At 70.6% G+C, this 57300-nt stretch carries 48 protein-coding genes (2 of these 48 running past the window's edge); 23 read left to right on the top strand and 25 right to left on the bottom strand.

Annotation, left to right across the window (positions count from 1 at the left end):
• On the top strand, positions 1-734 hold the 3' portion of the coding sequence (locus IM787_RS20575) for an SUMF1/EgtB/PvdO family nonheme iron enzyme (RefSeq protein WP_193678596.1). It extends 514 nt beyond the left edge of the window; 734 of the gene's 1248 nt are visible here — the last part of the coding sequence; its start codon lies beyond the left edge, outside the window; it ends in the stop codon at positions 732-734.
• A 6-nt stretch (positions 735-740) separates the two neighbouring features.
• Here IM787_RS20575 and IM787_RS20570 read toward each other — a convergent pair whose 3' ends face one another.
• Positions 741-1847, bottom strand: a complete 1107-nt coding sequence (locus IM787_RS20570; protein ID WP_193678595.1) for a substrate-binding domain-containing protein — start codon at positions 1845-1847, stop codon at positions 741-743.
• A gap of 104 nt (positions 1848-1951) precedes the next feature.
• On the opposite strand from IM787_RS20570, the gene IM787_RS20565 reads away from it, so the two are divergent.
• From IM787_RS20565 to IM787_RS20550, 4 genes are all read left to right on the top strand, one after another.
• Entirely contained in the window at positions 1952-2686 is a 735-nt protein-coding gene (locus IM787_RS20565; RefSeq protein ID WP_193678594.1) for an ABC transporter permease, read from the top strand.
• Entirely contained in the window at positions 2683-3381 is a 699-nt protein-coding gene (locus IM787_RS20560) for an ABC transporter ATP-binding protein (protein WP_193678593.1), read from the top strand. Before IM787_RS20565 ends, IM787_RS20560 begins: the two co-directional genes overlap by 4 nt.
• A complete protein-coding gene (locus IM787_RS20555) occupies positions 3378-4190 on the top strand; it encodes an ABC transporter substrate-binding protein (RefSeq protein WP_227494537.1) in 813 nt (270 codons plus the stop codon). The genes IM787_RS20560 and IM787_RS20555 overlap by 4 nt, the downstream gene beginning before the upstream one ends.
• Before the next feature lie 92 nt (positions 4191-4282).
• Entirely contained in the window at positions 4283-7108 is a 2826-nt protein-coding gene (locus tag IM787_RS20550; protein WP_193678592.1) for a response regulator, read from the top strand.
• Here IM787_RS20550 and modC read toward each other — a convergent pair.
• From modC to IM787_RS20530, 4 genes are read right to left on the bottom strand one after another with little or no spacing between them, the layout of a single operon-like run.
• Entirely contained in the window at positions 7105-8178 is a 1074-nt protein-coding gene (gene modC, locus IM787_RS20545; protein ID WP_193678591.1) for a molybdenum ABC transporter ATP-binding protein, read from the bottom strand. The two genes, IM787_RS20550 and modC, sit on opposite strands and share 4 nt — an antisense overlap.
• Positions 8175-8852 (bottom strand): molybdate ABC transporter permease subunit, encoded by a 678-nt coding sequence (gene modB / locus IM787_RS20540; RefSeq protein ID WP_193678590.1) that lies wholly within the window; start codon positions 8850-8852, stop codon positions 8175-8177. The genes modC and modB overlap by 4 nt, the downstream gene beginning before the upstream one ends.
• Positions 8852-9595: a molybdate ABC transporter substrate-binding protein gene (modA, locus tag IM787_RS20535; RefSeq protein ID WP_193678589.1), complete on the bottom strand. Its 744-nt coding sequence runs from the start codon at positions 9593-9595 to the stop codon at positions 8852-8854. The genes modB and modA overlap by 1 nt, the downstream gene beginning before the upstream one ends.
• 44 nt (positions 9596-9639) lie before the next feature.
• Positions 9640-10746, bottom strand: a complete 1107-nt coding sequence (locus IM787_RS20530) for a sigma-54-dependent Fis family transcriptional regulator (protein WP_193678588.1) — start codon at positions 10744-10746, stop codon at positions 9640-9642.
• 171 nt (positions 10747-10917) lie between these two features.
• Between IM787_RS20530 and IM787_RS20525 the strand changes: the two genes are divergently transcribed.
• The 8 genes from IM787_RS20525 to IM787_RS20490 are packed head-to-tail and all read left to right on the top strand — an operon-like array spanning position 10918 to position 20558.
• A complete protein-coding gene (locus IM787_RS20525; protein ID WP_193678587.1) occupies positions 10918-11400 on the top strand; it encodes a (2Fe-2S)-binding protein in 483 nt (160 codons plus the stop codon).
• Positions 11401-11413: 13 nt separating this feature from the next.
• Positions 11414-13789 (top strand): xanthine dehydrogenase family protein molybdopterin-binding subunit, encoded by a 2376-nt coding sequence (locus IM787_RS20520; protein ID WP_193678586.1) that lies wholly within the window; start codon positions 11414-11416, stop codon positions 13787-13789.
• A 15-nt stretch (positions 13790-13804) separates the two neighbouring features.
• Positions 13805-14602, top strand: coding sequence for an FAD binding domain-containing protein (locus tag IM787_RS20515; protein ID WP_193678585.1), 798 nt, complete (start codon positions 13805-13807; stop codon positions 14600-14602).
• A gap of 40 nt (positions 14603-14642) precedes the next feature.
• A complete protein-coding gene (locus IM787_RS20510) occupies positions 14643-15542 on the top strand; it encodes an AAA family ATPase (RefSeq protein WP_193678584.1) in 900 nt (299 codons plus the stop codon).
• 4 nt (positions 15543-15546) lie between these two features.
• Positions 15547-16728 (top strand): vWA domain-containing protein, encoded by a 1182-nt coding sequence (locus IM787_RS20505; protein ID WP_193678583.1) that lies wholly within the window; start codon positions 15547-15549, stop codon positions 16726-16728.
• 17 nt (positions 16729-16745) lie between these two features.
• Positions 16746-17390, top strand: a complete 645-nt coding sequence (locus IM787_RS20500) for an SRPBCC family protein (RefSeq protein WP_193678582.1) — start codon at positions 16746-16748, stop codon at positions 17388-17390.
• Positions 17387-19519, top strand: coding sequence for a TonB-dependent receptor family protein (locus IM787_RS20495; protein ID WP_193678581.1), 2133 nt, complete (start codon positions 17387-17389; stop codon positions 19517-19519). Before IM787_RS20500 ends, IM787_RS20495 begins: the two co-directional genes overlap by 4 nt.
• 10 nt (positions 19520-19529) lie before the next feature.
• A complete protein-coding gene (locus IM787_RS20490; RefSeq protein WP_193678580.1) occupies positions 19530-20558 on the top strand; it encodes an XdhC family protein in 1029 nt (342 codons plus the stop codon).
• Here IM787_RS20490 and IM787_RS20485 read toward each other — a convergent pair.
• The 6 genes from IM787_RS20485 to IM787_RS20460 all read right to left on the bottom strand — a co-directional run bounded on the left by IM787_RS20485 (position 20545) and on the right by IM787_RS20460 (position 29887).
• Positions 20545-21885 (bottom strand): sigma-54-dependent transcriptional regulator, encoded by a 1341-nt coding sequence (locus tag IM787_RS20485; RefSeq protein ID WP_193678579.1) that lies wholly within the window; start codon positions 21883-21885, stop codon positions 20545-20547. The genes IM787_RS20490 and IM787_RS20485 overlap by 14 nt on opposite strands.
• The gene (locus IM787_RS20480) at positions 21878-23767 is read right to left on the bottom strand and encodes a sensor histidine kinase (RefSeq protein ID WP_193678578.1); all 1890 of its coding nucleotides are present in this window, start codon (positions 23765-23767) and stop codon (positions 21878-21880) included. Before IM787_RS20480 ends, IM787_RS20485 begins: the two co-directional genes overlap by 8 nt.
• 18 nt (positions 23768-23785) lie before the next feature.
• Complete coding sequence (locus IM787_RS20475) at positions 23786-24766, bottom strand: tripartite tricarboxylate transporter substrate-binding protein (protein WP_193678577.1); 981 nt, start codon at positions 24764-24766, stop codon at positions 23786-23788.
• Positions 24767-24804: 38 nt separating this feature from the next.
• Positions 24805-27039, bottom strand: coding sequence for a DUF6351 family protein (locus IM787_RS20470; RefSeq protein ID WP_227494536.1), 2235 nt, complete (start codon positions 27037-27039; stop codon positions 24805-24807).
• 20 nt (positions 27040-27059) lie between these two features.
• Entirely contained in the window at positions 27060-29294 is a 2235-nt protein-coding gene (locus IM787_RS20465; protein ID WP_193678575.1) for a DUF6351 family protein, read from the bottom strand.
• A gap of 206 nt (positions 29295-29500) precedes the next feature.
• Positions 29501-29887, bottom strand: a complete 387-nt coding sequence (locus IM787_RS20460; RefSeq protein ID WP_193678574.1) for a cupin domain-containing protein — start codon at positions 29885-29887, stop codon at positions 29501-29503.
• Positions 29888-30019: 132 nt separating this feature from the next.
• Here IM787_RS20460 and IM787_RS20455 point away from each other — a divergent pair, with 132 nt between their 5' ends.
• The gene (locus IM787_RS20455; protein WP_193678573.1) at positions 30020-30904 is read left to right on the top strand and encodes a LysR family transcriptional regulator; all 885 of its coding nucleotides are present in this window, start codon (positions 30020-30022) and stop codon (positions 30902-30904) included.
• Between the two features lie 114 nt (positions 30905-31018).
• Here IM787_RS20455 and IM787_RS20450 read toward each other — a convergent pair whose 3' ends face one another.
• Positions 31019-31987, bottom strand: coding sequence for a TRAP transporter substrate-binding protein (locus tag IM787_RS20450; protein WP_193678572.1), 969 nt, complete (start codon positions 31985-31987; stop codon positions 31019-31021).
• Between the two features lie 111 nt (positions 31988-32098).
• On the opposite strand from IM787_RS20450, the gene IM787_RS20445 reads away from it, so the two are divergent.
• Together IM787_RS20445 and IM787_RS20440 are read left to right on the top strand one after the other, a co-directional pair.
• Positions 32099-32761 carry an aspartate/glutamate racemase family protein gene (locus IM787_RS20445; RefSeq protein ID WP_193678571.1) on the top strand — a complete coding sequence of 221 codons (663 nt, stop codon included), beginning with the start codon at positions 32099-32101 and terminating at the stop codon, positions 32759-32761.
• Positions 32754-33626 (top strand): alpha/beta hydrolase, encoded by an 873-nt coding sequence (locus IM787_RS20440; protein ID WP_193678570.1) that lies wholly within the window; start codon positions 32754-32756, stop codon positions 33624-33626. Before IM787_RS20445 ends, IM787_RS20440 begins: the two co-directional genes overlap by 8 nt.
• 8 nt (positions 33627-33634) lie before the next feature.
• Here IM787_RS20440 and IM787_RS20435 read toward each other — a convergent pair whose 3' ends face one another.
• Positions 33635-34930 (bottom strand): TRAP transporter large permease, encoded by a 1296-nt coding sequence (locus IM787_RS20435; RefSeq protein WP_193678569.1) that lies wholly within the window; start codon positions 34928-34930, stop codon positions 33635-33637.
• Positions 34923-35432 carry a TRAP transporter small permease gene (locus IM787_RS20430; protein ID WP_193678568.1) on the bottom strand — a complete coding sequence of 170 codons (510 nt, stop codon included), beginning with the start codon at positions 35430-35432 and terminating at the stop codon, positions 34923-34925. The genes IM787_RS20435 and IM787_RS20430 overlap by 8 nt, the downstream gene beginning before the upstream one ends.
• A gap of 57 nt (positions 35433-35489) precedes the next feature.
• On the opposite strand from IM787_RS20430, the gene IM787_RS20425 reads away from it, so the two are divergent.
• Positions 35490-39152 carry a hydantoinase B/oxoprolinase family protein gene (locus IM787_RS20425; protein ID WP_193678567.1) on the top strand — a complete coding sequence of 1221 codons (3663 nt, stop codon included), beginning with the start codon at positions 35490-35492 and terminating at the stop codon, positions 39150-39152.
• Positions 39153-39261: 109 nt separating this feature from the next.
• Here IM787_RS20425 and IM787_RS20420 read toward each other — a convergent pair whose 3' ends face one another.
• The 11 genes from IM787_RS20420 to gyrA all read right to left on the bottom strand — a co-directional run bounded on the left by IM787_RS20420 (position 39262) and on the right by gyrA (position 52041).
• Positions 39262-39663, bottom strand: coding sequence for a ComEA family DNA-binding protein (locus IM787_RS20420; protein ID WP_193678566.1), 402 nt, complete (start codon positions 39661-39663; stop codon positions 39262-39264).
• A 46-nt stretch (positions 39664-39709) separates the two neighbouring features.
• Entirely contained in the window at positions 39710-40708 is a 999-nt protein-coding gene (rfaD, locus tag IM787_RS20415) for an ADP-glyceromanno-heptose 6-epimerase (RefSeq protein WP_193678565.1), read from the bottom strand.
• 43 nt (positions 40709-40751) lie between these two features.
• Entirely contained in the window at positions 40752-41687 is a 936-nt protein-coding gene (rfaE1, locus tag IM787_RS20410; protein WP_193678564.1) for a D-glycero-beta-D-manno-heptose-7-phosphate kinase, read from the bottom strand.
• Positions 41684-42820, bottom strand: coding sequence for a lipopolysaccharide assembly protein LapB (gene lapB / locus IM787_RS20405; RefSeq protein WP_193678563.1), 1137 nt, complete (start codon positions 42818-42820; stop codon positions 41684-41686). The genes rfaE1 and lapB overlap by 4 nt, the downstream gene beginning before the upstream one ends.
• Complete coding sequence (locus IM787_RS20400) at positions 42810-43100, bottom strand: LapA family protein (RefSeq protein ID WP_193678562.1); 291 nt, start codon at positions 43098-43100, stop codon at positions 42810-42812. Before IM787_RS20400 ends, lapB begins: the two co-directional genes overlap by 11 nt.
• Positions 43101-43133: 33 nt before the next feature.
• Positions 43134-43436, bottom strand: coding sequence for an integration host factor subunit beta (locus tag IM787_RS20395; RefSeq protein ID WP_193678561.1), 303 nt, complete (start codon positions 43434-43436; stop codon positions 43134-43136).
• A gap of 68 nt (positions 43437-43504) precedes the next feature.
• Positions 43505-45193, bottom strand: a complete 1689-nt coding sequence (gene rpsA, locus IM787_RS20390) for a 30S ribosomal protein S1 (RefSeq protein ID WP_193678560.1) — start codon at positions 45191-45193, stop codon at positions 43505-43507.
• Positions 45194-45282: 89 nt separating this feature from the next.
• On the bottom strand, positions 45283-47349 hold the full coding sequence (locus IM787_RS20385; RefSeq protein ID WP_193678559.1) for a bifunctional 3-phosphoshikimate 1-carboxyvinyltransferase/cytidylate kinase: 2067 nt from the start codon (positions 47347-47349) through the stop codon (positions 45283-45285).
• 4 nt (positions 47350-47353) lie between these two features.
• A complete protein-coding gene (locus IM787_RS20380) occupies positions 47354-48226 on the bottom strand; it encodes a prephenate dehydrogenase (protein ID WP_193678755.1) in 873 nt (290 codons plus the stop codon).
• A gap of 99 nt (positions 48227-48325) precedes the next feature.
• Positions 48326-49408 carry a prephenate dehydratase gene (pheA, locus tag IM787_RS20375; protein ID WP_193678558.1) on the bottom strand — a complete coding sequence of 361 codons (1083 nt, stop codon included), beginning with the start codon at positions 49406-49408 and terminating at the stop codon, positions 48326-48328.
• Positions 49408-52041 carry a DNA gyrase subunit A gene (gene gyrA / locus IM787_RS20370; RefSeq protein WP_193678557.1) on the bottom strand — a complete coding sequence of 878 codons (2634 nt, stop codon included), beginning with the start codon at positions 52039-52041 and terminating at the stop codon, positions 49408-49410. The genes pheA and gyrA overlap by 1 nt, the downstream gene beginning before the upstream one ends.
• Positions 52042-52270: 229 nt before the next feature.
• On the opposite strand from gyrA, the gene ompA reads away from it, so the two are divergent.
• From ompA to IM787_RS20340, 6 genes are all read left to right on the top strand, one after another.
• Positions 52271-52978: an outer membrane protein OmpA gene (ompA, locus tag IM787_RS20365; protein WP_193678556.1), complete on the top strand. Its 708-nt coding sequence runs from the start codon at positions 52271-52273 to the stop codon at positions 52976-52978.
• 95 nt (positions 52979-53073) lie between these two features.
• Complete coding sequence (gene ubiG, locus IM787_RS20360) at positions 53074-53781, top strand: bifunctional 2-polyprenyl-6-hydroxyphenol methylase/3-demethylubiquinol 3-O-methyltransferase UbiG (RefSeq protein ID WP_193678555.1); 708 nt, start codon at positions 53074-53076, stop codon at positions 53779-53781.
• Complete coding sequence (gene gph / locus IM787_RS20355; RefSeq protein WP_193678554.1) at positions 53781-54452, top strand: phosphoglycolate phosphatase; 672 nt, start codon at positions 53781-53783, stop codon at positions 54450-54452. Before ubiG ends, gph begins: the two co-directional genes overlap by 1 nt.
• A gap of 130 nt (positions 54453-54582) precedes the next feature.
• Positions 54583-56358 (top strand): hypothetical protein, encoded by a 1776-nt coding sequence (locus tag IM787_RS20350; protein ID WP_193678553.1) that lies wholly within the window; start codon positions 54583-54585, stop codon positions 56356-56358.
• Between the two features lie 57 nt (positions 56359-56415).
• Entirely contained in the window at positions 56416-57117 is a 702-nt protein-coding gene (locus IM787_RS20345; protein ID WP_193678552.1) for a GNAT family N-acetyltransferase, read from the top strand.
• Positions 57118-57193: 76 nt separating this feature from the next.
• Positions 57194-57300, top strand: the start of a protein-coding gene (locus IM787_RS20340; RefSeq protein ID WP_193678551.1) for a glycosyltransferase family 2 protein. It continues 823 nt past the right edge of the window; 107 of the gene's 930 nt are visible here — the first part of the coding sequence; the start codon lies at positions 57194-57196; its stop codon lies off the right edge, out of view.

The following is a 57300-nucleotide window of genomic DNA, read 5'->3' as shown; positions in this document are numbered from 1 at the left end:
CGCTGGGGCTGCAGCTCGGCCTGGCGTTGCCGCCGGGCGCCGCCGCGCGGGCGCCGCTGCTGCTGCCGGCGACGCAGTGGACGCTGGGGTGGGCCGAGCCGGGCTTCGCGCTGGACATCGAACGCGGGCACGAGCCCGTGCGGGTGCCCGAATTCGAGATCGACGCGCAGCCGGTGACCTGGTCGCAGTACGTGGAGTTCATCGACGACGGCGGCTACGACCGCTCGGAGCTGTGGCATCCCGAAGGCTGGGCCTGGCTGCAGCGGGAGGCGGAGCAGGAGGGCCGGCGCGGGCCCCGGCACGTGGAGCAGATCGGCGTGGCCAGCGGCGCGGTGCTGCAGACGGTGTTCGGCAAGGCGATGCGCATGGGCGGCAGCCAACCGGTGATGCACGCCAGCTGGTGGGAGGCCGATGCCTATGCGCGCTGGGCCGGGCGGCGCCTGCCGACCGAGGCGGAATGGGAGATCGCCGCGATGCAGGCGGGGCGGCGGGGTTTCCGCTGGGGCGACGTGCGTGAATGGACGGCCGGCACGCTGCGGCCCTTCGCCGGCTACACGCCCGACGCCTGGGGCGGGCACGCGGAACTCGACGCCCAGGCCCTCTTCGGCCAGGCGCGCGTGCAGCGCGGCGCTTCGTTCGCCGCGCGTTCGCGCATGCGGCACCCGCGGGCCCGCTGCTGGGCGCTGCCGCAGCGCGACGAAGGCTTCGTCGGCTTCAGGACCTGCGCGGCCTGAGGGGCCTCAGGCCCGCCGGGCCTTCCTCTTCGGCGGCAGGGTCCACCAGGGCAGTTCCTCGGTGAGGCTCAGGACTTCGCCGCTGCGCCACGGCACGTAGCCGGCCAGCGTGCGCAGCGCGTGCTGCCAGGCGTCACCCTGCAGCTGCGCGCGCAGCGCTGCCACCGGCGGCGCGTCGAGCGCGTCCTTCAGGCAGACCAGGAAGTAGTGCTCCTCCAGCAGCGGCACGAAGCCCAGGCCGCGTGCCTGCGCCGCGGCTTCGATGCCCAGGCCCGCATCCACGGCACCGGCCGCCACCGCCTGCGCCACCGCCGCGTGCGAAGGTTCGACGTGGTCGTAGCCGTTCAGGTGCTGCGGGCCCAATCCGTCGCGCGCCAGCAGCTCGTCGCACAGCAGCCGCGTGCCGCTGCCCAGTGCGCGGTTGGCGAAGCGGGCGCCGCGGAACGCCGCCTCGCGCAGCGAGCCCAGGCGCAGCGGGTTGCCCGCGGCGACGATCAGGCCCTGGGTGCGCTGGGCGAAGCCGATCAGCTTGTGCCGGCCGGGCTCCAGCAGCGGCTGGTAGCTGCGCCGCGTCTCGGCGCCGAAACCCGGCTGCAGGCAGGCGTGGAAGCCGGCCAGGGTGCAGCGGCCTTCGTTCAGCGCCGCGATCGCATCGACGCTGCCGCAGAAGCGGATGTCCAGGTGCAGGCGCGCCTGGTCGACCGCGAAGCCGCGCAGCAGCGTGAGTCCCTCGTCGTGGCTGGCGAACAGGGCCAGGACCTGCGCCTCGGGATCGAAGGCGCCGGCAAAAGCGCGCTCCAGGTCGGCCTGCAGCGCCTCGATCTGCGGCGCGAGCCGCGCCTGCGCCTGGCGCTCGGCCCACAGCAGCTTCTCGCCCAGCGGCGACAGGCGCGCGCGCTGGCCCTTCTCCCACAGGATCAGGGGCTGCCCGAGCTCCCCCTCCCAGCGCTTGAGCTCGCCCCACACGTGCCGGTACGACAGGCCCAGCGCCGCGGCCGCCTTCGAGATGGAGCCCTGTTCCTGCACCGCGTGCAGCAGGTCCATGAGCGCATTGCGGATCCAGCCGCCGGGCTTGCGGGCGGCGAAGGCATAGGAGAGCTCCACCTTGCGCATGGCGGCAGTATGCGGCAAGGGCCGGCGGCCGTTATGCATGGCGCTTCATAGCTCGCAAGCCCCGAGCGCGGCGCGCGCGGACGCGTGCCATAGTCGCGGCCGACATGGGCACCTTCACCGACAGCGCCACCACCGCCTTCACGCTGATCGCCTCCGCCGACCCGGTGCTGTGGTCCATCGTGGCGCGCTCTCTGTCGGTCAGCGCCAGCGCGACGCTGGTCGCATGCGCCCTCGGCGTGCTGCTCGGTGCCTGGCTCGGCGTGGCGCGGTTCCGCGGCCGCGGTGCCATCCTCACGGTCCTCAACACCTTCCTCGCGCTACCTTCCGTGGTGGTGGGCCTGGTCATCTACCTGCTGCTGTCGCGGTCCGGGCCGCTCGGCTTCCTCGGCTGGCTGTTCTCCTTCCAGGCCATGGTGCTGGCGCAGGCGGTGCTGGTGCTGCCGGTGTGCACCGCGCTCACCCGCCAGGTGGTGGAGGACGTCGAGCGGTCGCACGGCGAACAGCTGCAGTCGCTGGGCGCCGGCACGGTGCTGCGCAGCGCACTGCTCGTCTTCGACCAGCGCTTCGCGCTGCTCACCGTGCTGATCGCCTGCTTCGGCCGCGCCATCTCGGAGGTCGGCGCCGTGATGATCGTGGGCGGCAACATCGACGGCTTCACGCGCGTGATGACGACGGCCATCGCGCTGGAAACGTCCAAGGGCGACCTCGCGCTGGCGCTGGCGCTCGGCATCGTGCTGCTGGCGGTCGTGCTGCTGCTCAATGCGGGCATCGCCCTGCTGGCGCGCTGGCGCGCGACCCTGGGCGATCGGCCGCTGCCGCTGGAAGGAAGCGTGGCATGAGCGCGCTGCTGCAGCTGAAGAACGTGGGCGTGCGCTTCGGCGCGGTGCAGGCGCTCAGCCAGGTGGACCTGCGCATCGCGCCGGGCGAGCGTGTCGCGCTGATCGGCGCCAACGGCAGCGGCAAGAGCACGCTGCTGCGCGTGCTGCACGGCCTGGTGAAGCCGGCGGCGGGTTCGCTGCTGCGTGACCCGTCCACGCGCCAGGCCATGCTGTTCCAGCGCCCCTTCATGCTGGCGACCACCGCGCAGAACAACGTGGCGCTCGGCCTGTGGATCCGCGGCGCGCGCTGGCGCGATGCGCGTGCGCAGGCCCTGCCGGCCCTGGCCCGCGTCGGCCTGCTCGAACAGGCCGGGCGCAACGCACGCGCGCTCTCCGGCGGCCAGCAGCAGCGCCTGGCGCTCGCACGCGCCTGGGGCCTGCAGCCGGCGATGCTGCTGCTCGACGAGCCCACCTCCAGCCTGGACCCGCATGCCAAGCGCGAAGTGGAGCACCTGATGGAGGCGTTCGCCGCCGGCGGCATGACCCTGGTGTTCGCGAGCCACAACCTCGGGCAGGTCAAGCGCATCGCCACCCGCGTGGTCTACCTGGAGCAGGGACGCGTGCTGGCCGACCTGCCGGTGCGCGAATTCTTCGAAGGGCCGCTGGGCGCGACCTCGCGCGAGGCCGATCTATTCGTCAGGGGAGAACTGGGATGAAGCTGAAGCAACTGTTCGTGGCCGCAGCGGCGGCCGCGCAATTCGCCTGCGCGGGCGCCGCCCTGGCGCAGGCCGCGATCACGATGGCGTCGACGACATCGACGGAGCAGTCGGGCCTGTTCGGCCACCTGCTGCCGGAGTTCCGGAAAGCGACGGGCATCGACGTGAAGGTGGTGGCCGTCGGCACCGGCCAGGCCATCGACATGGCGCGGCGCGGCGATGCCGACGTGCTGTTCGTGCACGACCAGGCCGCCGAGGAGAAGTTCGTGGCCGACGGCTTCGCGGCGCGCCGCCATCCCGTCATGTACAACGACTTCGTCGTGGTCGGGCCGAAGGGCGACCACGCCGGGGCACGCGGCAAGGACATCGTCGAGGCGCTGAAGAAGGTTTCCGCCGCGCATGCACCTTTCGTCTCGCGCGGCGACAAGAGCGGCACCCACGCGGCCGAACTGCGCTACTGGAACCAGGCCGGGCTGGCCGGCGCGAAGGGCAGCGGCTACCGGGAATGCGGCTGCGGGATGGGTCCGGCCTTGAACATCGCCGCTTCCAGCAACGGCTACGCCTTGACCGACCGCGGCACCTGGCTGTCGTTCCGCAACCGCGGCGACCTGGTGGTGCTGGTGGAAGGGGACACGCGGCTGTTCAACCAGTACGGCGTGATGGCCGTCAGCCCGGCCCGGCACCCGCACGTGAAGGCGAAGGAGGCGCAGCAGTTCGTGGACTGGATCGTCTCCCCGGCCGGCCAGGCGGCCATCGCCGCCTACAAGGTGGGCGGCGAGCCGCTGTTCTTCCCCAACGCGGGGCGCTGACGCACCACGGGGTGGCGGCGCCAGTGTCGTGATCGCCACGGATCGGCCCGGCCGGGGCGGGGGGAGGCCCCCGGCGCCCCTAAACTCCCCCCATGGTGTCGCCGGTGCGGAGCTTTGCCCGCCTTTTCCTCGTCCTCGCGTGGCTGTTGCCCATCCTGGCGGCGGCGTCGACCGAGGCCGCCCCACGGGCGCAGCGCGGCGTCATCGTCCTGCCCGCTGGCCTGACGCAGCCGTCCGGCCTGCAGGGCGACTGGGGCTTCAGCTGGGGCGAGTTCGTCGATCCGGCGTGGCAGCAACTCCCCAGCAATGCCTTCGCCCCCGTTCCCTCCAGCTGGAACGACATCAGCGCCGACGGCAAGCCGCCGGGCGAGAACGGCTGGGGCAGCTACATGCTGCGGGTGGACTGCCCCGCGGGGGAGCAGCTGGCGGTGGAGGCGGTGGGGCAGCGGACCGCCTCCCGCCTGTTCGTCAACGGCGAACTGGTGGCGGCTCACGGCGAGCCCGGGCCGACGAAGGCGAAGAGCCACGCGGCGATCCACACGCGCATCCCCATCAGCCGCGAGTTCGCCTGTCCCCTGCGCATCACGCTGCACGTGTCGAACTTCGAGCACCGCGCGGGCGGCTTCGTGCGTCCGATCCGGGTGGGCCCCGCGGACCTGCTGTCCCGCGTCCGGGAGTCGCGCATCATCTCGCAGGCCGCCCTGCTGGCGACCTACCTCCTGACGGCGGCGGTCGCGCTGCTGTTCTTCGCGGTCCGCCGCCGCGAACGCACGCCGCTGGTCTACGGACTGTTCTGCGTGGCGATGGCGGTCTACACCGACGTCATCGGCGAGCGGCTGCTGTTGCGGGGCCTGCCGCCGCAGCTGGCCTGGGGGCCGTACATGTGGGTCGAGTACCTGTCGTGGCTGGCCGCGATGGGGCTGTTCCTGCTGACCCTGCGCGGGCTGTTCCCGGCGGAGATCCACCGCCGCGTCGCGCAGGTGGTGCTGGGCACGCTCACGCTCGCTGGCGTGGCGGTGCTGCTGCTGCCGCCCTCGGTGTACTCCTACCTGGCGCTGCCCGGCCAGGCCGCCGCCGTCGTCGTGGCGCTCTACATGGCCGCGGCCATGGTCAAGGCGAACCGGCGCTCGCCCTTCGACGCGCGGGTGCTGCTGGCGGGCATGCTCGCGATCCTGGTCACTTTCGTCATCGACCTGCTGCTGATCGACACGCCCGGGCCGGACCGCAAGTTCGCGCCCTTCGGGTTCGCGCTGTTCCTGCTGTCGCCCGCCGTGGTGATCGCGCGCCGCCTGAGCCGCGCGCTCACGGCGGAAGAGCGCGGCCGCACGCTGGAGGAGAACGCCCGGCTGCGCGAGGACGTCGAACGCATCTCGCGCCACGACCTGAAGACGCCGCTGAACAGCATCCTGGGCGTGACCTTCCTGCTGCGCGAGGACCCGCGGCTGGACGCCGAGCAGCGGGAACTGGTGGGCGTGCTGCAGCGCGCCGGTTTCCGCATGCTGGAGATGGTCAACCTCTCGCTGGGGCTGTTCCGCATGGAGACGGGCACCTACGAGTTCAGCCCGCAGGCGGTGGACCTGCGCGAACTGGTCAAGCGCGTGCTGGTCGACCTGCATCCGGCCGCCGACGGCGCCGCCGTGACCTTGCACCTGCGCGGCTCCGAGGCGGGACCGGTGCGCGTGCGCGCCGAGGAACTGCTTTGCTACTCCATCGTGGCGAACCTGGTGAAGAACGCGGTGGAGGCCACCGACCGCGGCGGCCAGGTCACCCTGGAGCTGCGCGACGGCGACCCGGTGGTGCTCACCATCCACAACACCCGCGAGGTCCCGCCCGACATCGCCGCCCGCTTCTTCGAGAAATACGTGACGCGCGGCAAGGTCGGAGGCACCGGGCTCGGCACCTATTCGGCGCGGTTGATGGCCCGGGCGCAGCAGGGCGACCTGCACATGCGCACGAGCGCCGCCGAGGGCACCACGCTGACCCTCACGCTGCGGCCCCTGCGGGATGCGCTGCCGGTGCCGCTCGCCCAGGACGCGCCGCGCGTCTCCGCGGCCGAGGCGGTGGCCGGGCTGCCGCCGCGCCAGGTGCTGCTGGTGGACGACGACGAGTACCTGCGCCTGGTCATCCGGCGCTTCCTGCCGAGCCCGCCGTTCCACGTGGAGACGGCGCCCAATGGCCTGGTGGCCACCGAGATGATGGAGACGCGCTGGCCCGACTACCTCCTGTGCGACATGGAGATGCCGCTGAAGGACGGCCTGGAGACGGTGCGCTGGGTGCGTGCGAAGGAGGAGGCCGAGGGCCGGCCGCGCTGCCGCATCGTGATGATGTCCGGCAACGACGACCCCGCCACCGCCGCGCGCACCCGTGCCGCGGGGGCCGACCGCTTCCTGCCCAAGCCGGTGAGCCGCGAACTGCTGCTGGCCACCGTCCGCTCGCTGGAGGCCGGTGAAGCGGCGCCCGCCCTCCCGTCCGCGATCATCGGCTCGACGCCGGTCTGGGACGAGAAGCCCAGCTGGCTCGAGGACGAACCGGAACCCGCTACGGCGCCCGCCCCGGCCGCGGTTCCGGTCCCGGCTCCGGCCCGCAGCGCCCTTCCCGAACTCACCAGCACGCCGGCCGACGAGCTGGTGACCATCGACCCGGAGTGGATGGAGGTCTTCCCCGGCTTCGTGCGCACGCAGCGGGACACCGTGGAGGCGATCGCCGCCGCGCTCGCCGAGGGCAAGCGCGAGGACGTGAAGTTCCTCGCGCACCGCGCGGCCGGCGGGTTGGCGACCATGGGCCTGCACTGGGCCGCGCAGCACAGCCGCTTCCTGGAGCGGCGCGCGCTCGACGCCGCGCCGGAAGACCTGCAGCTGCGCATCACGGCGCTGCGCGAGCACCTCGCGCGCGTGCGCATCCAGCCGGCTTCGTCCTAGGCCACCAGCGCCGCGGACTTCACCTGCGCCCAGAGCCGCGCGCCGGGCTGCACGTGCAGCGCGTCCGCAGCCCGCGCCGTGATCCGCGACAGCAACAGCGACCCGCCGCAGGCCAGCTGCACCACCGACTGCGACGGGTGCGCGCCGGCGGCGACGGCCCGCACCTCGCACGGCAGCACGTTCTGGATGCTGCTGCCTTCCGGCGGCCGCAGCGCCAGGCTCACGTCACGGGCCAGCACGCGCACGCGCACGGCCTGGCCTTCGCGCAGGCCGGTGTCCGCCAGCCACAGCGATCCGCCGTCGAAGGACACGCGGGCGAGCTGCCAGCGCGCGTCGCGCTCGGCCACGACCGCGTGCAGCAGGGCGCCGGCCTCCTCGCCGGGCACGCCGGCGTCGTCGATGCGCGCCAGCGTCTCGGCCAGGGGGCCGGCGGCGCGCACGCCTCCGCCCTCGAGCAGCACGAGATGGTCGGCCAGCCGCGCCACCTCGTCGCCGGAGTGCGTGACGTACAGCATGGGGATGCGCAGTTCGTCGCGCAGCCGTTCCAGCCACGGCAGGATCTCGCGGCGCCGCGCGGCATCGAGCGCCGCCAGCGGCTCGTCGAGCAGCAGCAGGCGCGGCCCGGTCGCCAGTGCCCGCGCGATGGCGACGCGCTGGCGCTCGCCGCCGGACAGCGAAGCCGGCGCGCGATCGAGCAGCCCCGCGATGCCCAGCAGTTCCAGCAGCGGCTCCAGCGGCGTCGGCGCCGCCGAGCGCTTGCGCGCGAACGCCAGGTTGCCGCGCACGTCGAGATGGTCGAACAGGCTGGCTTCCTGGAAGACGTAGCCCAGCGCGCGGCGATGCGTCGGCACGAAGCGTCCTGTGGCGGCGTCCTGCCAGGTCTCGCCGGCGACCACGATGCGGGCGTCGGCCGCGGGCTCCAGCCCCGCGACGCAGCGCAGCAGCGTGGTCTTGCCCGAACCGGAAGCGCCGAACACCGCGGTGATGCCCGCGGCGGGCAGGCGCAGGTCGACGTCGAGGACGAAGCCGGGCCGCGGCAGGCGCACGCGCAGTTCCAGCGGCGCGTTCATCCGAGCACCCGCGCGCTGCGGCGGTTCAGGCGCGCCAGCGCCAGCAGCACGATGAACGAGAAGGCCAGCATGCCGGCCGACAGCCAGTGCGCCGAGGTGTAGTCGAGCGCCTCGACGTGGCCGTAGATCTGCGTGGAGACCACGCGCGTGCGCTCGGGGATGTTGCCGCCGATCATCAGCACCACGCCGAACTCGCCCACGGTGTGCGCGAACGACAGCACCGCCGCCTGCACGACGCCGCCGCGCGACAGCGGCAGCACCACGTGGAAGAAGGTGTCCAGCGGGCCGGCCCGCAGCGTCGCGGCGGCTTCCAGCGGGCGCCGCCCCACCGCCTCGAAGGCGTTCTGCAGCGGCTGCACGGCGAAGGGCAGCGAGTAGAGGATCGATCCGAGCAGCAGTCCGCCGAAGGTGAAGGGCAGCAGCCCCAGGCCCAGCGCCTGCGTCAGCTGCCCGCCCCATCCCTGCGGCCCCAGCGCCACCAGCAGGTAGAAGCCCAGCACGGTCGGGGGCAGCACCAGCGGCAAGGCCACCACGGCCGCCACGGGGGCGCGCCAGCGCGAGACGGTCTGCGACAGCCACCAGGCGAGCGGCGCGGCGATCAGCAGCAGGAGGACGGTCGTTGCCGTCGCCAGCAGGAAGGTGAGCCGGATCGCCTGCAGGTCGCCGGCGCTCATCAGATCCCGTAGCCGCCGTGGCGCAGGATGGCGCGGGCGGCGTTGCCGCGCAGGTAGACCAGGAAGGCCGTGGCCGCGGGGTTGGCGGCCCCGGCCTTCAGCAGCACGGCGTCCTGCTGGATGGGCGCATGCAGGCGGGCCGGCACGATCCAGCCGGAGCCGCGCGCGATGAGGCCGTTCTCCGCCACCTGCGACAGGGCGACGAAGCCCAGCCCCGCGTTGCCGCTGGCGACGAACTGGTGCGCCTGCGCGATGCTCTCGCCGGTGACCAGGTGCGGTTCCCAGCGTGCCAGCAGTTGCAGGTTCTGCAGCGTTTCCATCGCCGCGGCGCCATAGGGCGCCACGCGCGGGTTGGCGATCGCCAGCTTGGTCACCGCGCCGTTGCGCAGGACGTCGCCGCGCGGGTCGACCACGCCTTCGCGCGCGCTCCACAGCACGAGCCGGCCGAGGGCATAGGTGAATTGCGTGCCGCTGACGGCCAGGCCTTCTTCCACCAGCCGGCTGGGGGTCGCCGCGTCCGCCGACAGCAGCACCTCGAAGGGCGCGCCGTTGCGCACCTGCGTGTGCAGCTTGCCGGTGGAGCCGAGCGCGACGATGGCACGGTGGCCGGTGTCGCGCGCGAACGCGGCGGCGATGCGGTCCATGACCGGGCCGAGGTTGGCGGCGGCGGCGACCTGCACCTCGCCGGCACGGGCGGTGCAGGCGGCCAGGATCGCGAGGCAGAAGGCGAGGGCGCGGAACATCAGGGGCGGGTCGGGCGTGGCCGCCAGTATAGGAACAAGCCCGCCTACTTCTTCTGCGCCAGCTTCCGGTACACCGTGGCGCGGCTGATGCCGAGGGCGCGCGCCGCCTCCATCACGTTGCCGCGCGCATCGTCCACCGCCTTGCGGATCAGCGCGATCTCGACGTCGCGCAAGGGCAGGCGCGAAGCCCGCGCGCTGCCGGCCGCCTGCGCCACCGCCAGCAGGCGCAGCCCCGACCACAAAGGCAGTTCGACCGGCCCATGGTCGCTGCCGTGCGCGAGGTCGAACAGCGGCTCCCAGGGCTGCGCGAACAGTTCGCTGCAATGCACCGGCTGCGCCTGCGCCTGCGCCAGCGTCGCCACCATCTCGCGGGCCGCGCTGTTGGTCGCGGCCACCCAGCCGTCCGCGTCCAGGCAGACGAGGCCGTCGCCCTCGTCGCCCAGCATGCGGCCCGGCCAGTTCAGGCGCAGCACCAGCCGGTGCGGCCGCCCGAGCGCCAGGGCGTTCTCGATGCTGCGCGCCGACTGCGCGACCAGGTGCTTCAGTTCGGGGCGTTCGGCGGCGTCGATGCCGGTCAGGTCCAGCATGCCGACGCAGCGGCCGTCCGGGCCGAACAGCGGTGCCCCCGCGCAGCTGTAGCAGCCGGTGTCGTGGAAGAAGTGTTCGCCGCGGTGCAGCCACACCGGGTGCAGCTCGGCCAGCGCGGCGCCGATGGCGGTGGTGCCCACGCTGCGTTCGGAGAGGTCGACGCCCACCCGCGTGATCAGGGCCGCCCGGCGGTCCTGCGCGTCGATCGGGCCGTGCGCATCGACGACCACGCCTTCGTTGTTGGTGAGGATCGCGAAGTAGCGCGTGCTCGCGATCGCACGGCTGAGCTGTTCGAGCACGGGGCGCGCCGCTTCGACCAGTTGCCGGTTCGCCTCGCGCACGCGGCGCATCCGCTGTTCCGGCACGACGTCGAAGGCGACCGGCCGCTCGGGCCGCTGGCCGGCCTCCAGGCAGCGGCGCCAGGAGCGCTGGATCCACGCGCCGTCGTACCAGCCCGGCACCAGCACATCCGTGGCCACGCGGCCTTCCTCCATCACGGCCTGCCGCGCCCGCGCGATCTGCAGCAGGCGGCCGGCGGTGGAGGCAGCGGCGGCGTCGGTCATGGGCGCTCCTTGCAACGGGTGCGCAGCGCGCGATGCACTGCGGCGGGCCATTGTTCCATTTTGAGAATTTCCCCCGGCAGCTTACGCCTTCCTAGGGTTTCGCCTAGGGATGGCCCCGCGGTCGAATCCAACAATGGCCTTCCCCCAGGCCACCCCCAGGAGACACGAGACATGCTGGTCCAACTCAAGGTCAACGGCAGGCCGTCGCAGGTCGACGTCGCGCCGAACACGCTGCTGGTCACGGCGATCCGCGAACAGCTGCGCCTGACGGGCACCCACGTGGGCTGCGACACCGCGCAATGCGGCGCCTGCACGGTCATCGTCAACGGGCGCGCCATCAAGTCCTGCAACACGCTGGCCGTCCAGCACCCCGGCGCCGAGATCACCACCATCGAGGGACTGGCCGCGCCGGACGGCACGATGCACCCGATGCAGGCGGCCTTCAAGGAGTGCCATGGCCTGCAATGCGGCTTCTGCACGCCCGGCATGGTGATGAGCGCCGTCGACCTGTGCAAGCGCACGCCGAATGCCAGCGACGCGCAGATCCGCGAGCAGCTCGAAGGCAACATCTGCCGCTGCACGGGCTACCAGAACATCGTCAAGGCGGTGCAGCAGGGCATGGCGGCGACGGCCGCCGCCCCTGTCGGCCGCTGACCGGGAGGACGCCATGGGTGCCAACGAATCGTTCGCCAAGCTGCCGCACATCGGCGAGTCCGTGCGCCGCAAGGAAGACCTGCGCTTCCTCACCGGCGCCGGCCAGTACACCGACGACATCAACCTGCCCCACCAGCGCTACGCCGCCTTCGTGCGTTCGCCGCACGCGCATGCGGCGATCCGCCGCATCGACACCCTGCGCGCCGCCGCGATGCCCGGGGTGGTGCGCGTGTTCACCGGCCAGGACATCGAAGGCAAGATGAACGGTCTGCCGTGCGGCTGGCTGATCACCAGCACCGACGGCACCCCGATGAAGGAGCCGCCGCACCCGGTGCTGGCGCAGGGGAAGGTGCGCTACGTCGGCGACCACGTCGCCATGGTCGTCGCCGACACGCAGCAGCAGGCCCGCGACGCCGCCGAGGCGGTGGACGTCGAGTACGAGATCCTGCCGGCGGTGGTGGACGTGCGCGATGCCGCGAAGGCGGCGGCGCTGCACGACATCGCGCCGGACAACCGCTGCTACAAGTGGGCGATCGGCGACAAGGCCCAGGTCGACGCCGTGTTCGCCAGGGCCGCCCACGTGACGAAGCTGGACCTCACCAACAACCGGCTGGTCCCCAACGCGCTGGAGCCGCGCGCCGCCATCGGCGCGTACAACCGCGCGAACGACGAGTACACGCTCTACGTCGCCAACCAGAACCCGCACGTCGAACGGCTGTTGATGACGGCCTTCGTGCTGGGCCTGCCGGAACACAAGGTGCGCGTGATCGCACCGGACGTCGGCGGCGGCTTCGGCTCCAAGATCTTCCTGTACGCCGAGGACGTCGCGCTGACCTGGGCCGCGAAGCAGCTGAACTGCGCGGTGAAGTGGACGGCCGACCGCAGCGAGGCCTTCCTCTCCGACGCGCACGGCCGCGACCACGTGAGCCACGCCGAGATGGCCATGGACAGCCAGGGCAAGTTCCTCGCGTTGCGGGTGCACACCGACGCCAACCTGGGCGCCTACCTCTCCACCTTCTCCACGGCGGTACCGACCATCCTGTACGCCACCCTGCTGGCGGGCCAGTACACGACGCCGCAGATCTACGTGGAGGTGGATGCCTGGTTCACCAACACCGCGCCCGTCGACGCCTACCGCGGCGCGGGCCGGCCGGAAGCGACCTACCTGCTGGAGCGGCTGGTCACGCGCTGCGCCTGGGACATGGGGCTGCCGCAGGACGAGATCCGCGAACGCAACATGATCACGGCCTTCCCCTACCAGACGCCGGTCGCGCTGCAATACGACACCGGCGACTACCTGGCGGCCATGTTCAAGGCGAACGCGCTGGCGGACGTCAAGGGCTTCGAGCAGCGCCGCAAGGCCAGCGAGGCGAAGGGCCTCAGGCGCGGGCTGGGGTACAGCAGCTACATCGAGGCCTGCGGCATCGCACCCTCGAACATCGCCGGGGCGCTGGGCGCGCGGGCGGGCCTGTTCGAATGCGGCGAGATCCGCGTGCACCCGACCGGCAGCGTGACGGTGTTCACCGGCTCCCACAGCCATGGCCAGGGCCACGAGACCACCTTCGCGCAGGTCGTGGCCGCGCGCCTGGGCATCCCGGTCGAGAACGTCGACGTGGTGCACGGGGACACCGGCCGCGTGCCCTTCGGCATGGGCACCTACGGCTCGCGCTCGATCAGCGTGGGCGGCGCCGCGATCATGAAGGCGCTGGACAAGATCGAGACCAAGGCGAAGAAGATCGCCGCGCACCTGATGGAGTCCGGCGAGGGCGACGTCGAGTTCAGCGACGGCGAATTCCGCATCAAGGGCACCGACCGGAAGGTGACCTTCGGCCAGGTGGCCCTGACGGCCTACGTGCCGCACAACTACCCGCTGGACAAGCTGGAGCCGGGCCTGAACGAGACCGCCTTCTACGACCCGACCAATTTCACCTTCCCGGCCGGCACCTACATCTGCGAGGTGGAGGTCGACCCGCAGACCGGCGTGGTCAAGATCGACCGCTTCACCGCGGTGGACGACTTCGGCACCATCATCAACCCGATGATCGTCGAGGGGCAGGTGCACGGCGGGCTGGTGCAGGGCATCGGCCAGGCCCTGATGGAGAACTGCGTGTACGACAGGGAGAGCGGGCAGCTGCTGACCGGCTCGTTCATGGACTACGCCATGCCGCGTGCCGACGACATGCCGACGTTCACGCTCGACACCATCTGCACGCCCTGCACGCACAACCCGCTGGGCACCAAGGGCTGCGGCGAGGCCGGTGCGATCGGGTCGCCGCCCGCGGTGATCAACGCCGTGCTCGACGCGCTGAAGGACCTGGGCGTGAAGGACCTCGACATGCCCGCGAGCCCCTCGCGCGTGTGGGAAGCCATCCAGGCCGCGAAGCCCTGAGACGAGGAGACGAACATGTACGACTTCACCTTCCAGCGCCCCTCGTCCCTGGCCGACGCCACGCGCGCGGCGCAGGCCGGCGGCGCCAAGCTGCTCGCGGGCGGCCAGACGCTGCTGGCTTCCATGAAGCTGCGGCTGGCCAACCCGGAGACGCTGGTCGACCTCGGCGCCATCCCCGAACTCGCCGGCGTGCGCCGCGAGGGCGACCGCCTCGTGATCGGCGCGATGACGCGGCATGCCGACGTCGCGGCCCATGCCGACGTGCGCAGCGCGCTGCCGGCGCTGGCGGAGCTCGCCGGCGGCATCGGCGACCGCCAGGTGCGGGCCATGGGCACCCTCGGCGGTTCGGTGGCCAACAACGACCCGGCCGCGTGCTATCCGGCGGCGGTGCTGGCGCTGGACGGCACGGTGCACACGACGCAGCGCAAGATCACGGCCGACGACTTCTTCCAGGGCCTGTTCACGACGGCGCTCCAGGAAGGCGAGCTGGTGACGGCCGTGAGCTTCCCCCTGGCGAAGCGCGCCGCCTACATCAAGTTCAAGCAGCCCGCGTCGCGCTTCGCGCTGATCGGCGTGTTCGTCGCGCAGACCGACGGCGGCGTGCGCGTCGCCGTCACCGGCGGCGGCAACGGCGTCTTCCGTCACACGGGCCTGGAGCAGGCGCTCACGCGCAGCTTCACGCCCGAGGCGGCGGCCGCGGTGAAGGTCGATCCGTCCACCTTGTCGAGCGACCTGCATGCCAGCGCAGCCTACCGCGCGAACCTGGTGTCCGTGCTGACGCAGCGCGCGGTGGCGAAGGCGCTGGGCACCTGATGGGGCGCCGGGCGCGGGCCCGGCGTGCCATGATTCCCCGATGCCTCCTGCCTCCATCGACGCCCTCCAGGCCGCCCTGCAGTCCGCGGGCTATTTCGCCGAGCGCCGGCTCGCGACCGCCGTCTACCTGGCGCTGAAGCTGCAGCGGCCGCTGCTGCTCGAAGGCGAGCCGGGCGTCGGCAAGACGGAACTCGCGAAGGCGCTGGCCGTGGCGCTGCAGCGCATCCTGCTGCGGCTGCAGTGCTACGACGGCCTGGAGCTGCGCGAAGCCCTCTACGAGTGGAACTACGCCGCGCAGCTGCTGCACATGCGGGCCGCGGAGGGCAAGGAGAGCACCGACCAGATCGAGCGCGAGGTCTACCAGGACCGCTACCTGATCCGCCGGCCGCTGCTGCAGGCGCTGCAGGCGCCCGAGCCCGGTGCGGTGCTGCTGATCGACGAGGTCGACCGGGCGGACGAACCCTTCGAGGCCTTCCTGCTCGAGTACCTCGGCGAGTACCAGGTCAGCATCCCGGAGATCGGCACCATCCGCGCGCGGGCCACGCCGGTCACCATCCTCACCAGCAACCGGACGCGCGAACTGAACGACGCCGTCAAGCGGCGCTGCCTGTACCACTGGCTGGACTATCCGGAACGCGAGCGCGAGCTGTCCATCGTGCGCGCCCGGGTGCCGGAGGCGAGCGAGTCGCTGTCGCGGCAGGTTGCCGCCTTCGTCGGCCGGCTGCGCAGCCAGCCCTTCGCCAATGCCTTCCAGCGGGCGCCCGGCATCGCCGAGAGCGTGGAGTGGGCCAAGGCGCTGGTCGCGCTCGACACGCTGGCCCTCGACCCGGAGATCGTCACCGACACCGCCGGCATCCTGTTCAAGCAGCGCGACGACGTCAACGCCCTCACGCGCGAGCTCGCGGCCGACCTGCTCAAGCCCGAGCCGGAAGCCGCCTGAGCCGATGGCCACGCTGGGCGATGCGCGCGCCGGCAAGCTGGCCGACAACATCGCCGGCTTCGGCCGCGCGTTGCGGCGCGCCGGACTGCGGGTGGACAGCGCCCGCATCGCGCTGGCGCAGGAAGCCGCGCAGCTCGTCGGCGTGACGCCGAAGGAAGATTTCGCCGCGGCGCTCGAGTCGGTGCTGGTCAGCCGCGAGCAGGAACGCGCCGTGTTCCGCGAGCTGTTCGACGCGTTCTTCCGCGATCCGGAGATGGCGCACAAGCTGCTGGCGCAGATGCTGCCCTCCGCGCAGGGCGAGCGCGACGCGCGCAAGCGGCGGCCGCGCGTGAGCGAGGCGCTGGCGCCGCAACGCCGCTTCGGCGGCGCGCCTAAGCCGCCGGACCGGGAGGTGGACTTCGACGCGGCCATGACCGCCAGCGACGTGGCGCGCCTGCACCGGGCGGACTTCAACGCATTGACGGCTTCCGAGTTCCACCTGGTGGAGCGGCTGGCGCGCGACATCGCGCTGCCGGTGCCGCACATCGAGATGCGCCGGATGCAGCCGGGCCTGCGCGGTCCGCGGCTGCACTGGGGGCGGTCGATGCGGCAGTCGGCGCAGACCGGCGGCGAACTGCTGGTGCTGCGCCGCATGCAGCGCACCCGCCAGCCGCTGCCGCTGCTCGTGCTGGTCGACGTGTCCGGGTCGATGGAGCGTTATGCGCGGCTGCTGCTCGCCTTCCTGCACGCGGCCACGCGGGCGCACCGGCGCCGCGACGCGTTCGCCTTCGGCACCGCGCTGACGGACCTGACGCCGGCGTTCCGCATCGCGGACACCGATGCGATGCTGGCCGCGGCCGGCAAGGCGATCGCGGACTATGCCGGCGGCACGCGGCTGGGCGAATCGCTCACGACACTGCGGCGGGAGCACGCGCGACGGCTGGTGGGCCGCCGCACGCTGGTGCTCGTGATCAGCGACGGTCTCGACACCGGCGAACCGCAGGAACTCGCGCGCGAACTCGAGTGGCTGACGCACCGCTGTCGCCGGCTGCTCTGGCTCAACCCGCTCCTGCGCTTCGAAGGCTATGCTCCGCTGGCACGCGGTGCGGCGGTGCTGCACCGGCATGCGCACGCGATGCTGGCGGTGCACAACCTGGAAAAGCTCCAGGACCTCGCTCGCAGCCTCGCCGATCTGCTCGACAGTTAGAACGAACAGGGTCCGACATGGAAATGCAAGGCAGCCGCCCCCTGGCGGTGACGCAACAACAGGCCTGGGACGCGCTGAACGATCCGGAGGTGCTGAAGAAGTGCATCCCCGGCTGCGACAAGGTGGAAGCCACCGGCGAGAACCAGTACGCGATCGGCATGAGCGTGAAGGTCGGCCCCGTGGCCGCGCGCTTCAACGGCAGGATCCTGCTGGCCGACGTGCAGCCGCCGACCAGCTACACGCTGAACTTCGAAGGACAGGGCGGAGCGGCCGGCTTCGGCAAGGGCCACGCCAAGGTGAACCTCGTCACGGCGGCGGCCGACCCGGGCTGCGAACTCCAGTACACGGCGCACGCCCAGGTGGGCGGCAAGATCGCGCAGGTGGGACAGCGCCTGGTGGATGGCGTCGCCAGGTCGATGGCCGAGGACTTCTTCCGTCGCTTCGACCAGGAGATGCAGCAGCGGTATCCGCAGCCGGAGGCGACCGGCGCCACCCCCGCCGGTGAAGCCGCCGCCGCCGCCGCGGCCGCGCACCTGGCACCGAAGGAGCTGGGTGGCGACACCATGCCGGAGACCGGTGCCAGGCGCATGCCGGTGTGGGCGTGGATCGTCTTCGCCGCGGCCGTGCTGCTGGCGCTGGCGCTGCTGGCGAGTGGAGGATGAAGCTGCGCCAGCTGGCCTGCGTGGCCGCGGGTGGTGCCGCATTCGCCGCCGCGGCGCAGGCGCCGCAACCCATCGCGGGGGACGAGCCGACGCTGCGCCCCGTGGTCGTCACGCCCACGCCCGGCGTGGCGCAGGACGCCTTCGACACGCCTGCATCCGTCGACGTGGTGCCCGGCGCCACCGTGCGCAACGGGCAGCTGCAGGTCAACCTGTCGGAAAGCCTGGCGCGCGTGCCCGGCGTGGTCGCGCTGAACCGCCAGAACTACGCGCAGGACCTGCAGATCTCCGTGCGCGGCTACGGCGCGCGCTCCACCTTCGGCGTCCGCGGCCTGCGCCTGTTCTCGGACGGGATTCCCGCCACGGCGCCCGACGGCCAGGGGCAGATCTCGCATTTCGACCTCGCCACGGCCGACCGCATCGAGGTGCTGCGCGGGCCTTTCTCTTCGCTGTACGGCAATTCGTCCGGCGGCGTGATCAGCCTCTTCACCGCCGACGGCCTGCCGGGGCGGCAGCTGGAGGCGGCGACCGCCTTCGGCAGCGACGGCATCCGCCGGCACACCGCGCGCTTCGCCGGCGAGGAGGGCGCCTGGAACTGGAACGTGAGCGCCACGCACTTCGAGACCGACGGGTACCGCGACCACAGCGCCGCGCAGCGCCGCGGCTTCAACGGCAAGCTGCGCTGGAAGCCGGATGCCGACACGCGCGTGACCTTCGTCGCGAACGCGGTCGACATGCCCGACGTGCAGGATCCGCTGGGCCTCACCCGGTCCGAGTTCGAGGCGAACCCGCGCCAGGCGAGTCCGGCCGCGCTGCAGTTCAACACGCGCAAGTCGGTCGACCAGGCGCAGGCCGGCGTGATCGTGGAGCACGCGTTCAACCCCGTGCATGCCGCCAAGCTCACCGCGTGGCGCGGCCGGCGCGGCACCGAGCAGTTCCAGTCCATCCCGACGGGCACGCAGCTGGCCGCGGGCAGCCCGGGCGGCGTGATCGCGCTGGACCGCGACTACCAGGGCATCGACGCGCAGTGGATCGCGCGCACGCGCGTCGCTGGCGGCCCGCTCACCTTCACGGCCGGCGTCATGGCGGACGAACTGGAGGAGAACCGGCGCGGTTACCGCAACTTCATCGGCTCCACGCTGGGCGTGCAGGGCGAACTGCGCCGCGACGAGGACAACCGGGTGCGCAGCTTCGACCAGTACGCGCAGGCGCAGTGGTCGGGCGAGCGTGTGAGCCTCACCGCGGGCCTGCGCCACTCCGTGGTGCGCTTCGAATCGCGCGATCGGTTCATCGTGCCGGGCAACGGCGACGACAGTGGCAGCGTGCGCTACGAGGCCACCACGCCGGTGCTGGGCGCGGTGTGGCACGTGCATGAGCGCCTCAACGTCTACGCCGCCGCCGGCAAGGGCTTCGAGACGCCGACCTTCAACGAAGCCGGCTACCGGCCCGGCGGTCCGGGACTCAACTTCGCCCTGCAGCCGGCGGAGAGCCGCCAGTGGGAACTGGGCGTGAAGGCGGAGCCGGCGCGCGACTGGCGCGTCAACGCCGCGGTGTTCCAGGCCCGCACGTCCAACGAGATCGCGGTCCTGAGCAACTCGGGCGGGCGCAGCACCTTCCAGAACGCCGGGCGGACGCGGCGCCGCGGGCTGGAAGCCGCGCTGACCGGGCGCTGGTCGGAGGGCTGGTCCACGCATGCGGTCCTTACCTACCTCGACGCGACGTACAGCGACCCCTTCCTCACTTGTGTCGGCGCGCCGTGCCTCGCGGCCAGCGTGCCGGTGGCCGCCGGCAACCGCATCCCCGGCATCCCGCGCCTGACCGCGTATGCGGAGGTCGCCTACCGCCACCGTCCCTGGGGGCTGGAGGCGGCCCTGGAGGCGCGGCACACGGGCCGCATCGCCGTGGACGACCGCAACACGGACTTCGCGCCGGCCGCCACGGTGTTCAACCTGCGCGTGGCCCTGTCGCAGGTGCACGGGCGCTGGACGTTCCGCGAGTTCCTGCGCGTCGACAACCTCGCCGACCGGGCCTACATCGGATCCGTCATCGTCAACGAGGGCAACCGCCGTTTCTTCGAGCCGGCGCCGGGGCGCACCTGGCTGCTGGGCGCGAGCGCGGCCTACGCCTTCTAGGAGGACTGCCATGGAGAACCTCGACGTCGTCGTGCTGCGCACCCTGCGCGACTGGCGCCGCGCGGGAAAGCGCGCGCTGCTGGCCACGGTGGTGCGCACCTGGGGTTCGTCGCCGCGCCCCATCGGGTCGATCATGGCGCTCGCGGAAGACGGCGCCGTGGTCGGGTCCGTGTCGGGCGGCTGCATCGAGGACGACCTGGTCTACCGGCACACGCAGGCCTACGCGGGCAAGGAGCCCGGCCACCGGATCCCGTCCGGACCGCCTTCGTTCGTGAAGTACGGCGTGACGGCCGACGAGGCCCACCGCTTCGGCCTGCCCTGCGGCGGCACGCTGGAACTGCTGCTGGAATACGACCCGGAGGCGCAGGCGCTGGAGGAACTGGTCGCCGCGCTGGAAGGCGGGCAGCTGATGCGGCGCACCGTGCGCCTGGCGGACGGCGCGGTCACGCTGGCGCCGGCGCAGGCGCCCGAGGAACTCGCGCTGGGCGAGGGCACGCTGGCCAACACCTTCGGCCCCGAGTACCGCATGCTGCTGATCGGCGCCGGCCAGCTCACCGAGTACCTCGCGACGATGGCCCTGTTCAGCGGCTTCGCGGTCACGGTCTGCGATCCGCGCGAGGAATACCGCGGCGCCTGGAGCGTGGCCGGCGCGAAGGTGGCGAGCGACATGCCGGACGACGTCGTGCTGGCCTTCCGGCCGGACCGCCGCAGCTGCGTGATCGCGTTGACGCACGACCCGAAGCTGGACGACCTGGCGCTGATGGAGGCGCTGAAGACCGAGGCCTTCTACGTCGGTGCCATCGGCAGCCGCCGCAACAACGAGGCGCGGCACCAGCGCATGGCGGAGCACTTCGGCCTGGCTGCCGCCGACCTGCGGCGGCTGCGCGGGCCGGTCGGCATCTACATCGGCAGCAAGACGCCGCCGGAGATCGCCGTGAGCATCATGGCGGAGGTGCTGGCAGTGAAGAACGGCGTCACTTTGCCGCGCGACATGGAGGTGGCGCAGGCGAAGAACCTGCGGGCCCTCACCGCCCCTTGAATTCGTCGGTGTTCAGTCCCAGCCGCCGCATGCGGTCGTAGAGCGTCTTCTTCGGCAGCCGCAACAGCTCGCTCGCGGCCGCCGTGCGGCCCCCGCTGGCCGCCAGCGCTTCCTCGATCAGGTGGCGCTCGAAGTTCGCCACCTGTTCGTCGAGCGAGCGGCCGGCGCCCTCGGCACCGGCTTGCGCCAGTTCCGACAGGCCGAGCACGAAGCGGTCGGCGGCGTTGCGCAGCTCGCGCACGTTGCCGGGCCAGGCATGCGCCATCAACGACTGCATCTGCTGCGAACCGACCTCCGGCACCTGCCGCTCGTAGCGCAGCGCCGCCTGCATGATGAAGTGCGCGAACAACAGCGGGATGTCCTCGCGGCGCTCGCGCAGCGGCGGGATCTCCAGGGGCACGACGCTCAGGCGGTAGTACAGGTCGCTGCGGAACGCCTGCTCGCGCGAGCGCTCCAGCAGGTCCGCCTTGGTCGCAGCGATCACGCGGCAGTCCATCGGCAGCAGGTCGTTGGAGCCGAGCCGCTCGAACTGGCGTTCCTGCAGCGTGCGCAGCAGCTTGACCTGCAGTGCCATCGGCATGCTCTCGATCTCGTCGAGGAACAGGGTGCCGCCGGTGGCCAGCTCGATCTTGCCGATGCGGCGCTTGGCCGCACCGGTGAAGGCGCCGGCCTCGTGGCCGAACACCTCGCTTTCGAACAGCTGCTCCGGCATGCCGCCGCAGTTGAGCGCGACGAAGTTCGCCTGCCGCCGCCGGCCGTGGTCGTGCAGACAGCGCGCCACCAGTTCCTTTCCGGTGCCGGTCTCGCCGAAGATCAGCACGTCGGCATCGGTGTCGGCCACGTCCGCGATCAGGCGCCGCAGCTTCGTGATGGCGGGCGAGCGGCCGATCAGCTTGGCGTCGATCGCGTGGTAGCCCTCCAGCCGCCGGCGCAGCGTGTCGACCTCCAGGCTCAGCATGCGCTTCTCGATCGCGCGGCGCACGACTTCGGTCAGCTGCTCCGGCGCGAACGGCTTCTCGATGAAGTCGTAGGCGCCCAGGCGCATCGCTTGCACCGCCATCGAGATGTCGCCGTGGCCGGTGACCAGGATCACCGGCAGGCCGGGATCGATCGCCTGCGCCTTCTGCAGCAGCTCCAGGCCGTCCATGCCGGGCAGGCGCACGTCGGTCACCAGCACGCTGCACACGCCGGGTACCAGGTGGCCCAGCACCTGCTCGGCGGACGCGAAGTCGCGCACCTGCATGCCGGCGAGCTGCAAGGCCTGGGTGCTGCCCAGGCGGACGGCGGGGTCGTCTTCGACGAACAGGACGGTACAGGCTTCAGTCATCCTGGATCACGGTTTCCTTCAGGGGCGGCGACGCGGAGGTCGCTGCCTTCAGCTGGACGCAGAACACGGCGCCGCCGAGCGTGCTGCGCGCGCAGCGCAGCGTGCCGCCGAAGTCGCGCACGATGCCGGCGGAGATGGCCAGGCCCAGGCCGAGGCCTTCGCCCTGTTCCTTGGTGGTGTAGAAGGGCTCGAACAGGCGCGGCATGCCTTCGGGGGCGATGCCCGGGCCGCTGTCGTGCACTTCCAGCATGACCCACTCGCCGGCGCCCGCGGCGGTGACGCGGATGCGCCGCTCCGGCGCCTCCTTCACGGCGTCCAGCGCGTTGGCCAGCAGGTTCAGGAGCACCTGCTCCAGGCGGTTGCCTTCGCCCAGCACCACCAGGCCGGCGGGCACCTCGCGTTCGAGCTGCACCTTGCCGCTGCGCAGCCGCTGCTGCAGCAGCGACAGCGCGTCGTCGAGCACGCCGGCGAGCGGGACCGGATCGAGCCGGGCGCCGGACTTGCGCGCGAACTTCTTCAGCTGCGCGGTGATCTTGCCCATGTGGTCCGTCACGTGGCAGATCGTGCGCAGGTTCGACACCGCCTGCTGCTGCTCCCCGCGCTCCAGGAACACGATGGTGTTGGCCGACAGCGTGCGCAGCGCCGCCAGCGGCTGGTTCAGCTCGTGCGTGATGCCGGCCGACATCTGGCCCAGCACGGCCATCTTGCCGGTCTGGACCAGGTCTTCCAGCGTGGCCTGCAGGCGTTCCTCGGCGCGCTTGCGCTCGGCGACCTCGCTTTGCAGCAGCACGTTGGCGTCGCTCAGCGCCTCGGTGCGCTGCTGCACCTTCAGCTCCAGCTCGTCATGGGCACGTTGCAGTGCTTCGCGCGACGCGAGCCGGTCCATCAGGCTGCGCCGGCGCTGCTGCACGTAGAGGGCCAGCACCAGCAGGAAGCCGAGCGCGCAGGCGGCCACGATGGCGCTGGTCTGCGCCGCGGCGCGCGCCTGCCGCAGGTCCGACAGCATGATCAGCGCCCAGTCGGTGCCGGGCACCTGCCGGCTGTGCACCAGAAATTCCGGGGTGAGCAGCTGCCCCGGCGCCCGCTCGTCTTCCAGCTGCAGCGCGCGCCCGCCGCCTTGCAGCGCGCGGCCTTCGCGCAAGCCGATCGGCTGCAGTTCGCCTGCCTCCGTGTACTGGCGCGTCTGGGCGAGGCGTCCCAGCGTCTCCGCCGACAGCGGCCCGAGCGTGCGGAACTTCCAGCCCGGCTCGGAGGAGAGGAACACCACGCCGTTGCCGTCCGCCACGAGGATCTTCTCGCTGGCATGGGCCCAGGCGGCATCCAGCTTGTCGAGGTTGACCTTCACCGCGGCGACGCCGACCACGGCGCCGGCGGCATCGCGGATGCCCCAGGAGAAGTAGTAGCCCGGCTCGCGGCTCACCGTGCCGATGCCGTAGAACCGCCCCGCCAGGCCCCGTACCGCGTCCACGAAGTAGGGGCGGTACGAAAAATTCATGTTCACGAAGCTTGCCGGCTGCCGCCAGTTGCTGGCCGCGAGCGTGAGGCCGGAGGTGTCCATCACGTAGACGGCGGAGGCCCCCGCGTGCTGCACGACGGTCTCGAGGTAGCGGTTCACCTCGGCCTGCAGCGCCGCGCTGCGCGGTTCGCGCAGCAGCCGCACGACGTCCTGGTTGAGCGCGAGCACCGGCGGCAGGTACTCGTAGCGGCTCAACTCGCTTTGCAGGCTGGCGGCATAGAGGTCCAGCCGGTGCGCGCCGGCGCTGCGCAGGGAGCGCAGCGCGGCGCGCTCGGCCAGGCTCCATGCCGCGGCCATGCCGGCCAGCACGATCGCCAGGCCGAGCAGCCACAGGACCCCGCGGCGCGTGCGCGCGCTCAGGGCCATGCGGCGGGACGCATCGCGTCAGTCGGCATACACCCCGGCCGCCTTGATCACCGGCGACCACTTGGAGATCTCCGCGGCAACGTGCTTCTGCAACGAAGCCGGCGTCGCGCGGGCGGGCGGCACGGCCTCGGCACCGAGTTCCGCCATCTTGGCGCGGAAGCCGGGGTCGGCCACGGCGGCCTGCAGCGCGGCGGACAGCTTGTCCACGACCGGCTTCGGCGTGCCCTTGGGCGCGTACATGGCGTGCCAGATCTTCACCTCGATGCCGGGCAGGCCCTGTTCGGCCGCGGTCGGGATGTCCTTGAAGGCGTCGATGCGCTTGCCCTGCATGGCGGCGTACGACTGGATCGCGCCGGATTTCACCTGGCCGGCGACGTTGGTGGTCTGGTCGCACATCAGGTTGACCTGGCCGCCCATGAGGTCGGTCAGCGCGGGTGCGGTGCCCTTGTACGGAACCGTCACCAGCTCCTGCTTCAGCGCGCTTTGCAGCAGCAGGCCGCAAAGGTGCGAGGCGGAGCCGATGCCGGCGTTGGCCAGCGAGATCGAGGCCGCGTTGGTCTTGACGTAGGGCAGCAGGTCCTTGAAGGTCTTGGGCGGCAGTGCCTTCGATCCCAGCAGCAGCATGGGCACGTCGGCGATCTCGCCCACCATCTCCAGGTCCTTCAGCGGGTCGAAGCCGAGGTTGCGATACAGCGCCGGCGCCGTGGCCATGCCGATGTGGTGGATCAGGATGGTGTAGCCGTCGTTGCGGGCCTGCACGACCTTGCGCGCGCCGATGGTGCCGCCGGCGCCGCCGGTGTTCTCGATCACGATGGTCGTGTTGAGGTGCTTGCCCATGATCAGCGCGATCTCGCGCGCGACCTTGTCGGTGGGGCCGCCCGCGGCGAAGGGCACGACCGCGGTGATGGGCTTGGAGCCGGGATAGTCCTGGGCACCCACCGCGAAGGCCAGGGTGGCGAGGGACAGGGCGGTGGCCGCCTTCTTGAACAACAACTTCATGGTTTCCGTCTCGTGGTGGATGTTAACGAATCAATGTTTCAGGGGCGGGTGATGTCGAACAGCAGGTTGGCCGCGGCCGGGCCGAACGACAGCCAGGTGCCGGCCAGGGGCTGCTGGCCCACGCCCGGCTTGCTCCAGTCGCACACGCCGGCGGGGAAGGCCGCCTGCAGCCGCGCCCACTCCGCGCCCGTGAAGGGCACGGCGTAGTCGGCCGGGTCCAGCGGCTTGAGCTGGCACTTCACGACGTCGTCGGCCAGGGGCCCGCCGGCCACCATGCGCGGCGTGCGGCCGGAGGCGAAGGTGACGTTGCAGGTGGAGGCGCCGAACGCGGTCTGCAGTTCCTCGTGCTTGGTCGCCCCGATCCAGCAGGCGTCCTTCAGGTCGGCCGGGCGGTGGGCGGCGATCTTCTGCGCGCGGGTGAGGCCCGGCGTGGTGTCGCCCAGCGCGCCCATCAGCCAGGCGTCCATCTGCGCCAGAGGCTCGGGCGCGGCGATGACGCCGGTCTGCGTGAGCATCACGTGGTTGTCGAAGTGCCCGTTGGCCTTGAGCAGGCGCTCGCGCAGCGCGAAGGAGTGCACCCGCATGTGCAGGTTGGTCGTGCCGTCGACGTGGTTGCGGCGCTCGATGACCGGCGTCGCCGCCAAGCCGCCGCCGCCGCTCAGGATGCGTCCGGACTTGTACCCGCGCTCGATCGCCGGCAGGTCGCCTTCGGTGCGGGCCGCCTGCGGCCGGAAGTCGCGGTCCAGGCCGCCGACCTGTTCGTTCAGCAGCAGGAACTTCTCCACCGTGATCGCACCGTCGTTCAGCGCCTTCAGGCCGTACTGCACGCCGGTGTTGTCCAGCGGGCGCAAGGCGTGCCCGCTGGCGTCGACACCCCACACGTTCTTCGCCGCGTCGAAGGGAGTGGCGCGCACGCCGGCGGGGTTGGTTGCCGGGTCGTAGCGGTCCGCCGCCGGGATCGCGGCCGGGTAGTTCGTCGCCAGCAGCGGGTCCATGCGGCCGGCCTCGGTGCTGTGGCCCGCCACGTTGCCGATGGTGCGGAAGCCCGTGACCGCCAGCCGTTCCGCCGTGCTCCACGCGGCGGCGTTGGCGTTGAAGAAGGTGTCGAGCAGGCGCGCGTCGAACAGCTTCATCAGCAGGCCGGTGGTGGTGTCGGGCATCACCTGCGTGGTGATGACGCCATCGAACAGCCCCGGGTAGTTGTCGGCGATCTGCAGGGGCTGCGCGCCGTCACCCGTCGTGTTGGCGAAGCCGACGGTGTACGTGGGCAGGCCGTACGACTTGGTGAACTGCTCCTTCACCGCCATCACCGTCTCCGCGGCGAGCACGTCGTTGCAGTTGACGGCGGCGTTGTTGAGGGTGGCCGACACCGCCGCGTAGCCTTGCGCCATGTAGTCGGGGTTGATCAGCGTGGTGAAGTCGTTGCCCTGCTGGTTGCCGTTGGCCCCGCAGCCGCCCATCGTCGTGTAGACCAGCTTGCCGTTCCAGCCGGCGGGGCGCGACGAGGGGCTGGGGACCGGCTCGTTCAGCGCGTCGTGCAGGATGGCCGACTGGTACAGCGACCGGTTGACCGTGCCGCTTTCGAGCCGCACCAGGAACGGCACCTGCTTGCCGTTCACCGTGACGTACGCCATGTTCGCCGGGTAGGCGGTGGCCGTGGCGGGATTGAAGCCGGTGTTGCTGCCGCCGGTGTTGCGGTAGAAGTAGGAAACCAGCGTGCGCGTCGAGCACTTGCCGTCCTCGAGCGAAGTCAGCACGCCGCCGCCGAGGCGGGTGAAGCTCGCGTAGCCGCAGACGAAGGGGTCCCGGTGCGGTCCGGAGAACACCGGGCCGGTGCGGGGGTAGCCCGTGAGCGCCAGGCGCGTGGTGTAGGCGCCGTAGGTCGCCACGATCTCGTTGGCGCCCGGGCGGATGTTCTCGACGTTGCCGTAGAAATGGCCGGTCGACGGGTCCGCGCGGAACAGGTGGCTCACGTCTGCGCCGTTGGCGGTGACCCGCAGGCGTGCGTCGGCGTCGAACTTCAGGAACTCGAGCCGCACCAGCGCGGTCGTGCCCATCACGCGGTCGGCCGGGGACGACAGCAGCGCGAGCTGGATGGTCGCCTCGGGCGGGGGCGGTTCCGGCGCCTGGGGAGGCAGGCCGGGGAATTCGGGCACCGCGGGCGGGGCCGCCGCCACGTCGCCGCCACCGCCGCCGCCGCAGGCGGTGAGCGTCAGGGCCAGCAGGACCGCCAGGCCGCTGCCGGCGCGGAGCTTGTTGTCGTGCGTTTTCATGGGTGGGTGTCTCCTCGCGCTCATTGCTTGGTGATGTCGAACAGCAGGTTGGTCGGCGAGGGGCCGAAGGAACGCCACGGCTGGCTGGGCTGCTGTCCCACGCCCGGCTTGCTCCAGTCGCAGACGCCGTCCGGGAAGGTCAGCTGCAGCGTGATCCACTCGGCCTGGGTGAAGGTGATGCCCGGGTAGTCGGCGGCGCGCAGCGGCTTGAGCTGGCACTTGAGGATGTCGTCCGCCAGCGGGCCGCCGGCGGCCATGCGGGGCGTGGTGCCGGCGGGGTACACGGCGTTGCAGCCGGTCGGCCCGCTGGCGACCTGCGTCTCGGCCACGAAGGTGTTGTTGATCAGGCAGCCGTCGACCAGCGTGGAAGGACGGTTCGCCACCACCTTCTGTGCCAGCGTCTTGCCGGAAGCATCCGTCTTGATCGCGGTCAGCCAGGCGTCCATCGCCGCCGTGGTGTCCACGCCCGCGCCGCCGCCGCCGGTCGAGGACGTGAGGATCACGTGGTTGTCGACGTGGCCATTGGCCTTACGCAGGCGTTCGCGCACCGAGAACGAGTGGATCTTGGTGTGGATGTCGCCGTTGACGTTGGCGTCGTTGTAGTCGCGGCGGTCGATGATCGGCATCGATGCGAGGCCGCCGCCGCCCCACACGATGCGGCCCGACTTGTAGGTGCGTTCGATCACCGCGAGGTCCGCGGCCGTGCGCTGCGACTGCGGCTGCAGGTCCATGTCCAGGCCGCCCACCTTCTGGTTCAGGTCGACGAACTGCGCCGGCGTGATCACGCCGTCCAGCAGCGCCTTCAGGCCGTACTGCACGCCGACGTTGTCGATCGGGCGCAGGGCGTGGCCCTCGGCGTTGGTGCCGTAGACGTTCTTCGTGTGGTCGTAGACGGAAGCGCGCGCGCCGCCGCGGTTGGTGACGGGGTGGTAGCGGAAGGTCGGCCCCACGCCCGCCGTGACGCCGGCCGGGAAGGACACGGTCGGATCGATGCGGCCGGCCTGGCCGCTCATGTTGGCGATGTTCGCGACCTGCAGGTAGCCCGAGATCGCCTGCTTCTGGGCGGTGGTGTAGCCACCGTTGGCGGTGAAGTAGTTGTTCAGCACGCGCGAGTCGAACTGCTTGAACAGCGTCGACGAGGTCACGTCGGCGAACACCTGGCTGATGATGATGCCGTCGAACAGGCCGGGGTAGTTGTCGCCGGTCTGGTTGGACTGGTACGCGCCGCCGGAGCCGCCCGTGCCCACCGTCCAGAAGGGCACGCCGTAGTTCTCGATGAAGCGCTCCTTGACCATCATCACGGTCTCGGAGGAGAGCAGGTCGTTGCAGTTCTGCCCCATCACGTTGAGCGTGGAGCTGGTGACCCCGTAGCCCTTGGACAGGTGGCCGTCGCTCAGCACGGTGTTGGCGCTGGCGCCCTGCTGGAACCAGCCGCCCTGGCAGCCGCCGCCCAGCGGGTAGAACAGCTTGCCGGTGAAGCCGGCGGGGCGCGCGACCGGCGAGGGCGCCGGCTCGTTCAGCACGTCGTGCAGGATGGCCGACTGGTAGATCGCGCGGTTGATCGTGCCGGTCTCCAGGCGCACGACGTAGGGCACCGTGCGGCCGTCGATGGTGAGCGTGCGCATGTTGGCCGGGTAGGCCGTGAGCGCCTGCGGATCGGGGAGGTAGACGAAGGTGTTCGTGGTCGTGCGGTACAGGTAGTCGACGCGCGTCTCGACGCCGCAGTTCGGGTCACCCGGGATGGTGGTGAGCGCCGGCACGCCCGCCGGCATGGCGAAGTTCGTGTTGCAGAGGAAGGGGACCTGGTGCGGCCCGGAGATGACGGGGCCCGTGATCGCGAAGGCCGTGACCGGCAGGCGCGCGGTCTCGCCGCCGTAGGTGGCGACGATCTCGTTGGCGCCGGGCTGGAGGTTGGCGACCTTGCCCACCAGCTTGCCGCTGGCGTCGGCGGCGAAGGCAGCGGTGACGTCGGTGCCGTTCGCGGTGATCGCCAGCGTGGAATCGGCCTGGCTGCGCAGCACTTCGACCTGCACCAGCGCGTCGGTGCCGGTGACCTTGTCGGCGGGCGAGGACAGCACCGCCAGGCGCAGGGCCGCGGCAGGCGTTTCGGGACCGGGGGCGGGGGGCGGGGTGTCGGGTGCTGCGGCCGATCCGCCGCCGCCGCCGCAGGCGGCGAGCACGAGGGCGGTGAGGGCGCCGGCGGCGCCGGCTTGCGCAAGGCGGCGGCTGCGCCGGGCGGGCATTCTTTCTGGCATGGCTTGTCTCCTGGTGTTCTCTGCGCCGCGATGGACGCAGGACCGGGATAGCAACGCGTGTGCCACGCGCGACCGCTGCTGCAAGTGATTGATTCGTCAGGGGCCTCTTGCGCGGCTTGCGGGTTTACCCGCGCGGCGGCGGATGGGAACCCGCTCGCCCGCGAAGGGCCCGCGGACGGAAACCTGCACTCGGCGGTGGCAGGCGCCTAGCTGCGCCAGGGAAGTTCCAGCGCGGAGCCGTCCGGCAGGGCGACGGCGACCGGCGTGGCGGAAAAGACCGCCGTCATCTCCAGCGGGCCGCTGCCCACGTTGAAGATCTGGTGCGGGACCTGCGCGGGCAGCAGCACGGTCTGGTCGGGCCCGAACGAATGGACCTGGCCGTCGAGGTGCACTTCGCCGCGGCCGGCGGTGCACATCACCAGTTCCTCGCAGGGGTGCGAATGCGGCGGCGTGCAGCCGCCCGGCGCGACCGACTGGCGCCACACGCTGAGGCTGGTGGCGCCGTCGGCGTGGCCGGCCCAGGTGGCGTGCAGGATGCCGGGGATGGGGGTGGCGGCGGGACGGGGCTGGTCGAGGACCAAGGGACGGGTCATGAAGTGCTCCTGGAAAGAAGTGGAAGGGACGCGCGGCGCTGACGTGGGGCGCAGTGTCCGCGCGCCGGATGCCGCGCACAAGATGCGGCAGTGCCGTAACATTGACGGCATTCCTTCCTCAATCCGGCGGACATGAACTCACTGCAGCAGGTGGCGGCCTTCGCCGAGACGGCCAAGCACGGGAGCTTCGCGGCCGCCGCACGGGAGTCGGGCAGCGCACCTTCGACACTTGCGAAGTCCGTCGCGCGGCTCGAAGCCTCGCTGGGCGTGAAGCTGTTCCACCGCACCACGCGGCAGGTGGCGCTGACGCCCGACGGCGAGCGCCTGTTCCAGCGCTGCCAGCGGCTGCTCGCCGAAGTCGACGAACTGCACGCCGAGGCGTCCGGCGTGCGCGCCGGCCCGAGCGGCACGCTGCGCATCGACCTGCCCATCGTGCTGGGCCGGCGCGTGGTGCTGCCGGTGCTGGCGGAGCTGGTGCGGCGGCATCCCGGCCTGGCGCTGGACGTCCGGCTGCAGGATGCTTACACCGACCTGGTCAAGGAAGGCATCGACGTCGCCCTGCGCGTGGGTGCGCTGAAGGATTCGACGCTGGTGTCGCGCCGCTTCGGCACGCAGAACATGGTGCTGGTGGCCAGCCCGGCGTACCTCGCGGAACGCGGCACGCCGCGGCGGCTGGACCAGCTGGCCGCGCACGACGCGCTGCTGTTCCGCATGCCGAGTTCGGGCAAGGACAGGCCCTGGCAGTTTCGCCAGCGCGGCAACCCGGTGGAGCTGCATCCTGCGTCGCGCGTGCGCCTGAACGATGGCGAGGGCCTGGTGGAGGCGGCGTGCCTGGGGCTCGGGCTGGCGCAGCTGCCGGACTACTTCGTGCGCGAACGGCTGGACACCGGCGAACTGGTCGAGGTGCTGCCCGGCGCGCGGCCGGCGCCGCTGCCGATCTCGCTCGTGTATCCGGGCGCGCGGCTGGTACCGCAGCGCGTGCGCGCGTTCATCGAGGCGATGGATGCGGTGCGGTGAGGCGACGCTTGCCGACTTTCCCGCACAGGCGGGAGTCCACGACGCCCCATGAAAAAGCGCCGCTGTGCGGCGCTTCTCCAAGGTACCGGGTCCCCGCCTGCGCGGGGACGGGCGTCACATCTTCCGGTACGCGTCCACCAGCTGCTGCCCCTCGGGGCCGGCCTTCTCCAGCCATTCCTTGAGCATCGTGTCGCCGACCTTCTTCATGTCGGCCTTCAGCTGCGCGGACGGCTGGTGGATGGTCATGCCGGCGCCCTTGAGCTTCTCCAGCACCTCGGTGTTGGTCTTGCGGCTCGCGGCCCAGCCACGCGCTTCGGCGTCCGCACCGGCCTTCAGCACGGCGTCCTGCGTGGCCTTGTCCAGCGCGTTGAAGGCGGCGCGGTTCACGATGACGGCGTTCTTCGGCAGCCAGGCCTGCGTGTCGTACCAGTTCTTGATGTGCTCGTAGGTCTTGGAGTCCCAGCCCGTGGAGCCGGACGACATGTACGAGTCGACGACGCCGGTGGCCATGGCCTGCGACAGTTCGGCCGCCTGCACCGTCACCGGCTGCGCGCCCACCAGTTCCGCGATGCGCGCGGTGGCGGGGCTGTAGGCGCGCCACTTCAGGCCCTTCATGTCGTTGGCCGAATTGATCGTGCGCTTGGTGTAGATGCCCTGCGGCGGCCAGGCCACCGCGTACAGGACCATCATGCCCTGCTCGCCGAGCTTCTTGTCGACCATCGGCTTCTGCGCGCGCCACAGCTTGGCCGCGGAGTCGTAGCTGTCGGCCAGGAAGGGCAGGCCGTCGGCGCCGAAGATCTGCCACTCGTTCTGGAAGTTCACCAGCAGGATCTCGCCGATCTGCGCCTGCCCGCCCTGCACGGCGCGCTTGATCTCGGGCGCCTTGAACAGCGACGCGTTCGGGTGCACCGTGATCTTCAGCTTGCCGCCGCTGGCCTTGTCGACGTCGCTGGCGAACTGCACCAGGTTCTCGGTGTGGAAGTTGCTGGCGGGGTAGGCGGCCGGCAGGTCCCACTTGGTCTGGGCGGCGGCCTGGCCGGCGAGGGCCACGGAGGCGATCGCCAGGGCGAACTTGAGTTTCATGGAAGCTCCGGGAGAATGGGTATTGTGGATCCGTCCAGCTTAAGTGCAAGTCCCGGGCCAGCAGATGCGGTCTTACCCCAAGCGCCCCGTGCGGGGTTCCTCGGCATCGTGATGCTGGACACGCGGTTCCCGCGTCCGCGTGGCGACGTCGGCCACCCCGACACCTTCCCTGTCCCGGTGCGGCGGCGCGTGGTCCCCGGCGCCTTCCCGCGTGCGGTGGTGGCGTCGGCGGCGGCCTTGCGTGCGTCGGGACTCGCGGAGAGATTCTCCGAAGCGCTGCGCGCGCTCGAGGCCGAAGGGGCGCGGGCGCTCACCACCAGCTGCGGCTTCCTGGTGCTGCTGCAGCGCGAGCTGCAGGCTGCGGTCCGCGTGCCGCTGGTGAGCTCCACGCTGCTGCAACTGCCGCAGATCCTGGAACGCGAGGCGGAGGTCGGTGTGCTGACGATTTCGGCCGAACACCTGGGCGAGGAGCATCTGCTCGCAGCCGGCGTACCGCCGGACCGCCTGCGGGACGTTCGCGTGCAGGGCATGGATCCGCGAGGGCCGTTCGCGCGCACCATCCTTGGCGACCTGCCGGAGATGGACCTCGCCGCCGCCCGGGCCGACGTCGTCGCGGCCGCCCTGTCCTTGCGCCGGCGGGCGCCGGGGCTGCGCACGCTGGTGCTCGAATGCACCAACATGCCGCCCCATGCCGAGGCGCTGGCGGACGCGACGGGATGGCGTGTTCGTACGCTGCTGGACGCCGGGCCGCTGCTACAGTGGCCGCATGCCTGAACTTCCCATCGAGCTGCCCACCGCGTGGGGCCAGCTGTCCGGCACGCTGCTGCTGCCGGACGCCGGCGGGCCGTTCACGGCCGCGCTGCTGGTGGCCGGCTCCGGCCCGACCGACCGTGACGGCAACAACCCGCTGCTGCCGGCGCCGATCGACAACCTCAAGCGGCTGGCGCAGGCACTCGCCGCGCGCGGCATCGCAACGCTCCGCTACGACAAGCGCGGCATCGGCGCCAGCCGCTTTCCCGGCGTCAGCGAGGCGGCGCTGCGCTTCGAGCACCTGGTGGACGACGCCGTGCAACTGGGCCTGCTGCTGCAGGAGCACCCCGCCGTGGCCCGCGTCGTGCTCGTGGGCCACAGCGAAGGCGCGCTGGTCGCCGCGCTGGCGGCCGAGGACGCCGGCGCCCGCGCCCTGGTGTCGGTCTCGGGGGCGGGAAGCCGCGCGTCGGTGCTCATGCGCCGCCAGGTCGAGGCGCAGCTGCCGGACGACCTGTCGCAGCCCGCGCTGGCCGCGCTGGCCGCGCTGGAGCAGCAGCAGGCGGTGGACGACGTGCCCGACGCGCTGGCGCTGCTGTTCCGCCCGACGGTGCAGCCTTACCTGATGTCCTGGTTCCGCCACGACCCGCCGGCGGTGCTGTCCTCCGTGGCGGTGCCCGTGCTGCTCGTTCACGGCAGTGCCGACGCGCAGGTCACGGTGGACCACGCCTCCCTGCTGCACGCCGGCCGCCCGGACGCGCGGCTGCAGGTGCTGGAAGGCGTCGACCACCTGCTGGCGTGGCAGGGCGACATCGGCCGCGGCACCGAGGCCGTGGCGGCGGAAGTCGCGGGCTGGCTGCAGGCGCTGGAGGAGAAGGCTGTCCCGGCCTAGCGGGGCGACTACATCTTCGACGGCAGCCAGGTCGCGATCTGCGGCACGAACCACAGCAGCAGGACCATCCCGCACATCAGGAAGAAGAAGGGCATGGTGACGCGGGCGATCCAGGTGATCTCCTTGCCGGTCATCCCCTGCAGCACGAACAGGTTGAAGCCCACCGGCGGCGTGATCTGCGCCATCTCCACCACCACCACGATGAAGATGCCGAACCACACCAGGTCGAAGCCGGCGGCCTGCACCGTGGGCAGGATCACGCCCATGGTCAGCACCACCATCGAGATGCCGTCCAGGAAGCAGCCGAGCAGGATGTAGAACAGCGCCAGCGCCACCATCAGCATGAAGGGCGACAGGCCCAGGCCGCGCACGTACTCGGCCAGGTTGCGCGGCAGGCCGATGTAGCCCATCGACAGCGTGAGGAAGGCCGCGCCGGCGAGGATCAGCGCGATCATGCAATACAGCCGCGTGGCGCCCATGAGCGAGTCGCGGAAGGTCGCCCAGTTCAGCGAGCCCTGCACCGCGGAGAGGATGAAGGAGCCCACCACGCCGACGGCAGCGGCTTCCGTGGCCGTCGCCACGCCGGTGTAGATCGAGCCGAGCACGCCGGCGATCAGCAGCACGACCGGGATGAGGTGGCGCGACTCGCGCAGCTTCTCGCCGAAGCGCATCACCCGGTCCGGCACCGGGATCTTCTGCGGGTTCAGCAGCGCCCACGCCGCGATGTAGCCGGAGAACAGCGCCGCCAGCAGCATGCCGGGCAGGATGCCGGCGACGAACAGCTTCGCGATCGACACGTCCGCCGTCACGCCGTACACGATCATGATGATCGAAGGCGGGATCAGGAGGCCCAGCGTGCCGGCGCCGGCCAGCGAACCGATGGTGATCTCCTCCGGGTAGCCGCGTCGGCCCAGCTCGGGCAGGCTCATCTTGCCGATGGTGGCGCAGGTGGCGGCGGAGGAGCCGGAGACGGCTGCGAAGATGGTGCACCCGATCACGTTGGTGTGCAGCAGCCGGCCGGGCAGGCGCGACACCCAGGGCGCGAGGCCGCGGAACATGCTTTCGCTGAGCTTGGTGCGGAACAGGATCTCGCCCATCCAGATGAACAGGGGCAGGGCGGTCAGGGTCCAGCTCGAGGCCGAACCCCAGACCGTGACGGCCATCGCGTCGCCCGCGGGGCGCGACGAGAACAGTTCCATGCCGATCCAGGCCACGCCCGCGAGCGTGAGGCCGATCCAGACGCTGCTGCCCAGCAGGGCGAACAGCGCGACGATCAGCAGGGTGGTGACAAGGACGTCATTCATTGTGCAGCGCCTCCTCGCTGTCCACCGTCACGCGGCGGCCGCGCAACTCCAGCACCCACTCGTCGAGCAAGGCCACGAGCAGGATGAGCGTGCCGACCGCCATGGCGATCTGCGGGATCCACAGCGGCGTCGCGTCGTTGCTGGTGGAGATGTCGTGGAACGCGTGCGACTGCCAGGCGAGCCGCACCGAATAGAAGGCGAAGAGTCCCGCGAGCAGCACGCCGGCGGACAGCGCCCACATTTCCAGCGCGTGCCGGGCCCGGCCTTGCAGCCGGCCCAGGATCAGGGTCACGCGGATGTGCTCGTTGCGCTTCAGGGTGTGGGCCAGGGCCAGGAAGCCCGCCGCGGCCATGGCGTAGCCGGCATAGGCGTCGGTGCCGGGGACGTGGAAGCCGAACTGCCGGCTGACGATGGACAGCAGCACCATCAGCAGCACCCCGATCATGGCCAGGGCGGCCAGCCACGCGGCCGCGTCGTAGAGGAAGTCCAGCACCCGTCGCATACGGTCCTTCGTTGTTGTCGAGCCGAAGTGTAGGGGCTGTTCTCCCATAATCGGCCGATGACATCGACCTCCCCGAAATGGCAGTTCTGGATCGACCGTGGCGGCACCTTCACGGACATCGTCGGCCGCCGCCCGGACGGCTCCCTGGTCACCCACAAGCTCCTGTCCGAGAACCCGGAGCAATACCGCGACGCGGCGGTGGCGGGCATCCGCCACCTGCTCGGGCTGCAGGCAGGGCAGCCGATCACGCCGGGCCAGGTGGAATGCGTCAAGATGGGGACAACCGTCGCCACCAACGCCCTGCTGGAGCGCAAGGGTGAGCGCACGCTGCTGGTCACGACCCGGGGGTTCCGCGATGCGCTGCGCATCGCCTACCAGAACCGCCCGCGGCTGTTCGACCGGCACATCGTGCTGCCGGAGCTGCTTTACGCCGAGGTGATCGAGGCGCAGGAGCGCATGGGGGCGCACGGCGAAGTGGTGCAGGCGCTGGAGGAAGAACCGCTGCGGGAGGAATTGCAGGCCGCCTTCGGCCGGGGCCTGCGCAGCGTGGCGATCGTGTTCATGCACGGCTATCGCTACACGGCGCACGAGGCCAGGGCGCGCGACATCGCGCGGCAGATCGGCTTCACGCAGGTCAGCACCTCGCACGAGACCAGCCCGATGATGAAGCTGGTGAGCCGCGGCGACACCACCGTGGTCGACGCCTACCTGTCGCCGATCCTGCGCCGCTACGTCGAGCAGGTCGCCGCCGAGATGCCGGGCGTGCAGCTGTTCTTCATGCAGTCGTCCGGTGGCCTGACCGACGCCCATGCCTTCCAGGGCAAGGATGCGATCCTCTCCGGTCCGGCCGGCGGCATCGTCGGCATGGCGCGCACCGCGCAGCTGGCGGGCCATGCCAAGGTGATCGGTTTCGACATGGGGGGCACCTCCACCGACGTCTCGCACTTCGCCGGAGAGTTCGAGCGCGAGTTCGAGACGCAGGTTGCCGGCGTGCGCATGCGGGCGCCCATGATGTCGATCCATACGGTGGCGGCGGGCGGAGGCTCGATCCTGGAGTTCGACGGCGCAAGGTTCCGCGTCGGCCCGGAGAGCGCCGGGGCGAACCCCGGTCCGGCCAGCTACCGGCGTGGCGGGCCGCTGGCGGTGACGGACGCCAACGTGATGCTGGGCAAGATCCAGCCGCGCTACTTCCCGAAGGTGTTCGGGCCGCAGGCGAACGAGGCCCTGAGCCACGAGGCGGTGGTCGGCAAGTTCGGCGCGCTGGCCCAGCGCACCGGACGCAGCGCCGAGGAAGTCGCCGAGGGCTTCATCGCCATCGCCGTGCAGCAGATGGCCAACGCGATCAAGAAGATCTCGGTGGCGCGCGGCTACGACGTCACGCGCTACACCCTGCAGTGCTTCGGCGGCGCCGGCGGCCAGCATGCCTGCCTGGTCGCCGACGCGCTGGGCATGTCGCGCGTCTTCGTCCATCCGCTGGCCGGCGTGCTCTCCGCCTACGGCATGGGCCTCGCGGACCAGAACGTGATCCGCGAACAGGCGGTGGAAGAATTGCTCACGGCCGACACGCTGCCGGGGGTGGCGCAGCGGCTCGACACGCTGGCCGCGGCGGCGCAGTCGGAGCTGCAGCGCCAGCAGGTGAGCGGCAACGCGGTGCAGGTGCGCCGGCGCGTGCACGTGCGCTACCAGGGCAGCGACTCCGCCCTGGTGGTGGCGTTCGGCGCGCTGCCCGAGATCGTCGCCGGCTTCGAGGCCGCGTACCGCCAGCGCTTCTCGTTCCTGATGCCGGGCAAGCCGATGATCGTGGAGGCCGTGTCGGTGGAAGCGATCGTCGCCGGCGACGCGCCCGCCGAGCCGCGCCATCCCGTGAACGCGCCGCGCGAGCTGCCGCGGCGGGAGACGGTGCGCATGTACTCCGGCGGCCAGTGGCACGAGGCCGCGCTCGCGGTGCGCGAGGACCTGCAACCCGGCGACGTGATCGCGGGCCCCGCCATCATCGCGGAGAAGAACGCGACCACGGTGGTGGAGCCGGGCTGGGAAGCGCGCATCACCGAGCTGGACCACATCGTCCTGGACCGCAAGGTGCCGCGCGCCGTGAAGTTCGCCGCCGGCACGCAGGTCGACCCCGTGCTGCTGGAGGTGTTCAACAACCTGTTCATGAACATCGCCGAGCAGATGGGGCTGCAGTTGCAGAACACCGCCTACTCGGTGAACATCAAGGAGCGGCTGGACTTCTCCTGCGCGCTGTTCGACGCGGAAGGCAACCTCATCGCCAACGCACCGCACATGCCGGTGCACCTGGGCAGCATGGGCGAGAGCATCAAGACGGTGATCCGCGAGAACGCGGCCACCATGCAGCCCGGCGACGTGTACGTGCTGAACGACCCGTACCACGGCGGCACGCACCTGCCGGACATCACGGTGATCACGCCGGTGTACCTCTCCGGGGGAAGCCCCCACCCCAACCCTCCCCCAGGGGGGGAGGGGGCGGAGCCGGGCACGCGGCCCATGTTCTACGTCGGCTCGCGCGGACACCACGCCGACGTCGGCGGCACCACCCCTGGCTCCATGCCGCCGTTCTCGACGCTGATCGAGGAAGAGGGCGTGCAGATCAACAACTTCAAGCTCGTGGACCGCGGCGTGCTGCGCGAGGCGGAGATGGTCGCGCTGCTGCGCGGCGCGAAGTACCCTTCGCGCAACCCCGACCAGAACATGGGCGACCTGAAGGCGCAGATCGCGGCCAACGAGAAGGGCGTGCAGGAGCTGCGCAGGATGGTCGACCAGTTCGGCATCGACGTGGTGCAGGCCTACATGCGGCACGTGCAGGACAACGCCGAGGAGTCGGTGCGCCGCGTCGTCACGCGCCTGAAGGACGGCGCGTTCACGCTGCCGCTGGACAACGGGGCGCAGATCCAGGTCACGATCCGCGTGGATGCCGCCAACCGCGCCGCCGAGATCGATTTCACCGGCACCTCGCCGCAGCAGCGGAACAACTTCAACGCGCCCAAGGCGGTCTGCATGGCGGCGGTGCTGTACGTGTTCCGCACCCTGGTGAGCGACGAGATCCCGCTGAACGCCGGCTGCCTGAAGCCGCTGAAGGTGATCGTGCCCGAAGGCTGCATGCTGAACCCGAACCCGCCGGCGTCGGTGGTGGCCGGCAACGTCGAGACCTCGACCTGCGTGACCAATGCGATCTTCGGCGCGCTGGGCGTGATGGCCGCGGGCCAGTGCACGATGAACAACTTCACCTTCGGCAACGCCCGCTACCAGTACTACGAGACGATCTCGGGTGGCAGCGGTGCCGGCGGGCTGTACGACGAAGAGGGCAGGTCGTGCGGCGGCTTCGAGGGCACGAGCGTCGTGCAGACGCACATGACCAATTCGCGGCTGACCGACCCCGAGGTGCTGGAGTTCCGCTTCCCGGTGCGGCTGGAAAGCTACGAGATCCGCAAGGGCTCGGGGGGCGCCGGTCGCTGGAAGGGCGGCGACGGCGGCGTGCGCCGCGTGCGCTTCCTGGAGGACATGACGGCGAGCATCCTGTCCAACGGCCGCAAGTTCCCCGCCTTCGGCATGGCCGGCGGGCAGCCGGGGCAGCCCGGCCTCAACCGGGTGGTGCGCGTGGACGGCAAGGTGGAAGAACTGGAGCACATCGGCTCGGCGGAGATGAAGCCGGGGGACCTGTTCGAGATCCACACGCCGGGGGGGGGCGGGTTCGGCGCCTGAGTCGTCATTCCCGCGGAGGCGGGAATCCAGGGCTCCCAAAGCAAAGGCGCCGCAATGCGGCGCCTTTTTCAATGCCCTGGGTCCCCGCCTGCGCGGGGACGACGGCGTCTTACTTCTTCGCGCTGGCGGCCGGCGCCGGGGCAGCGGCGGCCTTCGCTTCCTTCTTTTCCGCCTTCGCTTCGGCCTTGGCTTCCTTCTTCTCGGCCTTGGCTTCCGCCTTCGTTTCCTTTTTCTCCGCGGCCGCGGCCTTGAAGCTTTCGCCGTTCACCGTCAGGCCTTCGGCCGACAGCTTGGCGGCGCTGGTGTCGCCCAGGCCCTTCACGCGGGAGACCATGTCTTCCCAGCTCTTGAACTTGCCCTTCTTGCGCTCGTCGAGGATGCGCTTGGACATCACGGGGCCGATGCCTTTCAGGCCATCGAGGTCGGCCGCCTTGGCCGTGTTCACGTCGACGGCGGCAAAGGCGGCGGCGGCGTACAGCATGGCCAGGACGGCCAGGATCTTCTTCAGCATGGTGCTCTCCTCGACGAAGGTTGTGGTCAGGCCCTAACGGCCGTGCTCAGGCGGCGGATGACAGGGTGGCCATGTAGCGGGCCACGCCGGTGGCCACATCCGCGAACTCGTGCTCGCAGCCGGCCGCCCGCAGGGCCGTCAGGTCGGCCTGCGTGTAGCACTGGTACTTGCCGCGCAGGGCGTCGGGGAAGGGAACATATTCCAGCAGTCCGAGGTCGACGGCCGTCGGTGCGTCCTGCACGCCGCCGGGATGCAGCGCGTTGACCACGGCGAGCGCGACGTCGTTGAAGGGCTGCGCGCGGCCGGTGCCCAGGTTGAAGATGCCGGACTTCTCCGGGTGGTCGAAGAACCAGAGATTGACCGCCACGACGTCGTCGATGAAGACGAAGTCGCGCGACTGCTCGCCGGGGCCGTAGCCGCCGTATTCGCCGAACAGCTTGACCTTGCCCTGCTCGCGGAACTGGTGGAACTGGTGGAAGGCGACGCTCGCCATGCGGCCCTTGTGCTGTTCGCGCGGGCCGTAGACGTTGAAGTAGCGGAAGCCCGCCACCTGGCGCTTGGTGCGCTTGAAGTCGCGGCCGCAGGCCCGGCGCATGCGCTGGTCGAACAGCAGCTTGCTGTAGCCGTAGACGTTCAGCGGCAGCTCGTATTGCGGGGTCTCCTTGAACGTGTCCGAGCCGCCGTACACCGCCGCCGACGACGCGTACAGCAGCCGCGTGCCGCGTTCCTGGCAGCTTTCGAACAGCGAGCAGGACACGCCGTAGTTGTTGTCCATCATGTACTTGCCGTCCTGCTCCATCGTGTCGCTGCAGGCGCCCTCGTGGAACACGGCTTCGACCTTGCCGAAGCCGCCTTCGGCGAAGACCGAGTAGAACTCGTCGGCGTCGAGGTAGTCGTCGATCTCCAGGTCCCGCAGGTTCACGAACTTGTCGCCCTGGGTCAGGTCGTCGACGGCAATGATGTTGATGATGCCGCGGGCGTTGAGGCCCTTGATGATGTTGGAACCGATGAAGCCGGCGGCGCCGGTGACGACAATGCGAGTCATGCGTACCTTTAGGTTCAGTGCAGACTAACTTGCTGCAGGCAAGTCATGGCTGCGCAAACAACTCCTCGTAGGAAACGGTGGCGGTGCCGAACTTGCCGACCACGATGCCGCCCGCCCGGTTGGCGATCGGCAGCGCCTCGCGCAGGTCGAGGCCGGCGGCGACCATCGCCGCGAGCGTGGCGATCACCGTGTCGCCCGCGCCCGTGACGTCGAACACCTCCCGGGCCTGCGCCTGCACGTGCAGCTCGCCGGCGGCGTCGAACAGCGTCATGCCTTCCTCGCTGCGGGTGACCAGCAGGCCCTGCAGGCCGAGGGAGGCGCGCAGTTCCTGCGCGCGCCGGCGCAGGTCGTCCTCGCCGTTCCAGCGGCCGACGACGTCCTGCAGTTCGGCCCGGTTCGGCGTGATCACCGTGGCGCCGCGATAGCGCGTGTAGTCCGACCCCTTGGGGTCGACCAGCACCGGCTTCCCGGCGGCGCGCGCCTGGGCGATCATCGCAGGGATGTGGGCGAGGCCGCCCTTGCCGTAGTCGGAGAACAGGATCGCATCCTGCTGCGGCAGGAGCTGCGCAAAGGCTTCGTTCTGCATCGCCAGCACCTCGTGGTCCGGCTCGTTCTCGAAATCCATGCGCAGCAACTGCTGCTGGCGCCCGATGACGCGCAGCTTGACGGTGGTGCGCAGGCCCGGGTCGCGCTTGAGCAGCGTGCGGATTCCGGTCTCCTTCAGCAGCGTCTCCAGCCGGTGGCCCGGCTCGTCGTCGCCGACCACGCCGAGGAAGCTGGCCTGTGCGCCGAGGGTGCTGACGTTGTAGGCCACGTTGGCGGCGGCGCCGATGCGTTCTTCCTCGCGCGTGACCTTCACGACGGGGACCGGCGCCTCGGGCGAGATGCGTTCGACGGCGCCGTGCCAGTAGCGGTCCAGCATCGCGTCGCCGACCACCAGCACGCGCGCCTTCGCGAGTTGTTGCTTGCTCGGGTTCATAGTTCTTCCACGCGCCGGGCGGGGTACGAGTCCCAGGCCTGGCAGCCGGGGCATTGCCAGAAGTGCTGCTTGGCCTCGAAGCCGCAGGCGGCGCAGCGGTAGCGGGTGAGGGGCTTCACCGCGTGGTCCAGGGCGCGCTGCACGTCGGGGTGGAACTGCTCGTGCTCCAGCTTCTCGCCGGCGATCCACTTGGCCGCGGCGACCAGGGACGGTTCGCGCTGCAGGTGCCGCACGTACCAGCCGCGGGCGGCGTCCGCGTCGTTCTCCAGCGTCGTGATGCCGTCCAGCACGTCGAGCGACGGGCGCTGCTCGTAGCTGGCCTGCAGCACCTGCATGGCGTCGGCTTGGCGGCCGCACGCGACCGCCGCATCGGTCAGCGGCTTGGCGAGCAGCGGGACGGCCGCGGGGGAGGCCTCGGCCAGCTCCAGCAGCAGTTCGAGCGCGCCACGCGGATCGCCGGCCCGGCGGCGCAGCGCCGCGAGTTCCATGCGCGGGCGGGCGGTCTGCGGCGCGATCTTCAGTGCCTTGTGCAGCAGCTCCTCGGCGCGTTCCGGGGGCGCGCCGGCGGCCTGTTCGCACAGGTAGTGCGCCTGCCGGCCGGCGAACTGCCCCGCGGCGGCGCCGGAGTCGAGCTTGCGCGCGATCTCGCAGGCTTGCACCCAGTCACGGGAGCGCTCGTAGATCGCCAGCAGCGCCAGCAGCGCCTGTTCCTCGAAGGCGGTGCCCTCCAGCTTGCGCAGCGCCTCTTCGGCGCGATCGAGCAGGCCCGCCTTGAGGAAGTCGAGGGCCAGCGCATGCTGCGCGCGGTGCCGGTCGGCCCGGCTCAGGTCGGCGCGGGACAGCAGATGCTCGTGCACGCGCACGGCACGCTCGTACTCGCCGCGGCGGCGGAACAGGTTGCCCAGCGCGAAGTGCAGCTCGGTCGTGTCCGGGTCGTTCTGCACCGCCTCGATGAAGGCATCGATGGCCTGGTCCTGCTGCTCGTTCAGCAGGAAGTTCAGGCCGCGGAAGTAGGCCTTGGGCGCCAGCCGGTTCTCGATGCGCAGCTGGCGGAGGTCGAGCCGGGACGCGAACCAGCCCAGCCCGAAGGCGATGGGCAGGCCCCACAGCAGCCAGGTGAGGTCAAAGTCCATTCTGGGGCGGGGTGCCGCCGATCAGGGTGCTGTTCTCGGCGAGCATCGAGGGCGTCGGCCGCGCGCCCATGGCGCGGCGGTGCCGCCACCAGCGGGGCACCATGGCCAGCGCGCCCAGCACCAGCCCCACGGCGAAGGCCGCGAACACCACCAGCACCAGCGGCGCCGTCCAGGTGGTGCCGAAGAAGAAGTGGACCGCCACGTCCTGCTGGTTGTTCAGCGCAAAGGCGAACAGGCTAAAAAAAATGGCTGCCTTGAGCAGCCATGCAAGATATTTCATTCGGCTCCTCGCTCGTCGCCGGATTCTACGGGGTCACCCCGCTTCCATTTCCTTGGTCCGCTGGTCCACCGCCTCGCGCAGGGCCTTGCCCGGCTTGAAGTGAGGGACGCGCTTCTCGGGAATGGCCACGCTCTCGCCGGACCGCGGGTTGCGCCCCATGCGGGGCGGGCGCCGGTTGATCGAGAAACTGCCGAAGCCGCGGATCTCGATGCGGTGCCCGCGCACCAGGGCGTCGCTCATCGCGTCAAGAATGGTCTTGACGGCGTATTCCGCGTCGCGGTGGGTGAGCTGGCTGAAGCGGGCGGCCAGTTCTTCTACGAGGTCGCTTCGGGTCATGGCGTCTCGGCAAGTTGGGGACAGAGCACGCCCGCGGCAGCGCCGCGCGCGTGATCTGTCCCGCAAGGTTACTTGGACTCCGAGTCGTTCAGCTTGGCGCGCAGCAGCGCGCCCAGGCTGGTCGTGCCTGCGTTCTCGCGCGAGGACTGCTGGCTCAGGTTCGCCATGGCGCCCTGCTCGTCGATCATGTCCTTCTGCTTGATGGACAGCTGGATGTTGCGCGTCTTGCGGTCGATGTTCACGACCACGGCCGTGACTTCGTCGCCTTCCTTCAGCACGTTGCGCGCGTCTTCCACGCGGTCGCGGCTGATCTCGGAGGCACGCAGGTAGCCCAGGATGTCCTGGCCCAGGTCGATCTCGGCGCCCTTCGGGTCGACCGTCTTGACCTTGCCCGTCACCGTGGAGCCCTTGTCGTGCACCGAGGTGAAGGTGGAGAACGGGTCGCCATCGAGCTGCTTGATGCCCAGGGAGATGCGCTCGCGGTCGACGTCGACGCCGAGCACGATCGCCTCGACTTCCTGGCCCTTCTTGTAGTTGCGCACGGCGGCTTCGCCGGCTTCGCTCCAGGACAGGTCGGACAGGTGCACCAGGCCGTCGATGCCGGCGGCCAGGCCGACGAACACGCCGAAGTCGGTGATCGACTTGATCGGGCCCTTCACGCGGTCGCCGCGCTTGGTGTTCTGCGCGAATTCCTGCCACGGGTTGGCCTTGCACTGCTTCATGCCCAGGCTGATGCGGCGCTTGTCTTCGTCGATCTCGAGGACCATGACTTCGACTTCGTCGCCCAGGGAGACGACCTTGGACGGGGCCACGTTCTTGTTGGTCCAGTCCATTTCGGAGACGTGCACCAGGCCTTCGATGCCGGGTTCGAGTTCCACGAACGCGCCGTAGTCGGCGATGTTGGTGATCTTGCCGAACATGCGGGTGCCGTTCGGGTAGCGGCGGGACACGCCCATCCACGGATCGTCGCCCATCTGCTTGAGACCCAGCGAGACGCGGTTCTTCTCCGTGTCGAACTTGAGGATCTTGGCGGTGATTTCCTGGCCGGCGGTGACCACCTCGGACGGGTGGCGGACGCGGCGCCAGGCCATGTCGGTGATGTGCAGCAGGCCGTCGATGCCGCCGAGGTCGACGAACGCGCCGTACTCGGTGATGTTCTTGACGACGCCGCGGACGATGGAGCCTTCCTTCAGGGTTTCCATCAGCTTGGCGCGCTCTTCGCCCATCGACGCCTCGACGACGGCGCGGCGCGACAGCACCACGTTGTTGCGCTTGCGATCGAGCTTGATGACCTTGAACTCGAGGGTCTTGTTCTCGTAGGGCGACAGGTCCTTGATGGGACGCGTGTCGATCAGCGAGCCGGGCAGGAAGGCACGGATGCCGTTCACGAGGACGGTGAGGCCGCCCTTGACCTTGCCGGTGGTGGTGCCGGTGACGAACTCGCCGGATTCGAGCGCCTTCTCCAGGGACATCCAGGAGGCGAGGCGCTTGGCCTTGTCGCGCGACAGGATGGTGTCGCCGTAGCCGTTTTCGATGGCGTCGATGGCAACGGAGACGAAGTCCCCGGCTTGCACTTCGACTTCGCCCTGGTCGTTCTTGAATTCGTCGATCGGAATGTAGGCTTCCGACTTCAGGCCGGCGTTGACGACGACGTGGTTGTGTTCCACGCGCACGACTTCGGCGGTGATGACTTCGCCCGCGCGCATTTCGGCGCGTTGCAGCGATTCCTCGAACAGGGCGGCAAAGGATTCAGACATTGAGGTTTGCGGATTCGCATCCGCGGGGGTTGGGGTTGATGATCCCCGTCACCGGTGCGCTGCTGCGCGGAGGGAGCGGCGGGGGCCTTCTACTTCGTGGAGAAAGGTTGCTTCTCCTCCCACCACCGGAGCACCTGGGCGACCGACTCTTCGACGGTCTGGCCCGAGTTATCCAGCAGCAGGGCATCTTCGGCGGGCTTGAGCGGTGCGACGGCCCGCGACGAATCGCGGTGGTCGCGCGCTTCCAGGTCCGCGCGGAGAGCGGCGAGTGTAGCCGAAATCCCTTTTGAAATCAATTGCTTATGCCTGCGCTCGGCACGCTGGGCGGCGCTGGCCGTCAGGTACACCTTGAGCTGGGCGTCCGGGAAGATCACCGTGCCCATGTCGCGGCCGTCGGCCACCAGCCCGGGCAGGCGGCGGAAGCCCTGCTGCAGGGCCACCAGAGCCGTGCGCACGGCGGGCAGGGCGGAGACGCGGGAGGCGTTCATCCCGGCTTCTTCGGTGCGGATGGCGTCCGTCACGTCCTGGCCGGACAGCAGCACCCGGCCCGCCGTCGAGAAGACGATGTCCAGCGACCCGGCCAGCTTCGCGATCGAGTGCTCGTGCGCTTCGTCCAGCACGAGCCCGGCACGGGTGGCGGCCAGGCCGGTGATCCGGTAGAGCGCCCCGGAGTCCAGGTAGTGGTAGCCCAGCCGGCGGGCGACCTCGGAGGCCAGCGTGCCCTTGCCGGACGCGGTGGGGCCGTCCACGCAGATCACGGGAATGTGCGGCCGGGAGGTCTGGACCACCGAGAACAGCGCCTCGAAGTAATCCGGGAAGGTCTTGCCCACGCACTTCGGGTCTTCGATGCGCAGGTGGGCGCCGGCCGGATTGAAGGCGGCCAGCGCGAAGCACATCGCCATGCGGTGGTCGTCGTAGGTATGGATGCGGGCCGCCGACCACGCCCGTGGCGGACGCACGCGCAGGAAGTCGGCGCCTTCCTCGACGTCCGCCCCCAGCTTGCGCAGCTCGGTGGCCATCGCGGCCAGGCGGTCGGTTTCCTTCACGCGCCAGCTCGCGATGTTGCGCAGCGTGGTCGGGCCGTCGGCGTAGAGCGCCATGACGGCCAGGGTCATCGCGGCGTCGGGGATGTGGTTGCAGTCCAGGTCGACGGCCTTCAGCGGCCAGGCGCCCCGGCGCACTTCGAGCCAGTTGGGGCCGCTGGCCACGTCGGCGCCCATCTGGCGCGCCGCCTCGACGAAGCGGATGTCGCCCTGGATCGAACCGGCACCGACGCCCTCGATGCGCACCGGCTGCCGCACGCCGGCGATGGCGCCCAGCGCCACGAAGTAGCTGGCCGAGGAGGCGTCGGCCTCGACGTGGATCTCGCCGGGCGACCGGTAGCGGCTGCCCGCGGGGATCGTGAAGCGCTGCCAGCCTTCGCGCCGCACGGCGATGCCGAAGCGCTGCAGCATGTTGAGCGTGATCTCGATGTAGGGCCTGGAGATCAGCTCGCCGACGACCTCGATCACGACGTCGCGGCTGGCCACCAGGGGCAGCGCCATCAGGAGCGCGGTCAGGAACTGGCTGGAGACGTCGCCGCGGACCGCGATGGGTGCGTCCAGTTGCAATGCCGTCGCTGGGTGGATCCTCAGCGGCGGAAAGCCCTCGTTGCCGAGGTAGTCGATCCGGCAACCGAGCTGGCGCAGCGCATCGACCAGGTCGCCGATGGGCCGCTCGTGCATGCGGGGCACGCCGGAGAGCTCGTAGGTGCCGCCGAGAAGGGCGAGGGCGGCTGTGAGGGGCCGCATGGCGGTGCCGGCGTTGCCGAGGAAAAGTTTCCTTGCTCCCTCCCCCTCCGGGGGAGGGTTGGGGTGGGGGCGCCCCCCGTCGACGTCGGAGCGCCCCCCTCCCAGCCTCCCCCCAGAAGGGGGAGGAGCCATGCCGGTGATCGCGATCGACCCGCCCTGTTCCTCGACCGAGCACCCCAGCGCCCGCAAGGCGTCGAGCATCACCCGCGTGTCGTCGGAATCCAGCAGGTCGTGGACGACCGTCGTGCCGCCGCTCAGCGCCGCCAGCAGCAGCACGCGGTTGGAGATGCTCTTGGAGCCGGGGAGGACGACCGTGCCCCCAGCCTCCTCGAGCGGCGCGAGGTCCAGGAAGTCGGTGGAGAACACGGGCCTACTTCGGCTTCTGGCCCATGCGCCAGTGCGCGCGGCTCTCGCTGGCCAGGGTGATCATGGCCTCAAGCTTCTCGCCGTCGCCCTGCTCGGCCGCGATCAGCATGTTGTGCAGGCTGCGCGAGAACATCTTGGCCTGCTCCACCAGCTCGTGCCGGTTGGCCAGCAGCACGTCGCGCCACATCTTGGGGTCGCTGGCGGCGATGCGCGTCGAGTCGCGGAAGCCGGGCCCCGCGAGGCCCAGGAACTCCTTGCCCTGGGGCTGGTTGTTGATGGCATGCACCAGCGCGAAGGCCAGCAGGTGGGGCAGGTGGCTGACGGCCGCGAAGGCCGCGTCGTGCGCCTCGGGCGCCATCTGCTGCACGTGGCAGCCGATCGCCTCCCACAGGTCGGTCGCCTTCTTCAGGTGGCCGACCTGGGTCTTCTCGATCGGCGTCAGGATGACCTGCTTGCCCGTATAGAGGTCGGCGTCGGCGTGTTCCACGCCCGAGACCTCCTTGCCGGCGATCGGGTGCGCCGGCACGAAGCAGCCCACGTTGTCGCGCAGCACCTTGCGCGCCGCGTCGACGACGTCGCGCTTGGTCGAACCCACGTCCATCACCAGCATGTTGCTGGTGATGAGGTGGCGGATCGCCTTGAAGGTGGCTTCCGAGGCCGAGACCGGCACCGCCAGCAGCACCAGGTCGGCGCCCGACACGGCCAGCAGCGCGGACGGCGCCTCGACGTCGATCACGCCCATCTGGCGCGCGCGCTCGGTCGTCGATGGCGACTTGGAGTACCCCACCACCCGCTTCACGAGGCCGGCGCGCTTCATGGCCAGGGCGAACGAGCCGCCCATCAGGCCGCACCCGATCAATCCCAGTTGCTCGAACATCGCAGCCATCAGTGACCGCCGCCGGGCCGCCCCAAGGCGGGAAGGCCCCCTTGGGGGGCAGCGCCGAAGACGAAGTCGGCAAGCGTGGGGGTCAACATTTCATTCGCCGAGGGGATAGGTGCCGAGCACCTTGTAGAAAGCACAGAGGGACTGCAGGTCCTTGAGCGCCGCCGCCACGTGCGGCTGCGAGGGATGGCCCTGCAGGTCGATGTAGAAATAGTATTCCCACTGGCCCGATCGCGCAGGGCGCGACTCGAAGCGCGTCATGGAAACGCCGTGGTGCTTCAGCGGCACGAGGATGTCGTGCACCGCGCCGGGGCGGTTGGGCACCGAGACGATCAGGCTGACGCAGTCCTTGCCGGAAGCCTCGGGCGCCGCCAGGGTCTGCGGCAGGCACACCACGGCGAAGCGGGTGCGGTTGAAGGCGTCGTCCTGGATCGCATGCGCGGCGATGTGCAGGCCGAACTCGGTGGCGGCACGGTCGCTGGCGATGCCGGCCCAGGCCGGGTTGCCGGCCGCCAGCCGGGCGCCTTCCGCGTTGGACGAAACGGCACGCCGCTCGACGTCGGGCAGGTGGTTGTTGAGCCAGCCCTGGCACTGGGCCAGCGCCTGGGGGTGGGCCAGCACGGCCTGGACGCCCTCCAGCGAATTCGACTGCCGCAGCAGGTTGTGGCGCACCAGCAGGCTGGTCTCGCCCACGATGTGCAGCGGCGAGCCCAGGAACAGGTCCAGCGAACGCGCGACGACGCCTTCGGTGGAGTTCTCGACCGGCACCACGCCGTACTCGGCGGTCCCCGCGGCCGTAGCCCGAAAGACCTCGTCGATGCTGACGCAGGGCACGTGCTCGATGCTGCTGCCGAAGAACTGCAGGGCGGCCGCCTCGCTGAAGGTGCCGGCCGGGCCGAGGTAGGCCACGCGCTGCGGCGCCTCCAGCGCGCGGCAGGCCGACATGATCTCGCGCCAGATGTGGGCGACGTTGCGGTCCTTCAGCGGGCCGGGGTTGGCCGACTGCAGGCCGTTGATGACCTGGGCCTCGCGTTCCGGCCGGAACACGGGCGAGCCCTCGGCGCGCTTGATCTCGCCGACTTCGTTGGCGAGGGCGGCGCGGCGGTTGAGCAGCGCCAGCAGTTCGCGGTCGACCTGGTCGATGCCGGCGCGGAGTTCGGAGAGGGTCTTGGGCATCAGGTGGAGGGCGTCTCGCTGCCGGCGGTGTCTTCACCCTCGGCTGCGCCGGCGTCATTCTCCACGATGCGCTGCAGTCCGCTCAACTTCGAGCCTTCGTCCAGGCCGATCAGCGTCACGCCCTGCGTCGCGCGGCCCAGTTCGCGGATCTCGCTGACGCGGGTGCGCACCAGCACGCCGCGGTCGGTGATCAGCATGATCTCGTCGTCCGCGTGCACCAGCGTGGCGGCGACGACCTTGCCGTTGCGCTCGCTCTGCTGGATCGCGATCATCCCCTTGGTGCCGCGGCCATGGCGCGTGTACTCGCCGATGGGCGTGCGCTTGCCGTAGCCGTTCTCGGTGGCGGTCAGCACGCTCTGCGTCTCGTCCTCGGCCACCAGCATCGCGATGACGCTCTGGCCGGCATCCAGCGCCATCCCGCGCACGCCGCGCGAGACGCGGCCGAGCGGGCGCACGTCCTCCTCGTGGAAGCGCACGGCCTTGCCGCCGTCGGAGAACAGCATCACGTCGTGCTTGCCGTCGGTGAGGGCCGCGCCGATCAGGAAGTCGCCGTCGTCGAGGTTGGCGGCGATGATGCCGCCCTTGCGCGGGTTGTTGAACTCGTCGAGCGCCGTCTTCTTCACGGTGCCCATCGACGTCGCCATGAAGACGTAGTGGTCGGCGGGGAAGCTGCGGAACTCGCCCGTCAGCGGCAGCACCACGCTGATCTTCTCGCCTTCGGCCAGCGGGAACATGTTGACGATCGGGCGGCCGCGGGAGCCGCGGGAGCCGGCCGGCACCTCCCACACCTTCAGCCAGTAGAGGCGGCCGCGGTTGGAGAAGCACAGCAGGTAGTCGTGCGTGTTGGCGATGAAGAGCTGGTCGATCCAGTCGTCTTCCTTGGTCTGGGTGGCCTGCTTGCCGCGGCCGCCCCGCTTCTGGGCGCGGTATTCGGACAGCGGCTGGCTCTTGATGTAGCCCAGGTGCGAGAGCGTCACCACCATGTCGGTGGGCGTGATCAGGTCCTCGGTGGCGAGGTCCTGCGCGTTGTGCTCGATGGTGGAGCGGCGCGCGCCCAGCTTGGTCTGGCCGAACTCGGTGCGCAGCGCGGTGAGTTCCTCTGTGATGATGGTCGACACGCGGGCGGGCCGCGCCAGGATGTCCAGCAGGTCGTCGATCTCGGCCATCACGTCGCGGTACTCGGCGACGATCTTGTCCTGCTCCAGGCCCGTCAGGCGCTGCAGGCGCATCTGCAGGATCTCGCCGGCCTGGGTGTCCGACAGGCGATAGAGGCCGTCGGCATGCAGGCCGTACTGGCGCTCCAGGCCCTCCGGCCGGTAGTCGTCGGCGTTGATGACGCTGCCGTCCTCCTTGGCCCGCGTGAGCATCTCGCGCACCAGGCTCGAATCCCAGCCGCGCGCCATCAGCTCGGTCTTGGCGACCGGCGGGGTGGGCGACTCGCGGATGATGCGGATGAACTCGTCGATGTTGGCCAGCGCCACGGCCAGGCCTTCCAGCACGTGGCCGCGCTCGCGGGCCTTGCGCAGGTTGAACACCGTCCTGCGCGTGACGACCTCGCGGCGGTGCTGCAGGAAGACCTGGATCAGGTCCTTCAGGTTGCACAGCTTCGGCTGGCCGTCGATCAGGGCGACCATGTTGATGCCGAAGGTGTCCTGCAACTGCGTCTGCTTGTACAGGTTGTTCAGCACGACCTCGGGCACCTCGCCGCGCTTGAGCTCGATCACCAGGCGCATGCCGGACTTGTCGCTCTCGTCCTGGATGTGGCTGATGCCTTCGATCTTCTTCTCGTGCACGAGCTCGGCCATCCGCTCCTGCAGGGTCTTCTTGTTCACCTGGTAGGGCAGCTCGTCGACGATGATCGCCGTGCGCTGGCCGCGGTCGATGTCCTCGAAGTGGCACTTGGCGCGCATCACGACGCGGCCGCGCCCGGTGCGGTAGCCTTCCTTCACGCCCGAGATGCCGTAGATGATGCCGGCGGTGGGGAAGTCGGGCGCCGGCACGATCTCCATCAGCTCGTCGATGGTCGCTTCCGGGTTCTTCAGCAGGTGCAGGCAGGCGTCGACCACCTCGTTCAGGTTGTGCGGCGGGATGTTGGTGGCCATGCCCACCGCGATGCCGCCCGAGCCGTTGACCAGCAGGTTGGGCAGCTTGGACGGCAGGACCAGCGGTTCCTTCTCGCTGCCGTCGTAGTTGGGCCCGAAATCGACGGTTTCCTTGTCGATGTCCGCCAGCATCTCGTGGGCGATCTTGGCCAGGCGGATCTCGGTGTAGCGCATCGCCGCGGCGTTGTCGCCGTCGACCGAGCCGAAGTTGCCCTGGCCGTCGACCAGCATGTGGCGCATGGAGAAGTCCTGCGCCAGCCGCACGATGGTGTCGTACACCGACTGGTCGCCGTGCGGGTGATACTTGCCGATGACGTCGCCGACGATACGGGCCGACTTCTTGTACGGCCGGTTCCAGTCGTTGTTGAGCTCGTGCATCGCGAACAGCACGCGGCGGTGGACGGGCTTGAGGCCGTCGCGCGCGTCCGGCAGCGCGCGCCCCACGATCACGCTCATGGCGTAATCGAGGTAGCTGCGCCGCATCTCCTCCTCGAGGCTGACCGGCAGGGTTTCTTTGGCGAAGGAAGTCATGGGGTCCGTCTGCGAGGCGCGAAACCGCTGATTTTACGTTTTTGTCGCCATGTCGCGACAGAGCAACGGAAGGCGGAATTGCGGTTTCGTCCTACGAACCTCCTCCGGCACATCCGTTGATTGTGTAAGTGCCTATGGCACAATGCCCCGGACGTAACTGGTGAATTGGTCACTAAGGACGTAGTTTTGGCGCAGCGCAGCTGCGGAACTTTTCCCCAAGAGGAGAACCATGAAGAAACTGAACAAAGTGGCGCTGATGTTTGCCTCGACTGCGCTGCTCGCCGGCTGCGGCACCATGTCCCCCACCGGCGTCGCCTCCCCGGGCCGCGTCGTGGCCGCCAACGGTGGCACCGTCGTCGACAACTGGCAGAACGGCACCGGCGAGTACGTGTGGCGCAACGGCACCAACGAACTCTGCTGGCGTGATGCCAACTGGACGCCGGCCACCGCCGCCGTCGGCTGCGATGGCGCCCTTGTTCGCGCTGCCGCTGCCCCGGCCCCGGCCGCCGCCCCGGCACCCGCCGTCCGCCCGGCACCCGCCCCGGCCCCGGCCCCGGCGCCCGCCCCGCAAGCGGCCGCCAGCAAGGTGACCTACGCCGCCGATGCCTTCTTCGACTTCGACAAGGCCGTCCTCAAGCCCGAAGGCCGCGCGAAGCTGGACGACCTGGTCTCCAAGATCCAGGGCATCAACCTCGAAGTGATCATCGCCGTCGGCCACACCGACAGCGTGGGCACCGACGCCTACAACCAGCGCCTGTCCGTGCGCCGCGCCGAAGCCGTGAAGGCCTACCTGGTCTCCAAGGGCATCGAGCGCAACCGCGTGTACACCGAAGGCAAGGGCGAGAAGCAGCCCGTCGCCGACAACCGCACCTCCGAAGGCCGCGCGAAGAACCGCCGCGTGGAAATCGAAGTGGTCGGCACGCGCTCCAGCCGCTGATCCACAGCCACGAGAAATCGTGCACGAAAGGCCCCGCCCGGCGGGGCCTTTTTTCATTTGCACACCGGCGAGAGCGCCGACAATCTGGCCCAGCCATGAACGAGACCGTCAACGCCGACCCCGCGGAACTTGCCAAGTTCTCCGAGCAGGCCCACCGCTGGTGGGACCCTGACAGCGAGTTCGGGCCGCTGCACCATATCAATCCGCTGCGGTTGAACTGGATCGACAGCCTGGCGGGCCTGGCCGGCAAGCGCGTGGTGGACGTCGGCTGCGGCGGCGGCATCCTGGCCGACAGCATGGCCCGGCGGGGCGCGAGCGTGCTGGGCATCGACCTGGCGCAGAAAGCCCTGCGGGTGGCGCAGCTGCATGCGCTGGAGGCGGGGACGCCCAACGTGGAATACCGCGAGAGCAGCGCCGAGGCGCTGGCCCGGGAGCAGCCGGAAAGCTTCGACGTCGTCACCTGCATGGAGATGCTGGAGCACGTGCCGGACCGCGCCTCGGTGGTGGATGCCTGCGCGCGCCTGGTCAAGCCGGGCGGCTGGGTCTTCTTCTCCACGATCAACCGCAACCCGAAGTCCTTCCTCTTCGCCATCGTCGGCGCGGAGTACGTGCTCAACCTCCTGCCGCGGGGCACGCACGAATACCTGAAGTTCATCAAGCCCAGCGAACTGGCCGGCTGGTGCCGCGCCGCCCGCCTGGACGTCCTGCAGACGCAGGGGATGGAATACAACCCGGTCACCCGGCGCTACTGGCTCTCCGCCGACACGAGCGTCAACTACCTGGCCGCCACGCGGAAAGCCTGATGTTCGCCGACGTCAAAGCCGTCCTCTTCGACCTGGACGGCACCCTCATCGACAGCGCGCCCGACCTGGGCGCCGCCGCCGACAAGATGCGCACCGACCGCGGGCTGCCCAGCCTGCCGTTCGAGAAGTACCGGCCGATGGCGGGCGCCGGCGCGCGCGGCATGCTGGGCGTGGCCTTCGGCATGACGCCGGACCACCCCGAGTTCGCCGCCCTGCGCGAGGAGTTCTTCCGCAACTACGAGAGCTGCATGACCCAGCGGACCTATGTGTTCGACGGCGTGCAGCAGCTCATCGCCGCCCTGGCGGAACACGGCGTGCAATGGGGCGTGGTGACCAACAAGTCCATGCGCTTCACCGCGCCGCTGACCAAGGCGATGCCGCTGTTCTCCACGGCGCGCGCCGTGGTGGGCGGTGACTCGACGCCGCACCCGAAGCCGCATCCCGCGCCCTTGCTCGAAGCCGCCCGGCAGGTGGGCGTGCGGCCGATCGAATGCGTCTATGTCGGGGACGACGCGCGCGACGTGCAGGCCGGCCGGGCGGCCGGGATGGGCACCGTGGCGGCGACGTATGGGTATCTCGGGGCCCTGGACGTCAAGGAGTGGGGTGCCGATACACAGATCGCCTCCCCGCTGGCGCTGCTGCAACTGCTCAGGCTGACGCAGGTTGCCTGAGAGGCTTCTGCATGTGACCGAGCCCCGCGAGGGCGGAGCTCCGACGGCGCGCCCGGTCCAGGACTTCCATCCGAGCGCGATGCAACCCGGAGCTCCCTCGCGCGCGCCGCTCCCCCGGCGGGATCTCGCGTTGCTGGCTGCGGGTGTCCTTTGCACCCTCAGCATCTGCGCCTGGCTGCTTCGCTACAGCCGTTACGGCGTCGACTTCACCGACGAGAGCTTCTACCTCGTGTGGATAGCGAACCCTTTCCTGTACGAGTGGTCGGTCTACCTCTTCGGCTTCTTCTACCACCCGTTGTTCAGCTTGCTGGGCGGGGACGTCGCCGCCTTGCGCCAGGCGAACCTCCTGGTGAGCTTCGGGCTGTCTTCGATGCTGGTGTGGGTCCTGCTGCGCAAGCACGGACCGGGCATGCCCGCTTCCGTGCGCGCCGTCCTGGCAGGTTCCGTTGCCTGCGCCGGCTTCCTCATCGCCGACACCTGGCTGCCCACGCCCAGCTACAACAGCCTCGCGCAGCAAGGGCTGCTGGTCGCGGCGGCTGGGCTCGTGCTGACGGAGCGGGAACCCTCTCGCCAGAGCCTGCTGGGCTGGCTGCTGGTGGCGGCCGGCGGCTGGCTGGCGTTCTCGGGCAAGCCCAGCAGCGCAGCGGCATTGGCCGTCGTGGCACCGCTCTATGTCGCCGCGGCCGGCAAGATGAACCTGCGGCTCCTCGCACTGGCCGGCGCAGTCGCGGCCGGCCTGCTGCTCGCCACCGCTTTCGCCATCGACGGCTCGGTGCAGCGCTTCGCCGCCAGGCTCTCCACCGGGGTGGAGTATCTCGGCTACATGCAGGGCGGTTACTCCGCCGGCGACGTGCTGCGCTGGGACGGCTTCAGCCTGCCGGCTGCCGAGAGGGTCGCGCTCGTCGTGCTGGCGCTGGGCGCCTCCTTCGGCGCCTTGTGCCTGCAGGGAGGTGCGCGCGCGTGGGCCGTCGGGGCGGTCGTCTGCGGGCTGCTTGCGGGCGGCACCCTTGTCCTGTCGCTCGACGTCCCGGTCCGGGGCGCGGCCCTGGGCCCCTACAAGGACCTCCTGCTGTTGGCGGTTCCGCTGGCAGCCGTGGTGGCCGTGGTGCTCGCTCCGGCCCATCTCGCACGGCCACGCCGGGCCGAACTGGCGCTCGCGCTGCTGCTGGCGATCCTGCCGCACGTCTATGCCTTCGGCACGAACGGCAATTACTGGCAGGCCGCCGGTGCGGCGGGGGTGTTCTGGGTTGCCGCCGGCCTGGTCCTGCTGTTGCCGGCGCTGGCGCCTGGAGGGGGGCTGGCGCTGCTGCCGCTGGCGCTGGCGACGCAGCTGGTCACCGCGGCGGTCATGTTCGATGCCATGCAGGATCCTTATCGGCAGCCGGAACCCCTGCGCCACAACCGGATGGCGGTGCAGTTCGGCTCCCCGTCGTCGAACCTCCTGCTGTCGGACGACTACGCGGCCTACCTGGAAAGCGTCCGGAAGGCAGCGGGGCTCGCCGGCTTCCAGCCCGGCACGCCCGTGATCGACCTGAGCGGGCAGTCGCCGGGCATCCTGTACGCGCTGGGTGCAAGGAACATCGGCCAGGCCTGGATGATCGGCGGCTATCCCGGAAGCGGGCCCTTGGCGGCGGCGTCACTGCGGCATGTCCCGTGCGAAGAGATCGGCCGCGCATGGTTGCTGGCCGAACCCGGCGGGCCGCGCCGCCTCTCGGGGGCGGTGTTGCAGGCATCGGGCCTTTCGGTGGAGCGTGACTACAGCCCGGCGGGCTCCTGGCACACCGCGCGGGGAGCCGGCGGCTACGCCGATCCCCGGCTGCAGGTACTGATGAAGCCCCTGCGCGCGGATGCCGAGGCGGCTTGCCGGCAGGCCCGGCAAGCGCCGGCGCCTGCCGGCGGCCGCTGACGGTTCGTGTTCCCTGCAGGCGCGGGCGCCGGACCGCTCCGGCAGAATCCGTCCTGCATGGACGACGAACTGGTCACGCTGGCTTGGGACAGCGCCTTCTTCGGCTTCGGCGTGGGCCGCTGCGATTCCCGAGACACCTCGGCAGACGGCATCGCCCGCATCCTGGCGGAGGCCGCCGCGCGCGGGCTGCGCCTGGTGTACTGGGTGGTCCCGCCCGAAGCCCCTGCCGACGCGCTCGCGGCGGCCGGTGTGCTCCTCATGGATCGGAAAGTCACCTACGTCGCTGCATCCGGCCAGCGGCAGGCGCACCCGGCGGTGACCGCGACGACGACCCCTTCCGACCATCTCCTCTCCCTGGCGCTGCAAAGCGGCCAGTACTCACGCTTCCGGGTCGACCCGCGCATGCCGGCGGGCAGCTTCGAGCGGATGTATGCGGCGTGGCTGGACCGTTCGCTTGCGGGCGAACTCGCGCGGGAGGTGCTCGTGTTCGGCGAGGCGGGGAAGGACGCGGACGGATTCCTGGCCCTCGGCATGAAGAAGGGACGCGCCGACATCTCGCTCCTGGGCGTGGACCGCGCCTCCCGCGGCCGTGGCGTGGGCACCGCGCTGGTGGACGCGGCCGTGGCGCGGGCGCACGCATGGGGCTTGGCCAACCTCCAGGTGGTGACGCAGCAGGACAACACGCCCGCGTGCAGCCTCTACGAGAAATGCGGATTCACGGTCGAAGCGGTCGAGCACGTCCACCACGCCTGGCTGTGAGCGGGATCCCGGCCGGCCTTGCGGTATGCTCGAGCAGGAGGTGGGGCCGGCATCGGCAGCACGGAGAGAATCCTTCATGTCTGTGACGTTGTCCATCGTGGTGCCGGTATTCCGTTCGCAGGAGCTGCTGCGGGAACTGCATCGGCGCGTCGTGGCCGTCCTCGAGCCGATCCATCCCTCCTT

The organism is Ramlibacter pallidus (assembly GCF_015070875.1).
Taxonomy (GTDB): Bacteria; Pseudomonadota; Gammaproteobacteria; order Burkholderiales; family Burkholderiaceae_C; genus Ramlibacter; species Ramlibacter pallidus.
Note: the sequence above shows the minus strand (reverse complement) of the source record. Positions and strands in the feature narration are given on the sequence as shown.

Coding starts and splice junctions, on each gene's coding strand:
- IM787_RS20505 (WP_193678583.1), top strand. CDS start 15,547: ATGGCCACGCTGGGCGATGCGCGCGCCGGCAAGCTGGCCGACAACATC.
- IM787_RS20450 (WP_193678572.1), bottom strand. CDS start 31,987: ATGAAACTCAAGTTCGCCCTGGCGATCGCCTCCGTGGCCCTCGCCGGC.
- IM787_RS20470 (WP_227494536.1), bottom strand. CDS start 27,039: ATGAAAACGCACGACAACAAGCTCCGCGCCGGCAGCGGCCTGGCGGTC.
- pheA (WP_193678558.1), bottom strand. CDS start 49,408: ATGCCCAAGACCCTCTCCGAACTCCGCGCCGGCATCGACCAGGTCGAC.
- lapB (WP_193678563.1), bottom strand. CDS start 42,820: ATGGACTTTGACCTCACCTGGCTGCTGTGGGGCCTGCCCATCGCCTTC.
- gyrA (WP_193678557.1), bottom strand. CDS start 52,041: ATGACTTCCTTCGCCAAAGAAACCCTGCCGGTCAGCCTCGAGGAGGAG.
- IM787_RS20570 (WP_193678595.1), bottom strand. CDS start 1,847: ATGCGCAAGGTGGAGCTCTCCTATGCCTTCGCCGCCCGCAAGCCCGGC.
- IM787_RS20530 (WP_193678588.1), bottom strand. CDS start 10,746: ATGACCGACGCCGCCGCTGCCTCCACCGCCGGCCGCCTGCTGCAGATC.
- IM787_RS20400 (WP_193678562.1), bottom strand. CDS start 43,100: ATGAAATATCTTGCATGGCTGCTCAAGGCAGCCATTTTTTTTAGCCTG.
- IM787_RS20500 (WP_193678582.1), top strand. CDS start 16,746: ATGGAAATGCAAGGCAGCCGCCCCCTGGCGGTGACGCAACAACAGGCC.
- IM787_RS20525 (WP_193678587.1), top strand. CDS start 10,918: ATGCTGGTCCAACTCAAGGTCAACGGCAGGCCGTCGCAGGTCGACGTC.
- IM787_RS20565 (WP_193678594.1), top strand. CDS start 1,952: ATGGGCACCTTCACCGACAGCGCCACCACCGCCTTCACGCTGATCGCC.
- ompA (WP_193678556.1), top strand. CDS start 52,271: ATGAAGAAACTGAACAAAGTGGCGCTGATGTTTGCCTCGACTGCGCTG.
- IM787_RS20510 (WP_193678584.1), top strand. CDS start 14,643: ATGCCTCCTGCCTCCATCGACGCCCTCCAGGCCGCCCTGCAGTCCGCG.
- modB (WP_193678590.1), bottom strand. CDS start 8,852: ATGAGCGCCGGCGACCTGCAGGCGATCCGGCTCACCTTCCTGCTGGCG.
- IM787_RS20465 (WP_193678575.1), bottom strand. CDS start 29,294: ATGCCAGAAAGAATGCCCGCCCGGCGCAGCCGCCGCCTTGCGCAAGCC.
- IM787_RS20440 (WP_193678570.1), top strand. CDS start 32,754: ATGCCTGAACTTCCCATCGAGCTGCCCACCGCGTGGGGCCAGCTGTCC.
- IM787_RS20495 (WP_193678581.1), top strand. CDS start 17,387: ATGAAGCTGCGCCAGCTGGCCTGCGTGGCCGCGGGTGGTGCCGCATTC.
- rfaD (WP_193678565.1), bottom strand. CDS start 40,708: ATGACTCGCATTGTCGTCACCGGCGCCGCCGGCTTCATCGGTTCCAAC.
- IM787_RS20460 (WP_193678574.1), bottom strand. CDS start 29,887: ATGACCCGTCCCTTGGTCCTCGACCAGCCCCGTCCCGCCGCCACCCCC.
- IM787_RS20480 (WP_193678578.1), bottom strand. CDS start 23,767: ATGGCCCTGAGCGCGCGCACGCGCCGCGGGGTCCTGTGGCTGCTCGGC.
- IM787_RS20395 (WP_193678561.1), bottom strand. CDS start 43,436: ATGACCCGAAGCGACCTCGTAGAAGAACTGGCCGCCCGCTTCAGCCAG.
- modC (WP_193678591.1), bottom strand. CDS start 8,178: ATGAACGCGCCGCTGGAACTGCGCGTGCGCCTGCCGCGGCCCGGCTTC.
- IM787_RS20420 (WP_193678566.1), bottom strand. CDS start 39,663: ATGCTGAAGAAGATCCTGGCCGTCCTGGCCATGCTGTACGCCGCCGCC.
- IM787_RS20425 (WP_193678567.1), top strand. CDS start 35,490: ATGACATCGACCTCCCCGAAATGGCAGTTCTGGATCGACCGTGGCGGC.
- IM787_RS20345 (WP_193678552.1), top strand. CDS start 56,416: ATGGACGACGAACTGGTCACGCTGGCTTGGGACAGCGCCTTCTTCGGC.
- IM787_RS20445 (WP_193678571.1), top strand. CDS start 32,099: ATGCTGGACACGCGGTTCCCGCGTCCGCGTGGCGACGTCGGCCACCCC.
- ubiG (WP_193678555.1), top strand. CDS start 53,074: ATGAACGAGACCGTCAACGCCGACCCCGCGGAACTTGCCAAGTTCTCC.
- rfaE1 (WP_193678564.1), bottom strand. CDS start 41,687: ATGAACCCGAGCAAGCAACAACTCGCGAAGGCGCGCGTGCTGGTGGTC.
- rpsA (WP_193678560.1), bottom strand. CDS start 45,193: ATGTCTGAATCCTTTGCCGCCCTGTTCGAGGAATCGCTGCAACGCGCC.
- IM787_RS20485 (WP_193678579.1), bottom strand. CDS start 21,885: ATGACTGAAGCCTGTACCGTCCTGTTCGTCGAAGACGACCCCGCCGTC.
- IM787_RS20430 (WP_193678568.1), bottom strand. CDS start 35,432: ATGCGACGGGTGCTGGACTTCCTCTACGACGCGGCCGCGTGGCTGGCC.
- IM787_RS20475 (WP_193678577.1), bottom strand. CDS start 24,766: ATGAAGTTGTTGTTCAAGAAGGCGGCCACCGCCCTGTCCCTCGCCACC.
- IM787_RS20560 (WP_193678593.1), top strand. CDS start 2,683: ATGAGCGCGCTGCTGCAGCTGAAGAACGTGGGCGTGCGCTTCGGCGCG.
- IM787_RS20380 (WP_193678755.1), bottom strand. CDS start 48,226: ATGTTCGAGCAACTGGGATTGATCGGGTGCGGCCTGATGGGCGGCTCG.
- IM787_RS20520 (WP_193678586.1), top strand. CDS start 11,414: ATGGGTGCCAACGAATCGTTCGCCAAGCTGCCGCACATCGGCGAGTCC.
- gph (WP_193678554.1), top strand. CDS start 53,781: ATGTTCGCCGACGTCAAAGCCGTCCTCTTCGACCTGGACGGCACCCTC.
- IM787_RS20455 (WP_193678573.1), top strand. CDS start 30,020: ATGAACTCACTGCAGCAGGTGGCGGCCTTCGCCGAGACGGCCAAGCAC.
- IM787_RS20435 (WP_193678569.1), bottom strand. CDS start 34,930: ATGAATGACGTCCTTGTCACCACCCTGCTGATCGTCGCGCTGTTCGCC.
- IM787_RS20550 (WP_193678592.1), top strand. CDS start 4,283: ATGGTGTCGCCGGTGCGGAGCTTTGCCCGCCTTTTCCTCGTCCTCGCG.
- IM787_RS20515 (WP_193678585.1), top strand. CDS start 13,805: ATGTACGACTTCACCTTCCAGCGCCCCTCGTCCCTGGCCGACGCCACG.
- IM787_RS20555 (WP_227494537.1), top strand. CDS start 3,378: ATGAAGCTGAAGCAACTGTTCGTGGCCGCAGCGGCGGCCGCGCAATTC.
- modA (WP_193678589.1), bottom strand. CDS start 9,595: ATGTTCCGCGCCCTCGCCTTCTGCCTCGCGATCCTGGCCGCCTGCACC.
- IM787_RS20490 (WP_193678580.1), top strand. CDS start 19,530: ATGGAGAACCTCGACGTCGTCGTGCTGCGCACCCTGCGCGACTGGCGC.